Source organism: Dyadobacter sp. CY347, from assembly GCF_021502655.1.
Lineage (GTDB): Bacteria > Bacteroidota > Bacteroidia > Cytophagales > Spirosomataceae > Dyadobacter.
The window spans coordinates 1-57,671 of record NZ_JAKFFT010000016.1; the positions used below are offsets into that span (position 1 = coordinate 1).

General features: G+C 44.4%; 49 protein-coding genes and 1 rRNA gene (1 of these 50 running past the window's edge). 16 read left to right on the plus strand and 34 right to left on the minus strand.

Going from position 1 to position 57,671, the window contains the following annotated elements; all coding sequences use genetic code 11:
- A 16S ribosomal RNA gene (locus L0659_RS25915) occupies positions 1–114 on the minus strand; the annotation flags it as partial.
- A gap of 256 nt (positions 115–370) precedes the next feature.
- Positions 371–2,002, minus strand: coding sequence for an L-glutamate gamma-semialdehyde dehydrogenase (gene pruA, locus L0659_RS25920; RefSeq protein ID WP_235129525.1), 1,632 nt, complete (start codon positions 2,000–2,002; stop codon positions 371–373).
- Between the two features lie 157 nt (positions 2,003–2,159).
- Here pruA and thrC point away from each other — a divergent pair, with 157 nt between their 5' ends.
- On the plus strand, positions 2,160–3,467 hold the full coding sequence (gene thrC, locus L0659_RS25925) for a threonine synthase (protein WP_235129526.1): 1,308 nt from the start codon (positions 2,160–2,162) through the stop codon (positions 3,465–3,467).
- A gap of 131 nt (positions 3,468–3,598) precedes the next feature.
- Here the strand turns inward: thrC and L0659_RS25930 are convergent, their stop codons facing one another.
- From L0659_RS25930 to L0659_RS26010, 17 genes are all read right to left on the minus strand, one after another.
- Complete coding sequence (locus L0659_RS25930) at positions 3,599–5,407, minus strand: tetratricopeptide repeat protein (RefSeq protein ID WP_235129527.1); 1,809 nt, start codon at positions 5,405–5,407, stop codon at positions 3,599–3,601.
- Between the two features lie 440 nt (positions 5,408–5,847).
- Positions 5,848–7,455: an Ig-like domain-containing domain gene (locus L0659_RS25935; RefSeq protein WP_235129528.1), complete on the minus strand. Its 1,608-nt coding sequence runs from the start codon at positions 7,453–7,455 to the stop codon at positions 5,848–5,850.
- A gap of 78 nt (positions 7,456–7,533) precedes the next feature.
- Positions 7,534–8,439: a class I SAM-dependent methyltransferase gene (locus L0659_RS25940; RefSeq protein ID WP_235129529.1), complete on the minus strand. Its 906-nt coding sequence runs from the start codon at positions 8,437–8,439 to the stop codon at positions 7,534–7,536.
- Positions 8,439–10,301, minus strand: coding sequence for a tRNA uridine-5-carboxymethylaminomethyl(34) synthesis enzyme MnmG (gene mnmG, locus L0659_RS25945; RefSeq protein ID WP_235129530.1), 1,863 nt, complete (start codon positions 10,299–10,301; stop codon positions 8,439–8,441). Before mnmG ends, L0659_RS25940 begins: the two co-directional genes overlap by 1 nt.
- A gap of 54 nt (positions 10,302–10,355) precedes the next feature.
- Positions 10,356–10,769, minus strand: coding sequence for an rRNA maturation RNase YbeY (gene ybeY, locus L0659_RS25950; RefSeq protein WP_235129531.1), 414 nt, complete (start codon positions 10,767–10,769; stop codon positions 10,356–10,358).
- Between the two features lie 137 nt (positions 10,770–10,906).
- Complete coding sequence (locus L0659_RS25955) at positions 10,907–14,227, minus strand: DUF4175 family protein (RefSeq protein ID WP_235129570.1); 3,321 nt, start codon at positions 14,225–14,227, stop codon at positions 10,907–10,909.
- A gap of 185 nt (positions 14,228–14,412) precedes the next feature.
- Complete coding sequence (locus L0659_RS25960; protein ID WP_235129532.1) at positions 14,413–15,117, minus strand: hypothetical protein; 705 nt, start codon at positions 15,115–15,117, stop codon at positions 14,413–14,415.
- 127 nt (positions 15,118–15,244) lie between these two features.
- Complete coding sequence (trpA, locus tag L0659_RS25965; protein WP_235129533.1) at positions 15,245–16,051, minus strand: tryptophan synthase subunit alpha; 807 nt, start codon at positions 16,049–16,051, stop codon at positions 15,245–15,247.
- Positions 16,048–16,407 (minus strand): Dabb family protein, encoded by a 360-nt coding sequence (locus L0659_RS25970; RefSeq protein WP_235129571.1) that lies wholly within the window; start codon positions 16,405–16,407, stop codon positions 16,048–16,050. The genes trpA and L0659_RS25970 overlap by 4 nt, the downstream gene beginning before the upstream one ends.
- A gap of 61 nt (positions 16,408–16,468) precedes the next feature.
- Positions 16,469–16,669 carry a hypothetical protein gene (locus tag L0659_RS25975; protein ID WP_026632703.1) on the minus strand — a complete coding sequence of 67 codons (201 nt, stop codon included), beginning with the start codon at positions 16,667–16,669 and terminating at the stop codon, positions 16,469–16,471.
- A gap of 21 nt (positions 16,670–16,690) precedes the next feature.
- Positions 16,691–17,890 (minus strand): tryptophan synthase subunit beta, encoded by a 1,200-nt coding sequence (trpB, locus tag L0659_RS25980; RefSeq protein WP_235129534.1) that lies wholly within the window; start codon positions 17,888–17,890, stop codon positions 16,691–16,693.
- 5 nt (positions 17,891–17,895) lie between these two features.
- The gene (locus L0659_RS25985; RefSeq protein ID WP_235129535.1) at positions 17,896–18,546 is read right to left on the minus strand and encodes a phosphoribosylanthranilate isomerase; all 651 of its coding nucleotides are present in this window, start codon (positions 18,544–18,546) and stop codon (positions 17,896–17,898) included.
- Positions 18,543–19,361, minus strand: coding sequence for an indole-3-glycerol phosphate synthase TrpC (gene trpC / locus L0659_RS25990; protein WP_235129536.1), 819 nt, complete (start codon positions 19,359–19,361; stop codon positions 18,543–18,545). Before trpC ends, L0659_RS25985 begins: the two co-directional genes overlap by 4 nt.
- A gap of 4 nt (positions 19,362–19,365) precedes the next feature.
- Positions 19,366–20,355: an anthranilate phosphoribosyltransferase gene (trpD, locus tag L0659_RS25995; RefSeq protein WP_235129537.1), complete on the minus strand. Its 990-nt coding sequence runs from the start codon at positions 20,353–20,355 to the stop codon at positions 19,366–19,368.
- Positions 20,356–20,412: 57 nt separating this feature from the next.
- A complete protein-coding gene (locus tag L0659_RS26000) occupies positions 20,413–20,979 on the minus strand; it encodes an aminodeoxychorismate/anthranilate synthase component II (RefSeq protein ID WP_235129538.1) in 567 nt (188 codons plus the stop codon).
- Positions 20,980–21,012: 33 nt separating this feature from the next.
- Positions 21,013–22,428, minus strand: a complete 1,416-nt coding sequence (locus L0659_RS26005; protein WP_235129539.1) for an anthranilate synthase component I family protein — start codon at positions 22,426–22,428, stop codon at positions 21,013–21,015.
- A gap of 270 nt (positions 22,429–22,698) precedes the next feature.
- Positions 22,699–23,232, minus strand: a complete 534-nt coding sequence (locus tag L0659_RS26010) for a CopD family protein (protein WP_235129540.1) — start codon at positions 23,230–23,232, stop codon at positions 22,699–22,701.
- Between the two features lie 255 nt (positions 23,233–23,487).
- Here L0659_RS26010 and msrA point away from each other — a divergent pair, with 255 nt between their 5' ends.
- Together msrA and L0659_RS26020 are read left to right on the plus strand one after the other, a co-directional pair.
- Positions 23,488–24,081, plus strand: a complete 594-nt coding sequence (gene msrA, locus L0659_RS26015) for a peptide-methionine (S)-S-oxide reductase MsrA (RefSeq protein ID WP_235129541.1) — start codon at positions 23,488–23,490, stop codon at positions 24,079–24,081.
- 143 nt (positions 24,082–24,224) lie between these two features.
- Entirely contained in the window at positions 24,225–24,749 is a 525-nt protein-coding gene (locus L0659_RS26020) for a porin family protein (RefSeq protein WP_235129542.1), read from the plus strand.
- A gap of 69 nt (positions 24,750–24,818) precedes the next feature.
- Here L0659_RS26020 and L0659_RS26025 read toward each other — a convergent pair whose 3' ends face one another.
- The 8 genes from L0659_RS26025 to L0659_RS26060 all read right to left on the minus strand — a co-directional run bounded on the left by L0659_RS26025 (position 24,819) and on the right by L0659_RS26060 (position 31,854).
- Entirely contained in the window at positions 24,819–25,598 is a 780-nt protein-coding gene (locus L0659_RS26025; RefSeq protein ID WP_235129543.1) for a hypothetical protein, read from the minus strand.
- A gap of 58 nt (positions 25,599–25,656) precedes the next feature.
- Entirely contained in the window at positions 25,657–26,388 is a 732-nt protein-coding gene (locus L0659_RS26030; RefSeq protein WP_235129544.1) for a hypothetical protein, read from the minus strand.
- 73 nt (positions 26,389–26,461) lie between these two features.
- A complete protein-coding gene (locus L0659_RS26035; RefSeq protein WP_235129545.1) occupies positions 26,462–27,184 on the minus strand; it encodes an RluA family pseudouridine synthase in 723 nt (240 codons plus the stop codon).
- Positions 27,185–27,317: 133 nt separating this feature from the next.
- Positions 27,318–28,028, minus strand: a complete 711-nt coding sequence (locus tag L0659_RS26040) for an ABC transporter ATP-binding protein (RefSeq protein WP_235129546.1) — start codon at positions 28,026–28,028, stop codon at positions 27,318–27,320.
- A gap of 37 nt (positions 28,029–28,065) precedes the next feature.
- Positions 28,066–28,518, minus strand: coding sequence for a hypothetical protein (locus L0659_RS26045; protein WP_235129547.1), 453 nt, complete (start codon positions 28,516–28,518; stop codon positions 28,066–28,068).
- 38 nt (positions 28,519–28,556) lie between these two features.
- Positions 28,557–31,220, minus strand: coding sequence for a hypothetical protein (locus tag L0659_RS26050; RefSeq protein ID WP_235129548.1), 2,664 nt, complete (start codon positions 31,218–31,220; stop codon positions 28,557–28,559).
- 68 nt (positions 31,221–31,288) lie between these two features.
- Positions 31,289–31,621 carry a DUF5615 family PIN-like protein gene (locus tag L0659_RS26055; RefSeq protein ID WP_235129549.1) on the minus strand — a complete coding sequence of 111 codons (333 nt, stop codon included), beginning with the start codon at positions 31,619–31,621 and terminating at the stop codon, positions 31,289–31,291.
- Entirely contained in the window at positions 31,621–31,854 is a 234-nt protein-coding gene (locus L0659_RS26060; protein WP_235129550.1) for a DUF433 domain-containing protein, read from the minus strand. The genes L0659_RS26055 and L0659_RS26060 overlap by 1 nt, the downstream gene beginning before the upstream one ends.
- A 177-nt stretch (positions 31,855–32,031) precedes the next feature.
- Here L0659_RS26060 and atpD point away from each other — a divergent pair, with 177 nt between their 5' ends.
- The 10 genes from atpD to L0659_RS26110 all read left to right on the plus strand — a co-directional run bounded on the left by atpD (position 32,032) and on the right by L0659_RS26110 (position 43,971).
- Entirely contained in the window at positions 32,032–33,546 is a 1,515-nt protein-coding gene (atpD, locus tag L0659_RS26065; protein ID WP_235129551.1) for a F0F1 ATP synthase subunit beta, read from the plus strand.
- A 28-nt stretch (positions 33,547–33,574) separates the two neighbouring features.
- Positions 33,575–33,817, plus strand: a complete 243-nt coding sequence (gene atpC / locus L0659_RS26070) for an ATP synthase F1 subunit epsilon (protein WP_235129552.1) — start codon at positions 33,575–33,577, stop codon at positions 33,815–33,817.
- Between the two features lie 196 nt (positions 33,818–34,013).
- Entirely contained in the window at positions 34,014–35,348 is a 1,335-nt protein-coding gene (locus L0659_RS26075; RefSeq protein ID WP_235129553.1) for an APC family permease, read from the plus strand.
- A 28-nt stretch (positions 35,349–35,376) separates the two neighbouring features.
- Positions 35,377–37,809, plus strand: coding sequence for a TonB-dependent receptor plug domain-containing protein (locus L0659_RS26080; protein ID WP_235129554.1), 2,433 nt, complete (start codon positions 35,377–35,379; stop codon positions 37,807–37,809).
- A gap of 200 nt (positions 37,810–38,009) precedes the next feature.
- Positions 38,010–39,761: a lipopolysaccharide assembly protein LapB gene (locus L0659_RS26085; protein ID WP_235129555.1), complete on the plus strand. Its 1,752-nt coding sequence runs from the start codon at positions 38,010–38,012 to the stop codon at positions 39,759–39,761.
- Complete coding sequence (locus L0659_RS26090) at positions 39,751–40,599, plus strand: DUF4292 domain-containing protein (protein WP_235129556.1); 849 nt, start codon at positions 39,751–39,753, stop codon at positions 40,597–40,599. The genes L0659_RS26085 and L0659_RS26090 overlap by 11 nt, the downstream gene beginning before the upstream one ends.
- 98 nt (positions 40,600–40,697) lie before the next feature.
- The gene (locus L0659_RS26095) at positions 40,698–42,035 is read left to right on the plus strand and encodes a murein hydrolase activator EnvC (protein WP_235129557.1); all 1,338 of its coding nucleotides are present in this window, start codon (positions 40,698–40,700) and stop codon (positions 42,033–42,035) included.
- Positions 42,036–42,081: 46 nt separating this feature from the next.
- A complete protein-coding gene (gene panB / locus L0659_RS26100; RefSeq protein WP_235129558.1) occupies positions 42,082–42,900 on the plus strand; it encodes a 3-methyl-2-oxobutanoate hydroxymethyltransferase in 819 nt (272 codons plus the stop codon).
- Positions 42,901–42,927: 27 nt separating this feature from the next.
- Positions 42,928–43,659, plus strand: a complete 732-nt coding sequence (locus L0659_RS26105; protein WP_235129559.1) for an RluA family pseudouridine synthase — start codon at positions 42,928–42,930, stop codon at positions 43,657–43,659.
- A 9-nt stretch (positions 43,660–43,668) separates the two neighbouring features.
- On the plus strand, positions 43,669–43,971 hold the full coding sequence (locus L0659_RS26110) for a DUF6787 family protein (protein ID WP_235129560.1): 303 nt from the start codon (positions 43,669–43,671) through the stop codon (positions 43,969–43,971).
- On the opposite strand, the gene L0659_RS26115 is transcribed toward L0659_RS26110, so the two are convergent.
- Genes L0659_RS26115 through L0659_RS26125 form a run of 3 tightly spaced genes read right to left on the minus strand, consistent with a single transcriptional unit; the run spans position 43,958 to position 49,663 of the window.
- On the minus strand, positions 43,958–46,276 hold the full coding sequence (locus L0659_RS26115; RefSeq protein ID WP_235129561.1) for a CehA/McbA family metallohydrolase: 2,319 nt from the start codon (positions 46,274–46,276) through the stop codon (positions 43,958–43,960). The genes L0659_RS26110 and L0659_RS26115 overlap by 14 nt on opposite strands.
- Positions 46,277–46,289: 13 nt before the next feature.
- Positions 46,290–47,717: a DUF5723 family protein gene (locus tag L0659_RS26120; protein ID WP_235129562.1), complete on the minus strand. Its 1,428-nt coding sequence runs from the start codon at positions 47,715–47,717 to the stop codon at positions 46,290–46,292.
- Positions 47,714–49,663, minus strand: coding sequence for an ATP-dependent DNA helicase RecQ (locus tag L0659_RS26125; protein ID WP_235129563.1), 1,950 nt, complete (start codon positions 49,661–49,663; stop codon positions 47,714–47,716). The genes L0659_RS26120 and L0659_RS26125 overlap by 4 nt, the downstream gene beginning before the upstream one ends.
- An 86-nt stretch (positions 49,664–49,749) precedes the next feature.
- Here L0659_RS26125 and dacB point away from each other — a divergent pair, with 86 nt between their 5' ends.
- Positions 49,750–51,090 (plus strand): D-alanyl-D-alanine carboxypeptidase/D-alanyl-D-alanine-endopeptidase, encoded by a 1,341-nt coding sequence (gene dacB, locus L0659_RS26130; RefSeq protein ID WP_235129564.1) that lies wholly within the window; start codon positions 49,750–49,752, stop codon positions 51,088–51,090.
- Positions 51,091–51,092: 2 nt separating this feature from the next.
- Here the strand turns inward: dacB and L0659_RS26135 are convergent, their stop codons facing one another.
- Both L0659_RS26135 and L0659_RS26140 read right to left on the minus strand, forming a co-directional pair.
- Positions 51,093–52,793, minus strand: coding sequence for a hypothetical protein (locus tag L0659_RS26135; protein ID WP_235129565.1), 1,701 nt, complete (start codon positions 52,791–52,793; stop codon positions 51,093–51,095).
- A 75-nt stretch (positions 52,794–52,868) separates the two neighbouring features.
- Positions 52,869–53,879, minus strand: coding sequence for a toxin-antitoxin system YwqK family antitoxin (locus L0659_RS26140; RefSeq protein ID WP_235129566.1), 1,011 nt, complete (start codon positions 53,877–53,879; stop codon positions 52,869–52,871).
- 95 nt (positions 53,880–53,974) lie between these two features.
- Between L0659_RS26140 and L0659_RS26145 the strand changes: the two genes are divergently transcribed.
- Together L0659_RS26145 and L0659_RS26150 are read left to right on the plus strand one after the other, a co-directional pair.
- On the plus strand, positions 53,975–54,916 hold the full coding sequence (locus L0659_RS26145) for a GDP-L-fucose synthase (RefSeq protein ID WP_310590720.1): 942 nt from the start codon (positions 53,975–53,977) through the stop codon (positions 54,914–54,916).
- A 185-nt stretch (positions 54,917–55,101) separates the two neighbouring features.
- A complete protein-coding gene (locus tag L0659_RS26150; protein WP_015813234.1) occupies positions 55,102–55,575 on the plus strand; it encodes an Lrp/AsnC family transcriptional regulator in 474 nt (157 codons plus the stop codon).
- A gap of 77 nt (positions 55,576–55,652) precedes the next feature.
- Here L0659_RS26150 and L0659_RS26155 read toward each other — a convergent pair whose 3' ends face one another.
- On the minus strand, positions 55,653–57,149 hold the full coding sequence (locus tag L0659_RS26155; RefSeq protein ID WP_235129567.1) for a DUF4301 family protein: 1,497 nt from the start codon (positions 57,147–57,149) through the stop codon (positions 55,653–55,655).
- Positions 57,150–57,262: 113 nt separating this feature from the next.
- A protein-coding gene (locus L0659_RS26160; protein ID WP_235129568.1) for an ATP-dependent helicase crosses the window boundary here: on the minus strand, positions 57,263–57,671 show its 3' end. 1,856 nt of this gene lie beyond the right edge of the window; the window shows 409 of its 2,265 coding nt (coding positions 1,857–2,265); its start codon lies beyond the right edge, outside the window; the stop codon is at positions 57,263–57,265.

The window sequence follows — 57,671 nt, forward strand, 5'->3', positions numbered from 1 at the left end:
AGGTTGCATACGCGTTACGCACCCGTACGACGGTGACATTGCTGCCCCCTCGCCTTGCATGTATTAAGCCTGCCGCTAGCGTTCATCCTGAGCCAGGATCAAACTCTCCATTGTAAATTTTGTTGTGCTGTATATCCCGAAAGATATCAGCGAATCTTCTTAAACGAGTATTTCTTACTCTCTTGGTTTATCTCATCATGTCAAAGAACAGGGCCAATCGCGCTTTCTTTTTCCTCTTTTCTCTTTCGCCGTTTGCGATTGGGATTGCAAAGGTAGAAAAAGATTTTAGGGTTGCAATATCACGTCAAAAAAAAACTTCAAAAAACGTAAAGTTCTTCAACCCTTTAAACAAATCAACAGTATTGTACAATTACTCACCTCCTAAGAAGGGATATTTGTAATCAAGTGGGGAAACAAGTGTTTCCTTTATTGCCCGAGGTGATACCCAGCGAAGCAAATTCAGAACCGAACCAGCCTTGTCATTTGTCCCGGAAGAACGTGCTCCTCCGAATGGCTGCTGACCGACAACTGCACCCGTCGGTTTATCATTGATATAGAAATTACCTGCTGCATTCACCAAATGCTCAGAAGCATATTGGATAGCATAGCGGTCGGTTGCGAAGATTGCGCCGGTTAATGCATATGGTGATGTGCTGTCGATAATAGGGATGATTTTTTCGAACTCATTTTCGTCATATACATATACTGTAAGGACAGGCCCAAAGATCTCCTCACAAAGCGTCACGTAATCCGTTTTAGAAGCCTTTATAATAGTTGGCTGAATGAAATAACCTTTGCTCTTATCAAAGTCGCCACCAGCAACGATTTCCGTATCATTATCCTCTTTCGCTTTTGATATATACCCGGCAATTTTATCAAATGCCCTTTCATCAATCACTGCATTAACGAAATTGGAAAAGTCCTCTACTCCACCCATTTTGATTTCTTGCAAATCTGCGAGCATTAGTTCTTTTACTTCCTCCCATAAATTTGAAGGAATGTAAGCCCGCGAAGCTGCGGAACATTTTTGTCCCTGATACTCGAATGCCCCTCGAATAAGGCCGGTTGCTAATGCTTTGGGATCGGCAGATTTATGTGCCAGGACAAAGTCTTTTCCACCTGTCTCCCCAACGATTCTTGGAAACGACTTATAACTTGCGATATTTTCACCAATGGTCTTCCATATCGTCTGAAACACTTTAGTGCTTCCTGTGAAGTGAATTCCGGCAAAATCAGGATGTTTGAATATGACATCTCCTGCAATCGGACCATCAGCTAAAACCATATTGATTACACCATCCGGTAAACCTGCTTCTTTGAACACTTTCATGATCACATTAGCGGAATAAACTTGTGTGAAAGCTGGCTTCCAAATCACAACATTACCCATCAATGCGGGTGCTGCTGGCAAGTTTCCAGCGATCGCTGTAAAGTTGAAAGGCGTTATTGCAAACACAAAACCTTCCAAAGGACGGTATTCCATCCGGTTCCAGACACCATCCGACGATATCGGCTGCTGGCTGTAAATGTCCCGCATGAAGTTGACATTAAGTCGCAGGAAATCAATGATTTCACAAGCTGAATCGATTTCTGCCTGATAAGCATTTTTAGATTGTCCCAACATTGTAGCCGCATTAATTTCACCGCGGTAAGGACCGGCAATCAGATCCGCCGCTTTCAAGAAAATAGCTGCGCGTTGCTCCCAATTGAGCACAGCCCAATTCTTTCTTGCTTCAAGGGCCGCATCAACGGCAAGTTTTACATCCTCCGCAGTTCCTTCATGAAAATGACCTAATAAATGCTGGTGATCATGCGGTGGCGATATTGCACGCTTATTTTGAGAATATATTTCCTGGTCGCCTATGTATTGCGGAATCTCAATGGTTTTCGCCCGCGCTTCTTCGAGGGCTTTTTTCAGTAAATCCCTTTCAGGGCTGCCTGGTGCATAATTTTTTACAGGCTCATTCCTCACTGCGGGAACATTAAAAATACCTAGTGACATATTTATAGTTTGTTAATTATTACAGATCAATTTATAAAACACAGCCTCGGCCCGACAAATTCACTGGCCAATTTCAAAGCCACAAAAAATTTGTAGCTCCTTCCTGGCGGCTTTTTACTTAAATTTGAATTCTCAAGTTTGCACAATAGTTACTGAAATGATATTCTATAGTACAAAAACGGCCAGTATAAAGGCCTCGGCAGAAGAAGCTATCTTCAACAGCCTTCCTGCCGATAACGGGCTTTATATGCCGGAATCTATCCCACAGCTTTCGCCTGATTTTATAGCAAATATTGAAAATAAGACTTTCAATGAGATTGCCATTGAGATAACGCATACCCTATTCGGAAGCGAAATTACAAGAAGCGAGATTGAAACCATCATTCAGAAGGCTTATGATTTCGAAGCGCCTGTTCGGCAGATTAATGAAAAGGACTATGTTTTAGAGCTCTTTCACGGCCCGTCTATGGCCTTTAAAGACTTTGGAGCACGGTTTATGGCTGCTATCATGTCCTATTATTTGCTGCGCTCAAAAAAGGAAATCAAAATACTCGTTGCCACATCAGGCGACACGGGCGGAGCGGTTGCACAAGGATTTTATAAAATTCCCGGAATTTCCGTCACCATTCTTTATCCGAGTGGTAAGGTGAGTGACATTCAGGAAAAACAACTTACTACGCTGGGACATAATGTTTCGGCGATTGAAGTCGATGGCACGTTTGACGATTGCCAGAAATTGGTCAAAGAGGCTTTTCTGGATCCGGAGCTGAATGCTAAATTCAACCTTGCTTCTGCTAATTCTATTAATATCGCTCGGCTGATCCCTCAGTCCTTTTATTATTTTTCAGCCTATGCGCAGTTAAAGAAGCTTGGTAAGCCAGTTGTTTTTGCTGTGCCGAGTGGAAATTTTGGAAATTTGAGCGCCGGGCTTCTGGCCTATCGCATGGGGTTGCCGGTGGAACATTTCGTAGCAGCAACAAATTTGAACAATGCTGTTCCCCGATATCTGGAAAGCGGAACATATGAACCGCTGCCTTCTGTGGAAACCATATCCAATGCAATGGACGTTGGTAACCCCAGCAATTTCGTGAGACTGAAAAGATTTTTCGGTGATGACTGGAAATCGGCGACTGAAAAAGTTTCCGGATTTTATTTTGATGATGAGCAGACCAGAAATGCGATGCGCGAAGTTTTTCAAACTTCCGGATATGTAATGTGCCCACACACCGCAGTCGCTTATCAGGGTCTTGAAAAATATCGGGAGCAGAATACTTCCGACTTTACCGGCGTTTTTCTTTCAACTGCTCATCCTGCCAAATTTATCGAGCTTGTTGAAGAAACTTTGGAAAAACCGATCGAAATACCGGAAAGACTCCGTTCCCTGCTTTCCATTGAAAAAGTAGCTACAAAAATGGATGCCTCGTTTTTCGAATTTAAGAAGCTGCTAATGAATACATTAAATTGATTTTATATCAATATTTGTCGCGTGAGATTTGCTTACAGCAATTCAATCGGATCTAAGTGCGCAAATATCGAAACCAAAAGAGGCAGAAATCTTCGCGATTGCTGCCTCTTTCACTTTTTAACCAAAAATTTCTAATTAATGACGTCTCCCCGTAGAAGTCGGAATCGCTTTCTTGACTCGGCGACAAAAATGCTTCCCGGATATTTTTCCATCAGCTCCTGATAAAGCTTCATCGCAAGATCTTTGTCTTTCAACTTTTCCTGGTAAAGTTTTGCGGAGGCAAACAATGCGTCGTCACCATAAATGTCATGACCATATTTCGTCGTCAGCACTTTCAGGTTTTCCATCGCTTGCTGGTTGCTGTCGAGCTTAATGTAAGTCTTAGCGGTTAGCCAAAGAATTTCATCGGCCAGGCTGTGGTTTTGGTATTTTGTATAAAGCTGTTTTAATGTATCAATGGCCTCATACTTTTTGTTTTGGAATAACAACAGCTCCGCGGACGAATATTGTCTCATAGCAGCTTCCGTACTATCGAGTCCCGTGTTATCCATAATAAGCAGCGACAATTCGTTTGCATCATTGGCGATTTCCCGGGAAGTTGCTTTTTTTAAAATATCGAGCACTGCTTTTGCTAATTCAAACTCTCCTTTGAAATAATGCAGCTTGGCATTTCTAAGCTTGGCTTCGTAACCCAGCAAGTCATCCTTCTGCGATTTCTCGACCTGAGAGTACACCAATGTTGCTTCCCAGGGTTCGCCTTGCAAAAGGTAAATATCGCCCAGGTCAAGCTTACATTTGTCCACAAAATTCTTTTCCTGCTTGCCTGCGTCGATTGCCGTATTGAGTATTTCAATTGCCTTTTTAAAATCATCCATATAGAATGCATTCAGGATCGCCATGTTCCTGAGTGCTTCCACGGTCCGCACATTCACACCGAGTTCATCTACCAGTTGCTGATACTGACCCAGGAGTTTTTGCACTTCGCTGCGCTTGATCGGGTAAGTGTTTTTCACTTGTTCCTCACGCGCGAAAATGGCCATTCTCCGTGCAACCGGATAGAGCTGCCCTTTGGGATATTCCTTCACCAAATGATCGAAGATGGTTCCGGCGTTTGTATAGTCCAGGTTTTGAAGCGCGAGCATTCCAAGGTTATAGAGCCGCGAGCCGTTGTGTTTAAATCGCTTGTCAAGGGAGCGCTCCTGTATGAATGCTTTGTAAAAATCCTTTTTCTGGATCTGGTACCAGATCAGTAATTCATTGTAAAAACCTTCGGCTGGGAATTTTTGGATCTTATCGTAAAGCACTTTTTCCAACAATGCCTGTTCTTTTTCGTCCTTCGTGAAGTCTTGCAGCATATTCTGCACAACCTCAATATTCTGATAACGCATGCCGTAAGAGAGCAGCTCATCGATCATTTGTTCAGGCGCATTCAGGTCACGGTAAACGCTTGCAAGTTCCAGCTGAAATATGTCTGTTCGTTTAGCGCTTTCTCTCGCTTCGATCAGGATTTGCTTGGCCCATTCAGGCTTGTTCATGGCACGGAATTCTTCCGCAAGATCGCGTTTAAGCTCAATCCTCGCGCCGGATGCGGCAATGCTCAGCTCTATCTTTTTCGTGGCCTCCTGAGGCTTTCCCTGGCCTTCCAGAAGCACGGCCCAATACAATTGATACCAGCTCGCATTAGGCGCATCGCTTTTGATCTGCTTCTTGAAAAATTGCTCGCCGTCACCCCATCCCTTTGTCTTAATGATGCAGTTTGTGTAATTCTTAAGCGCATTCTTTTCAAATGTTGTTTTCAAAAAGCCGGCATAGTATGTAAGTGCTTTCGGACAATCATTATTCTTAAAATACTCCTCCGCCATTTCCTTTTCCGACTGCCCGACCGCGGCCGCCCCGGAAAGAAGTAATCCCATCAATACCCAACTCGAAACCTTTTTCATAATAGATAAAAAAAAATTTTCCTTTAGTTATTATCACTTACTAGGTCTGTGGATAAGGGGATAATTACTTTATCCACTGTAGATTAACATAGTTATCCACAGATTGTGAATAACTAAAGGTGTTTATCCACTTAAGCGCTCAGATTTATCAACGTTTAACTTGCTGAATTACAAGTTAGGAATTTAAATGTTCACACTCCAGTGTTGGTAACGTAGGGATCTCAGCATTTAATCTTATCCACATTAACTTAAGTGTATCAACGCGGTGTTAACTTCTGTTTGGATTACATTTACCCACAAAGGCATGGCAATCGATTTTTTATCCACAGATATCCACGCTTATCCACACAATTGTTAACATTTTCGGCCCGTTTACCAACAAAATTTACGGGTTATTAACATAGTTATCCACAGTAAGTGTATAAAGAATCGGGAATTTTTTACTTTGGAAGCGTGACATTTACATCATTCAATTCAAAATTGGCCTTCAAAAGGATTTTGTCAGGGAGATAATAGATTGCTTCAGGCTGTTTATCCTTATCGAGCTCTCCGGTGTCCCAGCGCCGGTTCCTATTGGCATCCAGGGTAACACGAATGTAGTATTTGCCCTGCGGGATGTGAATGAATGTATAGGGGGATGTGTATTGCGTTTCTATGAGCTTGTACTGCTCGTCTACAAGTTCAATAATATAGCGCATTGCCGTGTCGGCGTTGGTGATAGCACCTCTGATTTGGCCATAATTTTCTTCGTTCAGAACCGGATGTTTAATAAGCGTTCTCGATAAAGTATCGCCTTCAACGCTCCGTATACTGCCCTTTGGGAAGTCCCACTTGATGGTGTCTTTTGCAAACGATTTTGCATCAATGGTCAGCATTGTATGTGTGGGATCCCAGCGGTATTTGAATGCATTCAGCGGCTCGTGCGTGAGACTATCAGTGATCAGACTGATGTTTTTATCATCTAAAAACTGGATAGGTTTATTGAAATTCAGTGTGTAAACAAATGTATTTGTAAGCGCTTTATTGCCCTCAGGCTTTGTCGTCATATTAAATGGATCGCGCTGCCGCTCCTTCCCGCTTTGCGTTTGAAATGCAATTTTTTGTTCAAAATCGGTAACGGTTCCCAGTGAATCTGTGACTGTAAGTTTTACCAATGTTGAGTCTGGATGTGGCTGCACATTGAAAAACTTCAAAGCAGCACCGTTTTCCAGCATATAAGGCAATGTGTCGTTATTCATAAACTTCACGTCCACTTTTTCTATTGATTTACTAAAAACGACCGCGTAATTGTTCACTCTGGGAATGGTTCGCTGGATTTTGAGCACTGTATTGTCGGACAGGAACATGTCTATGTTGTAGGAAGCGGAATCAGTCCTGGCCGAAACGGGCTTGCTTAAAAAGCCCATGCGCTCATCTTTGGCATTGTAGAGCATGTTGCGGTTTTTATCGTCGATCGCAATCAGTTTGTAATCCCTTGTCTGAATGTTCTCGATAGAAAAAACGCCGCTGCTGTCGGTGCGGGAGAAATAGTAGGGCTTTTGTTTAACGATATTGAGCGTGTCGCTGAGGTTATAGAGCCCGACCAATGCGTCAAAAATCGGCTTGTTTGTTTTGATGTCTTTCAATATTCCGTACACGCGGCCGGAATCGAGTGTGTTACCTGTGCTGAATACAAGTTTTAGATTTTTCGCCGGGTTTTTCTCTGCAAAATCCCTTATCGCGTCCCCGAAATTCAACGTGTAAGTAGTGCTGTCTTTGAATTCGTTTTTAAAACTCAATGAAACAGACATGCCATTTTGCTTGTAGGAATACGGATTATCCGCCTCTGGCGTAATGATCAGCTTCTGGTTAATGTTGTCTACAACCACGTATTCGTCGAAGAATACTTCGATTTTCTTGCCTTTAAAATTTAATGTTTTGTTCAGCGGGTTGCTTTCCACCAGCGTAGGCGGAATAGAATCTTTTTTTCCACCCGTTGGCGAAACCTGCTGGGCACAGCGACCGAAAATTATCAGGCAAATAATAGCAATGGCAATGGTTCTGATCATTGATTTTTAAAGTTAAAAGGCCCGCAATACAGATAACGCGTATTGAGGGCCCATTCAGATTGTTGTCAGAATTTCAGGTTATTTTTTTGAAACAATGTATATGAGGCTCGATGTATTGAGATGGTCTTTGTCCTGTGCTCTTCCTTTCAAATTGGAAAGAAGTCCCGTTTTCACGCTATCGATATAGTTAATGCTTCCTCCGCTATATTTTGTACTAAGCATGCCGACGTAGAACGAATCAAACCACATAGGAAGAATGTTTTTGATCTCCAAATTGTGCTTATGAAGCAGCGTTTTCATCGTTCCCTTGGTGAAGTGATACAAATGCCTGGGGACGTCATAGGCAGCCCAAAACCGGCCGTATTTTACCGCGTCAAATGATTGTGGGTTAGGAACGGCAATCAGAATTTTGCCATTCGGGCTAAGGTGTTTGTAAAGCCATTCAATGGTTTCATTCAGCAAATGCACATGCTCGAGGACATGCCACATGGTAATAATATCAAATGTTTGGTAAGTCAGTTCACCGGCGTTGATTGTTTCATATATATCAGCGCCTGCCCGCTTCTGTGCCAATGTTCTTGCTCCCGGATCCGGTTCCGTTCCGGAGATCCGCCAGCCATCTTTTGCCATCGCTGTGAGAAAAACACCCGTCCCGCAGCCCACATCCAGCATGTTTCCTTTTGATGGATAAAAACTGTCGATCAATTCTACTTTCTGTTTGATCGTCCGATTCCTTACGGCGGTATAGGCTTTCGAAATCAGGTTGGTCTTCTCTTCGTCATGGTGCGAGATGTAGTCTTCCGATTGGTAATAAGCTCCTATTTCAGCTTCCGAAGGACGTGGGTTCGTGAATAGAAAATAGCATGCGTTGCATTGCTGGATCGTAAACTCTTTATGAGAAACCGTATAATCCTCAACATTCAAATAGTTGTTGAAGCTTGATTTCTCGCAAACCGGGCATTTTTGAAGTGTTTCTAATGGCATCAGCGTCCTATGAAAAGCATTAATACAGAAATGTCGGAAGGGCTCACACCACTGATTCGGGAAGCTTGTCCGATGGTTTGCGGACGCGTCCTTTTCAATTTTTCGCGGCCTTCAAATGAAAGCGAGGTAACCACATCATAATTGAAATTCTCAATAATGTTCAGGTTTTCCAGCTTATTCATTTTCTCAACCAGCAGCATTTCTTTTTCAATATAACTGTCGTATTTCAGATTGATCTCGGCCTGATGGATCGAGTCTTTTCCAAATTTTTCGAGCAAGGTCTCCACAACCGGACTCGCTTCGGTAAGCTGATCAATAGAAATTTGTGGCCTTCTCAGAAGTTGAGCGAGTGAGATTTTTTCACGCAATGCAGCCGTACCAATCGTTTCCAATGTCGGGTTAATCTCTTCTGGCGTCAATTTGGTGGCGGAGAATGCAGCGATAATCTCTGCTACTTCGCCTTTTTTTCTATTGACATTATTAAGCCTTTCCTGACTTGCCAGTCCAAGGTTAAAGCCCTTTTCAGTAAGTCGAATGTCCGCGTTATCCTGTCTCAGCAACGTGCGATACTCAGCACGCGATGTAAACATTCTGTATGGTTCCTCTGTGCCTTTATTAATTAAGTCGTCAATCAAAACACCAATGTATGCTTCGGATCTTTTCAAGACGAATGGTTCTAGCTCATGTACATTTTGGTGAGCATTGATGCCCGCCATCAATCCTTGGCAGGCGGCTTCTTCATAGCCCGTCGTGCCGTTAATCTGTCCTGCGAAAAAGAGGTTTTGGATCAAATGGGTTTCCAGCGTTGATTTCAATTGCGTCGGTGGAAAGTAATCGTACTCGATTGCATAACCCGGACGGAACATTTTCGCATTCTCAAATCCCGGGATCTTCCGAAGCGCAGCATATTGTACATCCTCTGGCAAGGAAGTCGAAAAGCCATTTACATAAACCTCCACTGTGTCCCACCCTTCCGGCTCTACGAAAATCTGGTGGCGGTCTTTATCTGCAAACCGATTGATTTTATCTTCAACAGATGGACAGTAACGTGGCCCAATTCCTTTAATCCTGCCTGAAAACATAGGCGATTTTTCAAACCCTGTTCTCAAAATTTCATGAACTTCTGTATTGGTGTAAGTAATCCAGCAGCTGCGTTGCTTCGCAAGAGGCTTCGTATCCGAGTAAGAGAACTTAGATGGATTCTCATCGCCAGGTTGCTCTTCCATTTTGGAATAATCAAGCGAGCGTCCGTCCACGCGTGGAGGGGTTCCGGTTTTCATTCGGCCCGCTTCGAAGCCTAATGTTACGAGTTGCTCAGTGATCCCGGTCGCTGCTTTTTCACCTGTGCGTCCGCCGCCAAAGTTTTTCTCTCCTATATGGATGAGTCCGTTCAGGAACGTGCCGTTTGTAAGCACTACGGATTTGGAATGTATTTCAATGCCAAGGCTAGTTTTCACGCCGCAGGCTTTGCCGTCCTTAATAATAATCGCTTTCGCTGTGTCCTGCCAGAAGTCAACATTCGGATTATTCTCCAAAACATTCCGCCATTCTGTTGCGAACATAGCCCGGTCGCTCTGACATCTCGGGCTCCACATAGCTGGGCCTTTTGACAAATTGAGCATCCGGAATTGGATCATTGTTTTGTCACTAATGATTCCCGACTGTCCGCCAAGCGCGTCGATCTCACGAACGATCTGCCCTTTCGCCACGCCGCCCATTGCAGGGTTGCAAGACATTTGGGCAATCGTATGCATATTCATCGTAATCAGTAGAACGGAAGAGCCCATCGTTGCCGCAGCCGCAGCTGCTTCACAACCCGCATGGCCTGCTCCTACCACGATTACATCATATTCTTGAAACATAATTCATTTACTTATTAAACCACTTTAATTAAAGTGTTCCACGTGGAAATTTAACTAGAACAGCAAAAGATACTGATCCTCTTTGGCTCGCATGGCCGCTTTTAGCTTTTCATCCGTATCGTCATAACCCATTAAATGCAGCAAACCGTGTATCAAAACCCTTCGCATTTCAGTTTCGAAATCAGCCTGAAATGTTGCAGCATTCTCTTTCACCCGATCAACACTGATATAAATATCACCCTCGATTACATTGTCTTCCTCACTATTGTCAAACGTAATAATGTCGGTAAAATAGTCGTGGTCGAGATATTGTTTATTGATTTCAAGGAGATAATCGTCATCACAGAAAATGTAGTTCAAATCTGCAATTTCATAACCCTCTGATATTGAGGTGTTTTTGATCCACTTTTTCGTTTTAACCGGGCGTAATAGGTCGAAATCGACGTTTTCGGTGAAGAAATTAAGCATACTGGGTGATAAAATATTACAAACATACTAAACTATCCCGTTAAGATCAGTTTAGCCGGTGGCTGCGCCTTGAACAACTTGCTTAAAAATTGTTAAAACGCAGTCACCGGAATGTTCACAACAAACTGTCGGGATAATCAGTTCTTAGCCTGATACTTGCGGAAGTAAGTGTCCACTTCCCTTTTGTAGAATGGAGAAAATGTAGGCGGAATGGTCCGCAGCAGTTCGGTCTGCTTCTCTTTGTCACGAATGTATTTCTCGAATGCCGCAGGTGGTTGTCTTGGCAATTGTTTCGCACTTTGGGCTTTGCGCTGCTCGTCCTCATCCTGCTCTTTCATTGCTTTTTCAGATTCCAGCAAGCGCGTTGTAATTTCCTGATTGCGTTTGATAAGTTCGGGCGTAATGCGTTTGTTAACGAGATCAGTTTCCGTCTCATCCATTTTCTCAGCAATTTCCTGCAACTCTTTGCTCATTTGTTTTCCAACCTCCGTGCCCTTCTGCGACTCCATCAGGTCCTGGATCATCTTCCGGATCATCGCTTGTTCAGCAGCCATTCTGGCGAGCTTCTCGGAATTATTTCCTTGTCCCTCCTTGCCTTCGCCGAGCTTCTTCATTTCGCCATTGAGCTTATCCTGCATTTCGCCCATGCCTTTTTGCTCGCCTTTCTGCTTTCCTTTTTTGCCCTTACCACTTCCCGGCATCGCCATGGCCATTTGCTGTTGCATCTGGTTGAAAACGTCACTTAACATTAAAGCCAGGTTATTCATCGAGGTCATAGCAAACTGTTGCTTGGAAGTCGCAAGATTGATCTGGCGATCCTTAATGCTCTTCACGCTTTCGTCCATGTAAGACTTCATATCATTAAGCTCGCGCGTGATGAAGGACTGGATTTGGATCACCCGATTCGCAAGCGCATAAAGGCTGTCTTCCACGATTTTTGCATCATCTTTCAATTTCAATTGCTGCTGACCCAATTTTATAAACCGCGGATCCTGCAAGCTCACACCGCGGAAATCTTTCATCAATGTTTCCTGGTCAAAAGAAAGTGTTATTAAATTTTCCAGAATGTCGCGCAATGCATCCAGGTTTTCCTGCATTTGTTCCATTTCTGCAGCTTCCATCGCTTCCTGCATCGACTCTGACATTTTCTTCATTGACTTAGCTGCCTTTTTCTGCGATTCAGACGCTTTTTGATTCTGCTGCTTGTCAAGTTGCTTCTTCCCTTCTTCCATTTGCTCAGAAGCGTTCTTTTGCTCCTCCTTCTGTGTGTCCAACGGCTGTTCAAGCTCTTCGCTCAATTTCTCAGCCTCTTCCGCGTCTTCCTGCGCTTTTTTGAACTCGTCCTGAATTTTTTCCTGCTCTTTTTTTAGCTCCTCGTTTTTGCCCTTTTTATCGTCCGAATTTTTATTCTTGTCATTTTCCTGGCTTTTATCCGCAAGCTGGTCTTCCTTATCCGCCAGTTCATTCAGTTTTTCAGTCAGATTTTCCATTTTCTGTTCAAGCTGCATTTGCTTGAAAAGCTTCATGGTGCGTTCCAGCTCTTTTTCGAGATTATTTTCCTTGTTTTTTAGCTTTTCCATCATGCTCGACATGCGGTCGCTTTGCTTTTGTTCCAGCAATTTTTTCAATTCCTGGTAAAGCTTTTCCGTGTCCTTATCCATCAGCTCGTTCATGAGCTTTTGAAGCTGGTCCAGCTTGTTTTGTAATTCCGGACTTTGCTGATTGAACTGCTTCGACTTTTCGTTGGCATTCTGGTTCTTTTCCTGCAAAGCCTGCAATTCTTTCATCAATTCCTCACGCTTTTTGAGCACTTCCTCAATCTGCTTTTGCTCCTTGAAATCGAGTTCCTTGTTGCTCTTCAGCTTATTATCCAGATTCGTTAAATCCTTCTGCAAGCTCTGCGCCTTTTTCATAGCAGACTGCATTTGATCTTCCGTCTCTTTCTCAGACTTCTTGATCTCAGCTTCCAACTGATCTTTGGAAGGAACAGTAAACTGAATCGACCGCGATTTGGCGCTTTTTGGGCCGTTCACGCCATCATTATCCCAAACCTGGGCATAATACTCGATCTTATCACCCGGAGCCAGTTTGAGGCTATCTACATACCATTGGAAATAAAAGCTCTGCGTGTTAACCGTTTTGTTAAACGGAACAGGAATTCCTTTTGCTGGGCCAGCTTCTTTCTGATCCGCCCTTTTGACAGAATAGAACATTTTCAGCTGCGAAAAGCCATAATCGTCGCTGATCGAGCCGCCTAAAACCAAATAATTATAAAGTGTCGTATCCTGGAAATTTTCGAGGTTAAGGACTGGGAATTTATCTGGAACAACATTGATGAAATAGCCGATTTTGTCCGAATTCGTTGTCTCATCATTTTGCAGATTAACCTGATATTGCGAGGAGCGTTTCACCGTTTTCCTGATCTCAAAACGGTCTCCTTCCTTGCCTTTCGCACTGTATAATGCTGAATCATCATCAAATTTGATAACGAGTGATTTGGTTGAAGAGGTGTTAAAATTCCACTCCACAGTCGTTCCTTCCGGCACAGAAAGGTTTCCAACATTATTCAAACCTTCCGCAGGCTTGTTCAAATAAGCCGGATAATGCAGGTTTACGTCAAAAGAAAGCAGCGAAGGACGCTCCGCCACATTGATCCTGTATTCTTCGGAAGTAAATCCAGCAGCGTCAAACGAGAATTTAACGTCTCTTTGTAGGTTTTTGAATGTGTAGGAATAAGTCTGGTTACCATCATTGTTTAGCTTAAATCTCGAACCATTCTGGACCAGATAAGCGGCAGTAGGCAGTGCTTCGCCTTTCAATTTCAGTTTTAATACAAAATCCTCATTTCGAAATGCTTTCAATGATTTGTTTTCCAAAACAAATGAAAACGGAGCATAAGTGTAATTTTTTTGAAAGTGAATGATCCTGTCTGAGCTGGACGAGAAAAATGATGGGTTAAAAAGCAAGATCGCCGCAATGGCTGCAAGCGGATAAATGGCGTATTTAATGCGCTTTTTATTTTCATTAAAACGAATGGCGTCGGAAAATTTGACAATGAGCAACTGGCCGGATTTCTGGCGAATGCTGGCTTCAATGAGGTCGGATTGCGTGCCGGTTAAGCCTCTTAATTGCAATGTATTTACGAGCTTATCCCCTATTTCCGGAAAATACTCACCGATCTGTAATGCTGCCTGCTCGTCCGAAATAGGCTTTTTAAGCCCGGAAAGATGGATTATGGGCTGGATTACCCATTGGAAAAATGAAAAAACAAGCACCGCCAAAAATCCAAAGAACAATGTTCCCCGAACCCCAGAGCTGAAACGCCCGAAATATTCGATTGTATTGAAGAAAAGGAAAACGGTCAGCAGCAGTCCGGCAGAGAAAATGATGCCTTTTAGCAGTTGATTTTGATAATATTTTTGACGGTATTCTTGGATGCGGTGCAAAAGGCCTTCCATTGCCGGGGTAAATGCAGCCATATATGAGTGTCGTTATATCTGATGGAATTTTTATAACGTATCTCAGAGGTAAAAATTACGATCCGCCTGGCTACGTATAAAACAAACTAATATAGCGATTTATATGGAACTCCATCGTTTAAAATGGATTTTTCCAGCTCCTGGAATTTTATTATTATGGAGATTTAAAGCGTAAGCAAAACACCTACGGAAGCATAATTAATCCAGTTGAAATTGTAGATTTCGTCCGTATCAGCGCCTCCTTCAACGACTCTGTAACCTGCTTTGATGCCAAATTTGGGATTAACCTGATAAGCCACGCCTGCAAAAATGTCCTCAGCACGACCCTGTTTCGCCGCTAAAGCATCGCCTTCCAAGATCACAGACCAGCGATAAGATGGCTTGTAAGCCGCATAAAAGTTAACCAGCGGAAGAAAGCCAACATTATCGAAATGCGTGTCATTAGACTCGTTTTTGAAGCGCACATCTGCATCCCGAATCTTGGCCGTAAGACCCAAACCCACACGCCAGCGCGCTTTTGCAACAAAATCATAACGATAAGTCAGTCGGTAGGAATTGAATTTGTAAAAAACTTCCAGTGGCTGTCCAGCAGCATAGTTAATGCCGTTGAAATTGACATTTTGATTAAATGCACCGTGATATTTAACAGATAGTGGCGCGAACAATGCGCTGATATTGTGCCGGTTGCCAATCGTGTAAGTGCCCCTGATGCGATAAAAGATCTTTGGATCAATGCTCAGATCATTCGCCAGGTTAACCTGTGAGCCGCCCACATTGGGAATGCGCACTTTGTTATAATTCGTTCCAAACACCACCCCACTTTCCAGATCAAGCCGGAATTGTGCGTAAAGCGGTGATGAACAAAGCATTAAAATGAATAAAATAATTTTTCGAGATCCCATATCCGCACCTATCTAAAAAAACAAACAACCCGATGATGAGTTGTTTGTATAAAAGTGATGCCTGAAGCGAATGGTTACGCTGACTTCGAATGTGTTATGCTTCGATCGTTTCAGGATAGTTTTTTACATTTCTTACAAAAGACTTGATGTCCTGTTCGAGATCATTGCTTTCCTGCAAAACACGGATGAATGCGCTGCCAATAATGGCGCCTGCTGCATAATCCGAAGCTTTTTTGAATGTTGCATGGTCTTTAATTCCAAAACCGATTAGTCGTGGATTACGGAGCTGCATCGCATTTAATCTGTCGAAATAAGCTTCCATATCATCGCTTACGCCGGTGTTAGAACCTGTAACGCTGGCTGAGGAAACGGTGTAAATAAAGCCTTCACTCACTTCGTCGATCTGACGAATGCGTTTTTCGGAAGTTTGAGGCGTTACCAGAAAAATGTTCAGAATGCCGTAAGCATCGAAAATGGCTTTGTATTCATTCAAATACACATCCATAGGCATATCAGGCAGGATAAGCCCGTCAACGCCCACCTCAGCGCATTTTTTACAGAAGTTTTCAATGCCAAATTGCAGAACCGGATTGATATAACCCATCAGCAAAACAGGAACGAAAATGCTTTCACGCATATCCGCCAATTGATCAAAAAGGATCTTGACAGTCATGCCATTTTCCAGCGCTCGGTCATTGCTTTTCTGAATGGTTTCGCCATCGGCAACAGGATCTGAGTAAGGCATTCCAATCTCAACCAGATCGGCGCCGCCGTCCTGCAAAGCCCGTAAAACGCGCGTTGTATCATTCAGCTCCGGGAAGCCTGCTGTGAAATATACATTCAGCAATCCGGGCTCATTGTGGTCTTTTACGCCGCTAAAAAGGGTTGTAATGCGGTTCATTCTTGTGTCCAGTAATCAATTACCAAAACTTTGTCCAAATGCGGTCCAAGGACTTTTCCAAATGCTTTGTGGTCAGGATGCGGTAAATAAACTTCGCGTGCTGCTTCGTTCTCGAATGTTACGAAAAACGCATGTGTGAAGCCTTGCGCCAATCCTTCCGGGCTGTTGTTCGTGCCCCATTCCAGGCTTTTAATCTCCTTAATTTTAGAAGGCAATGCTCTGAATGCATCTTCCACTTCTTTCACTTGTGCCGGCGTTGCCGAATCTTTGAATTTGAATAGAACAACGTGACGGAGCATTTTCTTAGGAGCTGGGTTTTCAGGTGAAGCAGATGCCAAAGCGCCAAAAAGAAGCATTCCGGCCATTAATAGTAACTTGAAGTTCATAATTTGAAAAAGTAAGGTAAAAGGTGAAATACTATGCGGAACAATTCAAACATTCGCCTTCGTCGCTGAATTTAAGCCGGTCGAATTCGCCCAGCTTTTCTTTGAGTTCAAGGATTTCGTCTTCCAGGTCGCATCTTTCAAAAAGCGAAAGTTCTCCGGAGTTTACTTTTCCTTCCAGCTCCTGTATTTTGAGCCGCAGATCAAAAACCTCAGGTAAGGTCAGTGTTGCCATTGTAATGTGGTTATGAGTAAATTAATCGATGTATTTCATGTAAGTAGCCATATCCTTATCGCCGCGGCCAGATAGGTTCAAAATGACCGTCTCGTTTTCCGTAGCGCCTAACTGACCTAAAATGGCCAATGCATGCGAAGATTCCAATGCAGGGATAATGCCTTCAAAACGAGTCAGTTCAAATGCAGCCTGCACAGCTTCTTCATCCGTTGCGGACATAAAAATGCCTCTTCCGCTGTCATACAAATAAGCATGCTGAGGCCCGATTCCAGGATAATCCAGACCAGCTGAAATTGAGAAAGGCTCTACAACCTGTCCGTCCTCAGTTTGCATTAAAATCGTGCGGCTCCCGTGTAAAACGCCTGGTTTTCCCAAAGCCGTTGTTGCAGCAGAATGTCCTGAATCAATTCCTTTTCCGGCAGCTTCCACGGCCACGAGCTTCACATCTTCATCATCCAAAAAGTGATAAAATGCACCCGCCGCATTGCTTCCGCCACCCACGCAAGCCACCACATAGTCAGGCGTTTCCTTGCCAGTTTGCTCTTTTAACTGCCATCTCATTTCCTCTGAAATAATGGATTGAAAACGCGCCACCATATCCGGATAAGGATGCGGTCCCACAACGGAACCAATGATGTAATGCGTGTCTACCGGGTTATTAATCCAATGGCGCATTGCTTCGTTCGTAGCATCTTTCAATGTACGTGAGCCGCAAGTTGCGGGCCTAACTTCCGCACCAAGCATCTTCATACGCGCCACATTAGGCGCCTGACGTTCAATGTCCAGCTCGCCCATGTAAACGATGCATTCAATGTCCATTAATGCGCAAACTGTTGCGGTTGCAACGCCATGCTGACCAGCGCCAGTTTCCGCTACAACGCGTTTTTTGCCCAATCTTTTAGCCATTAGGATCTGCCCAACGGTGTTGTTCACCTTATGAGCTCCTGTGTGGCAAAGATCTTCGCGTTTGAGAAAGATATTGGTTTTATATTTTTCCGAAAGTCGGTTTGCCCGATAAAGCGGCGTGGGACGTCCTACATAATTGCGCAGGAGATCATTGTATTCTTTTTGAAAAGAAGGCTCTGCAATGATGCTGAGATAATTTTCACGCAGTTCTTCCACGTTCGGATACAGCATTTCTGGAATGAATGCGCCTCCAAAATTGCCGTAATAACCGCGGCTGTCAACCTGATATGACTTCTTTTCTAATGTTGCTTCCATAGTTTCTAAGCTTCCGCCTCTTCTTTCTCTTTTACACGAACTAAACTGAACAATTCTTCAAGCTTGGCAATGTCCTTTACACCTGGCTCCGTTTCAAACTGACTATTAACGTCAATTCCGTAGATAGGAAGCGTTTTGGACAATGCAATAATGTCGTCAACATTGTCGACGCTGATGCCTCCGCTCAGGAGAAAAGGCTTTTCATTGTCGTATTTTTTCAAAAGGTTCCAGTCAAACGGCACGCCGTTTCCCCCTGGGTTATCGCCTTTTGTATCAAACAAAAACAAATCACAAAACGACTTATAATTGTTCAGCATTGCAAAGTTGAAAGATGCGTCAATACTGAATGCTTTGATCACATTAACCCCTTTCTGGCGAATGCTGCGACAAATGTCCGGCATTTCGTTTCCGTGGAGCTGAGCATATTGCAAGTCGTATTTTTTAACCATGGCAAGAATATGGCCCGGACTTGCATTCACAAACACGCCGACTTTCTTAATGTTCTTAGGAATGCTTTTTACAAATTCTTCATCCAAATCTTCGCCAACAAAACGGGGTGATTTTTCATAAAAAATAAACCCGATGAAGTTAGGCTGTAAAGCCACAACTTTTTCAATGTTGTCTTGCTGGCGCAGTCCGCAAACTTTTATTTTCATAAAACCAAAGGATTTAAATTGCTTTGTTGAGTTAAGTCAATTTGTAAATCCGCCAGTGCGGTTCCGGGATTTACAGTCTTCATAAATGTTTCACCTATTAAAAACCCTTTATATCCGTAACCATACAACCGGTGAATGGTCTCGGCGTCTTTCAGGCCACTTTCTGATATTTTAACAAAAGAATCGGGAATCTGTTCACTCAGCGCAATCGAAGTTTCAATGGACGTTTCGAAGGTTTTGAGGTTGCGGTTGTTAACCCCCACAATATCAATGTTTTCACCAAGCGTTTCAGCCAGTTCTTCGGCATTATGCACTTCTAACAAAACTTCCAAATCCAGGTCATGCGCCTTTTGGCTTAATGAAACCACTTCGGCCGGGGTAAGGCACGCTGCAATGAGCAAAATCACGTCCGCGCCTATCGCTTTTGCTTCATAAAGCTGATATTCATCAATGATAAAATCTTTGCGCAGCATTGGAATCATTTGGTTCGCTCGGCGGGCACTTAGAAAGTCTTCAAATGATCCGCCGAAGAAATCAATGTCCGTCAAGACAGACAAGGCAACCGCGCCCGCATTTACATAATCAAATGTTACAATTTCCGGAGAAACATTGGCATTAATGATGCCCTTGGAAGGGGATTTCCGCTTGAATTCCGAGATAATCTTTGGAGATGAAGCATTTCTCAATGCCGTCGACAAGGAAACCGTTTTACGCGCAAACAATTCTTCTTTTTCCAGATCAGAAACCGACTTGTTTTGCTTGGCCTCAATGACTTCCTCCCGCTTTCTCGCGACAATTTTATCTAATATGTTCATCTGATTAATCTGCTATCAATTTTTTAAAGCTGGCCAAAGCCTTTTTGCTTTCCAGTGACTCACGCGCTGTTTCCACCGCATCCAAAAGCGATAATGCCGGATTTGCGCAATGCAATGCCAATGCAGCATTCGCCAGCACCGCCTGCTTTTGCGAGAATGTTGCTGTATCGTTCAATACATCCATGAAAATTTTGGCAGATTCTTCGACTGTTTCTCCTCCCGACAGGTCTTGCGCGCGCAAAGTTTGTAACCCTAAATGCGCGGGAGTCAGAACTTGCTCTGTTTGAGCGGTAATGATTTTAAAAGCACCTGTTAATGACACTTCGTCGTAACCGTCTAATGCGTGAAGAACCAGAAATTGCTTGTCAGTCTGTTGGTAAAGATAAGCAAAAAGACGTGCCAATTCAAGACTGAAAACGCCTACAAGCTGTTTTCTGGGCGAAACCGGATTCACCATCGGACCCAGCATATTGAAAAAAGTTTTCACGCCCAGTTCCCGGCGAATCGGCGCTACATTCTTCATCGAAGGATGGAAAAGCGGCGCATGCAGAAAGCATACATTTGCCTCATTGATCTTGCGTTCCAGATAATCTTTCTCATTGGTAAACTTCGCCCCAAGAAATTCCAAAACCGTGGACGAACCGCACATCGAGGAAACGCCATGGTTACCATGCTTGGCCACATGCTGCCCCGCGCCCGCAACCACAAAGCAAGACAATGTTGAAATGTTGAATGTATCCTTTCCGTCGCCTCCAGTTCCGCAAACATCAATGGGATCATAAGCTGAAAGATCAACAGCTAAGCATAGTTCTAACATTGCGTCCCGGAAGCCTTCCAATTCTTCAACCGTTATGCTGCGCATGGCATAAATGGTCAGGAATGACGCGATTTCAGAATTCGAATATTTTCCGGTGCTAATGCCAATCAGGACGTCTTTGGCTAACTCTTTACTTAAAACTTTGTATTCAAAAAGATGGCTAAGAATCTGCTTCATGTTCATGCTAAGCGTAATGAAAGAATGTTTTTACTGTTGAAAAATTGAATTTGTTCTCTAAATTTTCAACCAGTTTTCCAACATTTCTTTCCCATGCTCGGTCAGCACAGATTCCGGGTGAAATTGCAGGCCCTTAACGTCATATTTTTTGTGTGAAAGTCCCATTACACGGCCTTGTTCGTCCAATGCGGTGATCGTCAGGTCATCCGTAAATGTTTCCGGAATGACAGTCCAGGAGTGATAACGGCCGACTTTGATCTCCTTGGGTAATCCTTGGAAAATGCGTTCGGAAGGATCTGTGACAATGGCTGTATCGCTGATCCCGTGAAGCACGTCAGTCATATTTTCAAGCGTAGCACCATAAACCTCTCCTATCCCCTGATGGCCCAGACAAATGCCTAAAATACTTTTGCTTGGGCCATATTCGCGGATCAATTCATGCATGATGCCTGCTTCCGAAGGAATTCCTGGTCCCGGGGAAAGCAGGATTTTATCATATTTCCCAACCTCTTCCAGCGCAATTTTATCATTGCGGACAATGTCCACCTGATCATTCAGCTCGCGGAGAATGTAAACCAGATTGTATGTAAATGAATCGTAATTATCGAGCACTAAGATTTTCATTATTTCCAGTTTTTGCGGGTTGTATCCTACTGTTTAAATTTCTTCTGCAAATTCAATGGCCTTCCGTAAAGCCGCCAGTTTGCTATTTATTTCCTGTAACTCACTTTCCACGTTAGACTTGGCCACAACGCCCATTCCAGCCCTGAAAAACAATGTGTTATTCTTGCTCAGAAACGTCCTGATGGCAATGGCGTGATTGAAATCACCATTGAAATCCATAAAGCCGATCGCGCCGCCATAAATGCTTCGGTTGCTCGTTTCCATCTGATCAATGAGCTTCATCGCATTGTGCTTAGGCGCACCTGAAAGTGTTCCCGCCGGGAAAGTGTCCGCCACCAGTTGTAGTGGATTCACGCCTTCATTCATCTTTCCTACAACTTTGGAAACCAAATGGATTACGTGCGAGTAATACTGGACTTCCTTATAATTCGTCACTTTCACCGCGTCGCAGCTTCTGCTCAAATCATTACGAGCCAAATCAACAAGCATAACGTGCTCCGCAGTTTCCTTGGGATCATTCAACAAAGCCTGCGCCGCCTCCGCGTCTGCCTGGTCATCGCCTGTTCTGCGGAATGTGCCTGCTATGGGGTGAATTTCAGCTTGTCCGTTTTTGATAAAGATCTGTTTCTCAGGCGAAGAGCCGAAGATCTTATAACTGCCGTAATCGAAATAAAATAAATAGGGCGAAGGATTAATGGAACGCAATGCACGGTAAACATTGAACTCGTCACCCTGGAAATGGCGGCTGAACCGGCGCGAAGGAACGATTTGGAACACATCTCCGCGGAGGCAATGATCAATTCCTTTCTGGATCACCGCCCGCATTTCATCGTCTGTGACATTGGACGTTTCGTCAGAAGCAATTTGAAAATCGTATTTAGGGAAATTGCGGTTTTTGATCAAAATCTCAATCTGCTCAATGCCACTCTCCTGCTCCGAATCTCCATATTGATGCTCAAAAATATAAAGCTCATTTTTGAAGTGGTTAATCGCAATCACATATCGGTAAACCTGATAAAAAATCTGATCAATTTCTGTCTCAGGGCTCGCAGGTTGAATGATAATGTCTTCAAAATAACTTACTGCATCGTAAGTCATGTGACCGAAAAGGCCATTGGAGATAAAAGGAAAACCGCTTTTTTCGGATTTGAAACTTTGTGCAAAAGCATATAATGTCTGCACCGCATCTCTTGGGTTTTCCAGGGTCAGATTAAGCTGCTGCCCGTCCGGAAATTGCTGCGTAACCACATTTTGATTCAGTTTGAAAAAAGCAACCGGATCGCAGCAAATGTATGTGAATGAATTCTCATTGCCGTGATAATCAGAGCTTTCCAGCAAAATGGTGTTGACAAAACGGTCTCTTAATTTTAAATAAATAGAAACCGGCGTCAATGTGTCGGCCAATAGTTTTTTATGGCGGGTTGATATCTGAAAAGTAGGATTTGACATTTTTTAAATCTTAAAAATTTATAATAATGGCACAAAAAAACGGCTCGCTGTCAGATGAACAGCGAGCCGTATGTAAAGTATATTTCTAGTTATACCAAAGCAATAGCTACTCGTCCATCTTGTTAAGACGTGCACGCCACCACCAAATAGTATTTACAATTTTCATATCTCAGTTTATTAATGCCTTGCGACATTGTCGGTGACAAATATAAAATAAAATAAATGTGATTTTATTTATTTGAAAAAAAATTATTGCATTGTACCAGCCAGTTACTTCTCCCTGATCCGCTTTACGACCCTGACTGCCGTCATCATTAACACTGCAAAAATAACCAGTCCTAACACGCCCCAAAGCCAATCTACAGTGTTTTTTAAAACGACCAGGAAGACAATGGCGAACAGGAATATCGTAGCAACCTCATTAAAAAGCCTTAATTGAAAAGAAGAAAACCGGAATATTCCGCGGCGCAGTTCCGATAATATCTTGCCCGTGAAAAAATGATAAGCCAGCAACCCGACTACAAACAGGAGTTTTAACTGCATCCAATCCTGATCAAGCCAGGACGGTGTAATGTAGAGCATTATCGAGCCGAAAATAATGGTAAGCCAGCAAGCGGGTGTCATAATCGCGTTCCAGAGCAGCTTTTCCATTTTGGTAAATTGTGTAAAAAGGATCTGGCGCTCAGCCTCGGATTTGTCCTTTGCTTCCGTGTGATACACAAATAGCCGGGGCATGTAAAACAATCCGGCGAACCACGCGACCACTAAAATGATATGGAGTGCCTTAAAATGAAGATAAGTCATGGTGATATGATAATCAGGGCGCGCCTGGCTGGCAGCGTTCAGCCGCCCGGGCAAATTGCCGATCTTTTTGATTTCAAATTTCGTAAATAAAGAGCGAATCCGCCGGATAAACTTTCTTGGAATGCGATTCGTTTACCAAATAGCAATATACAATTCAACAACATGAGGACTACGATCCCAATTTTCACGTTCCTGTTTTTGTGTTGCATGGTGGTGATATCATGCGCGCAGTCAGATAAAAAACAAAAAAAGCAGATGAGTAATGAAGCGTCTTCGGCAGCATTGGACGAAAGTAATGTTGATATGGCCAACACCGAAATCGCTACTTTCGGAACCGGATGTTTTTGGTGTACAGAGGCAGTTTTAGAGTCATTGGACGGTGTTAAGAAAGTTGTTTCCGGCTACGCAGGCGGAAGGATGGCTAACCCGAGTTATGAGGAGGTTTGCACCGGAACAACAGGCCATGCCGAGTGTGTAGAGGTTGTTTATGACCCGAAAGTCATCACCTATGCGCAACTTTTGGAGGCATTTTTCCGCAGTCATGACCCAACATCGCTCAATAAACAAGGAAATGATGTGGGCACGCAGTATCGGTCGGTCATTTTCTATCACAACGAAGATCAGCGGAAGCTGGCAGAACAAGCCAAGGCCGAACTCGACAAATCGGGCGCGTACACAAAGCCGATCGTGACTGAGATTACGAAGGCTCCAAAGTTTTATTTGGCTGAGGATTACCACCAAAACTACTTTGCAAACAACCCTGATCAGGGCTATTGCGCGTTTGTGATCGCACCGAAGCTGGACAAGTTTAAGAAGGTTTTTAAGGAAAAATTGAGGAAAAACATTTAGTAAATAAGGGGTGAAGTTTACGCTTCACCCCCTATGTTTTAGGGAACGCCCCGAATAATAACTACAATGGCACAAGTTTTGAAGCATTGAAATAAAGGCTTTAATTTGTGCCATTATTTTTTAACAATAACTAATCTATTACGATGAAAAAGATTCTATTTTCGTTTTTGCTTGCGGCCGTTTTGGGCGTAACTTCAGAAAAGGCTTTCGCCCAATTTGAAAAAGGAGATAAATTATTGAATGTGGGTATTAACCTTGGCGGAACTTACGGCGGCGGCGGGATCGGTGCTGGTGCTTCCTTCGAAGGCGGTGTACACGACTTTATTAGTGTAGGAGGTCAATTTGACTTTGTTCACTGGGGTTACGGCGGCGGAATTTATGGTTACGGCTGGAACTATAATTTCATTAGCATTGGTGCGAGAGGTTCATACCATTTTGGAAAACACTTTCTAACCATTGATAATCTTGATCTTTATGCAGGTCCTGCATTAGGTTACCGTATTGCTACTTCTTCTTATGACGGCGTAGGTTATGATGCTTACGGAAGCGGTGTTTTCTTCGGAGCATTTGCAGGAGCTCGTTACTATTTCAAACCAACAATGGGTGTTTTTGCAGAAGTTGGTTACAATGCATCTCCTTTGAAAGCTGGGATTACATTTAAGTTCTAATCCAGAATAAAATATATCACAAAGGCTTCGGAATCACTCCGAAGCCTTTTTTTGTATCATTGCATCAAATCAAAATTGCATACGTAATGCTAAATGACCCGATCTGTTTCCAAGATCAAATCCTGGGTTGATGCTAAGCGTAATGGGTTCGTTTCTTCTCGTCAGCTCTCTTCTGACCCTGGTCGCTTTGGAGCCATTTTTCCCTCCTTTTACAAAACCGACTGTGCCGAATGTAACACCGCCGGCAAAGCCGCCAATCATCATCCAGGCGCCTCTCATCGCTCTTTTTTCATCTGCATAGCTTTTGTAATTTCCGTTTGCATCTGTTGCGCTTACCACCATCCCGGTTCCTATCGCTGCTAAAATCACACCTGCCGAAGTTCCTGCAATACCCATGATCATTCCACCTTTCGACTTGGCCTTATAATATTTATATATAGCCCGAAGCCGGTCCGGCGAAGCAGCACGCAATTCTTCTTGAAACCTTGCTTTCGGTGATACTGCTGTGGACGGGGATACCATTGGAGCCGAAGTTTTTGGAGTTGCGGGAGCATAATAGCCGGGCACTTCCAGCACTGCTTCGAAAGTTTCGACCTCGCCATTACCGTAATTAATGGCTGCAATTTCAGTTTTCCTGATTGAAAACAGCGGTCCTTCTGGATCAGTTAATTTCTTGTATTTCACAACATTATCCTCAACTTCCTGGATAAGGACTTCGAGTTTTGTAGCGTCGCGAAGTGTGATAATGTCGGCCTTGCGCTGCGTTTGAGCAGAAGCAAAATGGGCGGCCAATAGTAAAAAGAGAAAGAAGACCGATCTGATCTTCTTTCGAAACATTGTGATTTTCATCGGGAAGGAAGTTATAATACGAAATTTAGTAACCTTTAATGTTACTAAATAAATGGTATTATAACGATATCCTCACGGATAATAGGCCCGACTTACTGAACGGATCAAAATTGGGACGAATTGTTAAGATGCTCAGCGACTGATTTCTGCGTAGCAATTCTGTTTTAACTTTCTCTGCCCTGTTGCGATGGAATTTGTAATTGCGGAAGCCGATGAGTCCTAGCCCCACACCAACAACCGGACCTGCAATCGCCAGAGAATTTCCAATGGTTTTGTTGTCGGGACTGTTTCCTGAACCTGCTATAATAACGCCTGAAACCAGGGAAGCAGCGGCAAACGATGTGAAGACAATAGCGCCGGTTTTTCCGTCCATCGACCTGTCGTGATGATAGCGATATTTGTCCCTAAGCTGATCCGAATTCGCCATGACGACGCTCCTATCAAACTTATTTGTGGGCAAATTAGCCATGTCAGCGTATTGGCCGACACTATCCGGCGGAATGTGGCCTACCAGAACTGAATCTCTGACGTTGATGATCTTACCGGTTTTAAGAATTACCCGCGCAACATTATCGAGGTAAATGTAACTTTTTGCGCTGTCCGCTGTTCCCAGATCCCGGTAATTGATCTTTTCATAGCTCATTTGCGTAATCAGCGCTTGAATCCTCGAACTATCGCGCTTGACGATCACGTCATTTTTTGAACTCTGAGCCCAGGATGCGTTTGAAACAGCGAAACAAAGAACGACGCCAAGGATCAGGCTTGATTTGATAAATGTGTGTAGATGCATGATTATAATGTTAGGTTGAAACGAATCGTAAGCTACATAATCTTTCGAGACAACCCTTAAAAAACCATGCTAACTATACGCCAAATTTATTGAGCTGTTTCACAAGTACCTCAAAATCTTTGGGATACGGCGCTTCCACCCGGATCGGATCTCCATTCATCAATGCAAAAGATAATGCAAAAGCATGAAGTGCAACGCGCTGGATAAGAGGCTGTTCCTCCGTTTCCTTTTTTAAGTTAAATTTTCTTTTCAAGCTTGAAAGGAAAATCGGTTCGCCACCGTATTGCGGATCACATACGATCGGCGCTTTCAGGCATGAAAGGTGAATGCGGATCTGGTGCATGCGGCCGGTAATAGGGATGCATTCTACCAATGTGTATCCGCGGTAGACTTTTAATGTATTAAAAATCGTTTCCGCCACTTTGCCTTCGGCGCGGTCGATCTTGACGGCTGTGCCATTTTTCAAGGGTAAAATGGGCAGGAATACGGAAATGCTGTCCAGGTTGTGAATGCCGTTTGCGACAGCGTGATAACGTTTCGTCACTTCCCGATGCTCAAACTGCATCGCAAGATGCCGGTAAGCGGCTGGGTTTTTGGCAAAAGCGAGTACGCCGGACGTTTCTTTATCGAGCCTGTGCGCCGCCTGTAATTCGGAATTATATTCTTTTGCCAGTCTCAGCACACTTCCTCCCCTATCCGCCGTCCTTTCGTCCAATGTCGCCAGATGCGGCGGCTTATTAACGAGTAAAAAATCCTCGTCTTCAAATAATATCAGGTCCTTAAAATTGATCTTCATAAATCTTCAAATAAAAATAATCCGGAAAAACGACCACGAACGGTAATTCTTCCGGATTGGCTTATGCTTCGTATGAGCGTTTTCTTAAACAAAGGTAATTAATAATGAATTTAATATCAGTCGAAATTCATTTCTAAACCAAAACGCCAACCTTCGTTGGGTTGGGGTTAATGGTGTCGGATTCGACGAGGCCGTCGCGTAGGCGGACGATTCTGTGGGCATAATGTGCGATGTCTTCTTCGTGGGTTACCATGACGATCGTGTTCCCCTTGCTGTATAACTGGTCAAAAAGATCCATGATTTCGTAGGAAGTTTTGGAATCCAGGTTTCCCGTAGGCTCATCGGCAAGCAGGATGCTGGGATCATTAACGAGCGCCCGCGCAATGGCCACACGCTGGCGCTGTCCACCTGAAAGCTCGTTCGGCTTGTGCCCGGCGCGGTTTTCAAGGCCTACGTTTTTAAGTGACAACATTGCTTTTTCTGTCCGATCGGATTTGCTTAATCCTGCATAAATGAGCGGTAGGGCAACATTGTCAAGCGAAGACATTCTTGGTAAAAGATTAAATGTCTGAAATACGAAACCAATTTCCTTATTCCTGATTTCAGCTAATTCACTCTCTGTCATATCACTTACATCCTTATTATTCAGAATGTAACGGCCGGTTGTGGGCGTGTCGAGGCAACCGATAATGTTCATCAAAGTGGATTTCCCGGAACCAGACGGCCCCATAAAAGCCACATACTCGCCTTTATTGACAGAAATGGTAACCGATTTCAAAGCCTGGATAATCTCGCTTCCCATCACATAACGCTTCGAAATTTCAGTGGTTTCTATGATTCTCATGTAATGGCTTGTTCAGAATTGGGATAAATATTTGAATTTATGCGGCGGACATAATGGTGCGCAAATGGCTGCTCACATACAAAGCGGCAAGAATCACTGCCGGGGAAACCGACTCATTATCAAGCGTGCCTTCATCTTTCCAGAAGCTGGTTAATGTAAATTCCGTAGCTTCTTCACCGGTTTTCACAAACCATTTCTTTCTGGTCCAGGACTCATATTTCCATTCATACAGTTCGTCTTCGTAGGTAATTGTGGCGGATCCGTTCCAAATATTGTATTTGATCTCGCCAAGCACCTTTGCGCCGTCTATATCCAGAATTTTGGTGATTGTATTTAAAAGGCCTTCATTTTTGAAGCGGAGCAGGTGACCATTCAGCTCACCATATCCGGTACTTTTCCAAAAATTTGTTTTCAAAATCCCGACGATCAGCTTGCCCCGAAATATCCGGCATTCGGTTCCGCTCAAATTAGATTTCCAGGATAAAGACATGTTGATGAAGTGTAATTAGATTTCTCTAAAATATTAAATCACTGAAATTCCGCCCGTTGTTTTTCGATAAGAGCCCGCATGGGCTGATAGCGAGTCATAAATTGCTGATAATCGGCAGGCAATGCATACTGTCTCACCTTTTCCTCACCCTCATTCCCCTGGCCGATCAAACCCTGTTCCAAACTTAAATACGCATATTGTTCCCAAAGTTGTGGCGCGTATTCATTGTATCGCAATGCGTTCAATACCAACTTGTAGGCTTTGGCTGTTTTTTTTTTCTGTCTGTAATGAATTGAAGCTGCGGAGACGGTCTTTTCATCGAAAGGGTTTTTTCTTACCGCATTGTCAAAGTTCGTGTCCGAAGGCGTTTTTTGCGCGGCTAGCAACAGTGAATCGGTCGCAGACTTTGGCTTGATCCCGGAAAACAATGTTTGTTTTAATTTATCAATCGCTGGGTTTGGCTCTTTTTCCTGCAATTTGTCCAAAAGAATAACCGCTATCGCCTGCTTGTCAGACAATGCATTTGCAACAGCCATTCCAGTAGTTCCCTCCGCTCCTTCAACACCCGAAAGCGCTTCAATGGCCTGATCATAAAGCCCAAGCTGCAAAAGCCAATGTCCTAGTATTTTATGGTACAGATCGCTTTTTTCTCCACCCTCATCCGCCCAACCTGAGAGTGTTTCCAATGCTTTGAGCTTATCGCCACTATAAAATTCAGAATAAAGCGCAGCCAGGCTTAAATCTTGGGAGAGAACTGGATTTTTGGTTGCTAATGCTGGTAAAAGTTTTGCTGGCAGACTGTCATTTTCGGCCTGATTGACACTATAATTTAATAAATATGCAAATGCCGCAGCACTCAACAGCGAATCTTTTGGCACTGCATTCTTGTCAAATGTTTCTTTGGAAAAATTTTGTCTCAGATTCTGCACGGCAAGCCAATTTGCCTGCCAGGACAGATAATCCCGCTTTTCGCTGGCCGATGCGAGCGAGTCAAGCAACCCGGCATCTGTGTTTTTTGCCAAAATAGCGAGTAAATTGGCTGCCGGGATCTCCGCCCGTTTCGTCGCTTCCTCCGCCCTTGCGAGATAATAATAAGCTGAATCCGCTACATTGGTTTTGAAATACAGCATGCCCAGGTTATTCAGCAATTCACCGCTTTTTGGAAATGTCCGGACGCCTTCCTGCAAACTATAAACGGCATCAAAAAACAAATTTTCCTGCACCAGAATGCCGCTCAATCCGGAGTAAGCCTGCGGAGATGGATTTTTAAGCAAAGATTGCCTGAAATAAAAAGCCGCCGCATTCCGATCGCCCTGGCGTAATGCAAGCGAAGCCAATGCATAGTTGGATTTATGGTTTTGAAATTCCTGCTGAACAGCCAGTCTGTAATATTGCTCGGACAGTGAAAACTCCTCCGTATTCGCATGTAAATCGCCCAAACCATTGAAATAACCAGCAATAGCCTGATTGACCGGCAAAAGTCTTTGGATAGAAAAAAGGACAATTAAGATCGTAAAACCAAACAAGCGCGTTTGCGTAAGGCCAAAGCGGAGTGGCTTGTAAAGGACTTTATAAACAGCCAGTTTCTGCTGGAAAAGCGGGTAAAAGTTGATCAGAACATAAAATATAAATAGCACGCTCATCGAAAGCTGGCCTTGCACCACAACATCTTCCAATGTCTCCAAAACCGGATCATTGGCAGTGGCCAACATATAACTCGTGAAGGAAACAGCAATGATAAACATCCCGATATATAGCCAAAAGCCAGCGCTTCGGAACGGAATGATGCCATCCGTAGAATCCGCACGGCGACGAAAACCCCAAATGCCCAGAATGGCGGCTGCCAAAGCGAGAAAAGCAGGGCTTATTAATGTAACATCCCAGTCAATCTGCTTTGTGTTTCTGAGATACAACAAGAGCAACAATAATATATACAAAATACTGATAACAAGGAAATTAACCAATCCGGATTTCCCTTTCGAAACCGATCCGCTGGTGCTGAGCCAGACCAGGGCAGCAATAATTTCTGTTGAGGAAACGATTAGGAAGAGAATCGTAATAAGGAGCCAAAATGGAAATGAGTATGATGCTGCTGTCAACGCAGGAAAAGGTGTTTCGGCAGCAAAAGCAATCAAAACAGCCAGCAGCGCCGTAAGGCCCCCAATTGCAAGAATTCGCTTTGCGATGCCTATATCGGGCCTGAATGCATGGAAATAGTAGGTTGTGCCTGCATACAGGATCACCGTTAGCAGAAAAAGTGCACGGTTAGCATCTCCAAATACACCCAACATTTCTAGCCGCGAAAATGCCAGAAAAACAATTAATGCAATAGTCCCGGCCAGATACCAAAACCGAGACATGGTAGTTAATGCTGCCAGAATGATCGTTAGCCCAATGAGAGATAAGGTCAAAAACACCGTAACCGAAAGGAAATCCGTCTCCATAACCGAAGCCATAAAGCTCTCTGTAACCAAATGTGAAGGCGTTGAAATGCCATATTGCCATTCTCCAAGTCGCAGCAAATCCACCACCGCAGTCGTCTCGGACAACTCGCTGATCACATTCCAACGAATCACATTCCCCAGCGGATCAATGCTTTTCGCAGCAAAGAAAATCAAAGCCAACGCCAAGACCAGAAAAGCCGCAACCGTCATCCTACGCTCCGACGGCGACCAAACCTTCCAGAAAAAAAACTCCTTCATATATTTTATTTAAAGCAATTGGGGAACGTAAGAATACATTGTTTTTCTATACGAGTTTGTGAAAAACATTAGTATCCTGTGATTTCTACCAGATCTGTTTGTTTCAGTAATGCCAGAGCTTGGAGAAGTTTGTCAGATAATATTTCTCTGAGTCTGTCTTTTGAAGTGTTGCCGCAAGTAAGCCAGATGACCCTTGGGGGGCTTCCGTTTCTGTTCAAGAGTGAAACAAAATCATCGTCTTTCGTAATCACGATTGCGTTTCGCGCTCTGGCCAACATGAAAATTTCCTTGTCTTCCGCCCCACATAAGTTTAGGAATTTGGCAGAATAACATTCAATGTCATAGTTAGAGCTAATCCAGGATGCGAGGCTTGGCGGAATATGGGCATCCAGAATGATCATTAAGCAGCTTGCAAAACGGGATGGTTCAATCTAACAGCAGCATAAAGAAGGCAGGCCGTAATATCTTCCGGTTCAAGTTCCGGCAACTCTTCTGTTACAATCTGCTCGGCAGTTAGCCCACTGGCCAGCAACTCAATTACATCAGTAACCCTGATGCGCATGTTGCGAATACACGGTTTGCCGCCACATTGATTTGGATTGAAGGTGATTCTTTCCAGAAGTTGCTTATTCATTTGTAACAGAAATGTTCTATGTCAAATTTAACCGTTTTCGTCAATACTATCAACAAAACAAACCGGCCATCTAAAAAATATCCAATAAATCAATAATTCCGCTCTTGGTACTGACCAAATTATCTCATACTTTTGCGGTCTGAAAAAAACCTCATTGGAGATAATCAAAATTATATAATGGCAAACGCGACAAACATAGGAAAAATTACGCAGGTAATTGGTCCGGTTGTAGACGTATCATTCGAGGACAGCGGTCGTATTCCGTCGATTCTTGATGCGTTAGAAGTCATCAAATCAAACGGTCAGCGAGTAGTTCTTGAGTGTCAACAGCACTTGGGCGAAGACCGTATCCGTACCATCGCGATGGACAGTACCGAAGGGATGCAACGCGGCATGACCGTGACTCCCCTGGGATCTCCTATCAGAATGCCGATCGGTGAAGGCATCAAAGGTCGTTTGTTCAACGTGATCGGTGAAGCGATCGACGGACTTACACCACTTGACAATTCGAATGGTATCTCAATCCACCGTTCAGCTCCTAAGTTTGAAGATCTGGCAACGTCTACGGAGATCCTTTTCACAGGGATTAAAGTAATTGACTTGCTTGCGCCTTATGTAAAAGGAGGTAAAATTGGTCTTTTTGGTGGTGCCGGTGTTGGTAAAACCGTTTTGATCCAGGAATTGATCAACAACATCGCAAAAGCTTACGCGGGTCTTTCCGTATTTGCAGGTGTTGGAGAGCGTACCCGTGAGGGAAATGACTTGATGCGTGAAATGATCGAAGCGGGTATCATTAAATACGGCGACGAATTCAAACACAGCATGGAAGAAGGCGGCTGGGACATTTCAAAAGTGGATTATAACACATTGAAAGACTCACAAGCAACTTTCGTTTTTGGACAAATGAACGAACCTCCTGGGGCACGTGCTCGTGTGGCACTTTCAGGATTGACAATGGCTGAGTATTTCCGTGACGGAGATGGCGAAGGTCAGGGTCGTGACATTCTTTTCTTTATTGACAACATTTTCCGCTTTACACAAGCAGGTTCTGAGGTTTCTGCCCTTTTGGGACGTATGCCTTCTGCGGTAGGTTACCAGCCAACATTGGCAACGGAAATGGGACAGATGCAGGAACGCATTACATCTACGAAACGCGGTTCAATTACATCTGTACAAGCGGTTTACGTGCCTGCGGATGACTTGACTGACCCTGCTCCTGCGACAACATTTGCTCACTTGGACGCAACGACTGTATTAAGCCGTAAAGTTTCTGAAAAAGGAATTTACCCAGCAGTGGATCCACTCGATTCAGCTTCAAGGATTTTGAACGCAGAAACATTAGGTGCAGCCCATTACGATTGCGCACAGCGTGTTAAGAACATTCTTCAGCGTTACAAAGAATTGCAGGATATCATCGCGATCCTTGGTATGGAAGAACTTTCTGACGAAGATAAGCTAGTCGTTTCACGCGCACGTCGTGTTGAGCGTTTCTTGTCTCAGCCGTTCTTTGTTGCAGAGCAGTTTACAGGTTTGAAAGGAACATTGGTTGACATTAATGACACAATCAAAGGTTTCAACCTGATCATGGACGGCGGTTATGACCATCTTCCTGAAATGGCTTTCAACTTGGTTGGAACAATCGAAGATGCGCAGGCAAAAGGAGAAAAAATGCTTGCAGAAGCAACCAGATAAGTTGTAATGCTTCATAAACATTGAATTCATGCATTTAGAAATCATCACCCCAGATAAAAAAGTGTTTGCCGGAGAGGCAAATGCCGTTACATTACCGGGTACTGAAGGACAGTTTCAGGTTTTAAACCGTCACGCACCATTGGTTAGCACGCTGGGCAAAGGTGATGTGGTTGTGGAAGCCGGTGGCGTAAAGCAATCCTACATGATTGACGGCGGCGTTGTAGAAGTGCTTAATAATCAAGTACTGGTACTCGCTGAGGCTGTTTTGTAAGAATATATTTGAAATTCAAAAGCAGATGTTGCGCAAGCGGCATCTGCTTTTTTGTGTTTAAAGCCTATGAAGTTTACATAAATAGCATGTAAATAGTGCAGCCGCAGTATTCTGTACGTTGAGATGATTAACAGTATAGCGAGTTACAAAAAGAAAAAGTTTTCCTATTTTCGAGAAGAACAATTTCTATCCTCCTATGCAGCAGCCGGCAGCCAAAAATGAACTTTTCAAAATCCTTGGCGTCGGCTTTGGCGTTGCGGTCACAGTTGGCGGCACCATCGGAACCGGCATTCTCAGAAAACCAGGCCCCATTGCAGAGCAATTGGGAGATTACTGGCTCATTATGGGCCTGTGGGCAGCGGTGAGTTTATATGCTTTCCTAGGCACATTATGCACGATCGAGCTCGGCACTTCCATGCCGAAAGCCGGCGCCTGGTACATTTATGCACAGCGGGCGTTCGGTAATTATGCGGGATTTGTTGTAGGGATAAACAGCTGGTTAGGAACGTGTTCCGCATTGGGATTCGGCGTTTATACCATGAGCGAATATTTAGCATTGCTCATTCCTGCATTTGTAGGCTATGAACCTTACGTAGCAGCAGGTATGCTGCTGATCCTCACAGGCATACACTGGATCGGGCTCGCACTGGCCAGCAGTTTCCAAAACATTATGAGCGTGCTCAAAGGCCTGGGCTTGTTCATTTTTGTGGCTGTCTGCTTCATTTATGGCGATGAGGTTACCACCGAGCAAGCCCGGTTGACAACAAGTAAAATCGTTGAAACCGGCAGTTGGATCGCGCCCGTAATCTTCTCATTACAAGCGATTTTTTACACATATGACGGCTGGCATACAGCAGCATACTTTTCGGAAGAAGACCGCGATCCTACCAAAAACCTTCCTCGTTCTATGATCGGCGGCGTTTTGCTGATCATTATTATTTATCTGCTTTGTAACCTGGCGATTCTGCACGTTTTACCGATGAATGAATTGTCGCAGTCCAAGCTTGCGGCAGCAGATTCCATCCGGTTGATCTTTGGTGAAGGTTCGGGTAAGATTGTAACCCTGTTTTTGATGATCTCCATTTTGGGGATTGTGAATGCGCAATTGCTGTTTAATCCGCGTGTATTGTATTCCATGAGCCGCGATGGGCTGTTTTTCCGCGGGGGAACTGCGGTTAACAAAGGCGGGACGCCAGCCGTTGCCATGCTCATAACGTCCGCTGTCGCCATCACATTGATCCTCATAGGCAAAGACGCAACCGAGAAGCTTTCCGACATTGCAACATTCTTTTTTGTGCTGGGTTACACCTCAGGATTTGCCTCATTACTCGCATTGCGTAAAAAGGAGCCGGACCTGCCCAGGCCATGGAAAGTGCCCGCCTACCCTATCCTGCCCATTATCATGTTGATTTTATCCCTTGCATTCCTGGTCGGAGCGGTCATTCAGGATTTGGCCAGCACGCAGTACGCATTATTATTTCTTGTTATCAGCTATCCGGTTTACCTGCTGGTCCGCCGCCTGAACCGCTAATTGTAACGCTATTTTAAGTTTGAAAGTTATGTCATGGACGAAGAACACATTAAAAAAATGCCTGATTCCTGCTTTCTTATTGCTCTTAACAGGGTTTCAATGGGTTGACGAAGATTTCACACAGCGGATTGCAGCGAAATTATTGGCTTACAGAACTGTTTTCCCGCAGGAAAAGGCATATCTCCATCTGGACAAACCTTATTACGTAACGGGCGACACGCTATGGTTTAAAAGTTACCTGGTTGAAGGCTCCCTACACCTTGCAGATAGCGCAAGTAACCTCCTATATGTTGATCTGATCGAGCAGCGCACGGGGAAGAATGTGGCGCTGCGGCGGGTGCAGCTTGCAGGTGGGATTGGGAATGGTGAGATCGTCCTTGCCGATTCTATTGGTCCGGGAGGATACACGATCCGTGCTTATACGAATTGGATGCGTAATTTTTCAGAAGATTATTTTTTTCAAAAGGACATATATCTCTTTGATCCTGAAACCGTTTCGGGACCTGCTCCGGCAAGCGGTTTGGATTTGAAGTTTTTCCCCGAAGGTGGCCAGCTGGTTGCAGGAGTCAACACCCGGGTTGGTTTTAAAGCAGTAGGCGGAAATGGTCTGGGCCAGGACGTAAGCGGTTTTATTTTAAATAAAAGCAATGATACAGTCGCATTTTATTCAAGCAGTCATCTGGGAATGGGCCGGTTTCAATTCGACCCTAAGTCGGGAGAAGTTTACAATGCATTTGTGAAAGAAAAAGATGGCCAGGTTTCACGTTTTGAGTTTCCAAAGGTGATGGAAAGCGGCTATACGATGATTGTTGACAATCTCTCTAACCCTCTGAAAATGCGCATCATCGTGTACGGTGTGTTGCCGGGAAAATCGGAATCGCTGATCCACATTGTCGGACATTCGCGAGGCATTGTTGCCTTTATCGCAAAAGGAAAAGTTACGCCTAAGGGCCTGATGGTGAACCTTCCTACGACCGGTCTGCCGGATGGCATCACACATTTGACGCTGTTTGACGAACAAAGTAAGCCGGTAAGCGAAAGGCTTGTTTTCATTAATCACAACAGAAATCTGAAAGTCAATATTTCTCCTGCCAAAACGGCGTATAAGCCGCGCGAAAAGACTGAAATTGAGATTTCGGTCACAGATTCAGCAGGTAAGCCTGTCGAAACGAACCTTTCCGTTGCAGTAACGGATGCCGGGCAGATTTTGCAGCAGCCTTATGACGAAACCATTGCCTCTTACCTCCTGCTCTCATCCGATCTCAAAGGTTTGGTTGAACAACCTTCTTACTATTTTGATCCCAACAAGACGGAAAGAAGGATCCATCTGGATTACCTGATGATGACCCAGGGTTGGAGCCGGTTTTTATGGGAAGATGTTTTAACAGATTCACTTTCCGCACCACAACGTTTTGTTGAACAGGGCATTACACTTGAAGGCGAAGTAAAGCGGAACAACAAAAAGCTGAGCGAGAAAGTAATGTTGTCAATGTATCTGAGTAATGATAGTCTGAACACATTTATGACAGCTGAAACGGATCCAAATGGTCGTTTTGGAGTCTATAACCTTGTTTTTGCAGACTCATTGAAGATCCGTTTACAGGGAATGAACAAGAAGGGAAACGCAAACCTCTCCTTCCGCCTCGACCCGTTTGCTGCGCCTAAGGCAACATTGGTAAAAGTGCCGTTTTATCCCGTCACCGTGGATGCAAAGCAGCTTTTGGAATTCCTCAAAAGAGCTGAGCAAGACCAGGAAATCGCACGAAAAATCAGGGAAAGCCGGGAACGGTTATTGCAAGAAGTGACTATTAAGGGCAAAAAAGAAGTGCCGAGGGATTCCAGAAAAATATATGGCTCCGCAGACGCATCTATTAAAGTGACCAACCAAATGGCATCGGCAGGCAGAAGCATTTTGGATATTCTTGCTGGCCGGGTGGCTGGTGTTCAGGTAGTTGGCACGGGAATAAATGCTTCGGTATACATTCGGGGAAATCGCGGGGAGCCTTTGTTTGTGCTGGATGGGATGCCGGTTGACAAGGATATGATATCAAGCCTGAACACATTTGACGTAGAATCTATCGACGTTTTGAAAGGCCCCGGGGCAGCTATTTTCGGAAGCCGCGGCGGCAATGGTGTGATCTCTATTTTAACAAAAAGAGGCAATGAGAATTACGATTATTCGCAAGACATTGTTCCCGGTGTGCTGGTTTCCAAAATAGCCGGTTTTAATGTTGCAAAGGAATTTTACGCACCAAAATATGAGGTTAACCAGCCGCAAAATACTGCACCGGACTATCGGTCTACCCTATTATGGGCCCCAATGCTGAGGACGAATAAAGATGGAAAAGTAAAATTTGAGTATTTTAATACAGATGCGGTGTCAAATATTGATATCCGTGCGGATGCGTTGAGCTTATCTGGTACACCGGGATCTGGAAAAGCATCTTATTCAGTTGAATAGCAGGCAGTTTGTAAGCTTTACAAAGTTTTGCAAACTTTCCAAATCTGCTGATTTTCAGATAAGATTACATTGTTTTGAACGTTACTAATCTTACTTGGCCCGTCGAGCCGGCAAATCATACAGACAAAAATTGGTAACTTTGATTTTTACGTTTAAATGGCTTGTCACCTCTTCGGATCTGACTTTGTTTAGATAATCATATGAGGACTGCATATATAAAATGGACCCTGCTTATCTGCCTCATTGCGAGTGTGTTTGTTGCACAGGATGCGCAGGCGCAGCGGCGCGGAAAGGCCCGTGAGAAAGAGCCGGAGAAACCAGAAGTTACGAGCGCCCGATTGGAGCAGGAATCTCTTGCTGCGGAAGGAATGAAGTTTATGATGAAGGATGAGCCGGATCGCGCACTTCCCATTTTCCAGAAACTCGTTGAAAGCAGTAAAAATGATCCTGCAAGCCATTATTTGCTGGCTACCGCGCTGGTGAAACAGGAAAAATTTGACGATGCCATTGTTTCTGCCAAAAAGGCCTACGACCTCGATAAAGAGAACACTTATTATTCCCAGCAACTTGCAGAACTTTATGCCAAGCGCCGGAAATATTCGGAAGCGGCGGTGATCTACGAAAAATTACTCGAAAAAAACCCGGGTAACATTCAGTATGGTGTGGAGCTTGCGGCTGTGTATGTCTTTAATGATCAGTTTGATAAGGCCATTGATACTTACAATTTGCTGGAAAAATCGCTGGGAGTAACGGAAGAGATCACCCACCAGAAAGAGCAGCTTTATCTGAGACAAAACAATCTTGAAAAAGCTCTTGGAGAAGCAAAAAAATTGATTGCTGCCGAGCCCGGCGAAGTGAGTTATCTGGTCGAACTGGCCGAAATGCTGATCGCAAACGAGCGGATCGTGGAAGCAGTAGCGCCGCTGGAAGAAGCATTGAAAGTCAATCCTGATGAAGCGCAGGCGCACGTCCTGCTGGCAGATATTTACCGTAGAAATGGCGATGTTCAGAAATGCAATGAAGAGCTAAAACTCGTTTTTGCCAATCCCAATCTCGATGCAGACCCGAAAATCCGGGTTTTAACGGGTTATCTGACAATGCTTAAAACAGACGCCGAAATCGGCGAAGCCATTACATTGGCCAAACAACTTTCGGAAACACATCCCAATGAATCACGCACCAATGTAATTTATGCAGATCTGCTGATGCGCCAGAATAAAAAGGCAGAAGCACGCGATCTGTATGCCAAAGCCGCCCGCATCGATGGCTCCGTGTTCCAGGTTTGGGGAGCGATTTTACAGCTGGATGGGGATCTGAATCAAGTAGATAGCATGCTGGTGCACTCGGAAAAAGCACTTGAATTATTCCCAAATCAGGGTATTTTTTGGTATTCGAATGGCACAGCGCAACTGGCAAAGAAAAATTTCAAAGAAGCACTTTCGGCATTTGAAGAGAGTCTGAAACTGATCGGCGATAAACCCGAAATGATCCCGGTTATCCATGCCCAAATGGGTGATGCTTACAATGGCCTGGGTGAACATGAGAAGTCAGATGCAGCTTACGAGCTCTCATTAAAAGACAATCCTAACAATGACTATGTTTTAAATAATTACAGCTATTATTTATCGCTGCGTCGTGAAAAGCTCGATCTGGCATTGAAAATGTCGGAAAAGCTGGTGCAGGAGCATAAGAATAATGCAACTTACCTGGATACGCACGCCTGGGTGCTGTATGTCCGCAAGGATTATAAAAAAGCAAAGGAGTTTCTGGAACGGGCGATGGTTGACACAAGTGGCGTGAGTGGCACGATTGTTGAGCATTATGGAGACGTACTTTTCAAGCTTGGCGAGCGCGACAATGCTGTTGCGCAATGGAAAAAAGCCAAAAGCATGGGAGAGACGACCGAACTTCTTGACAAAAAAATAGCAACAGGTGCATTACATGATCAATAAAATTACGGTTTGGGCAATGGCAGTCAGTATCATTTGTCTGTCTGCATGCCATAAACAGCGTCTCTCTAAGAATAATAAGCCTGTACCAACTGATTCCCTGGTTATTTCGGCTCCTGATTTAGTGGATTCATTAGCAGTAGCGACAGACTCTTCGTCCGCAAACCAGCCTGGCTCCGTTAAAGTCAATTCCGTTTCATTTGATTATTTGGTTGCGAAATCAAAAGTTGATTTCAAGAGCAAAACATCTGATTTTAATAATACCAACATTAACATCCGGATGAAGAAAGACAGCATTATCTGGCTTTCTGTGACAGGTGTAGGGTTTGAAGTGGCGCGCGGACTGATTACCCGCGATTCCATCATTTTTATGGACAAAATTCATAAGGATTACTTCGTCTTCAATTACGAGCAGCTTAGTAAGCAGTATAATTTTGACCTCAATTTCGCGCTCTTGCAGTCTGTGATCATTGGTAACCTACCCTTTCCCGAGCAACCGGACGCGCGTTTTGTAAAGGAAAATGAATTTTATGTGCTTAAACAGATCGTCCAACGGCTGGAAGTGGATAATTACATTGGTGAAAGCAATCTGAAACTTTCGCGCTTGAAAGCAACGGAAGTGCCCACGCAAAATACATTTACGCTCGACTATTCAGAGTTTAAAGAAGTAAAAAGCTTCCTATTCCCTTTCACAAGCCACATTGACCTGAATGTAAAGTCACAAAAAGACCAGCAAGTCCGTCAGACCACCATGCACATTAAGCATAGTAAGGTGGATCTGGTCAGTGAAAATCCAGGATTTCCTTTTAGCGTGCCGGCGTCTTATAAGCGAAAAAGGTAAAAATCAGCAGGTCATGCGGCGATAATAGGGTCAAAAACCCCAAGTCTGCTTAACTTTGCCTGCCTTTTCCAGGAGTTTTGGCCGCAAGAATTAACTGTATGCCCTTTCAAAAATTGTATTTTCGTCGTTTACTATTACTGCTAACGTTCATCTTTTGTGCGTCCATAGGTGCCTACGCGCAGAAAACGCGCGAACAGCTCGAACGTGAGAAGAGCGAAAACCAGAGCAAGATCAGAGAAATCCAGGGCATTTTGCGCCAGACATCTTCTCAGAAGAATGTCAATCTCGGTCAGTTGAAAGCGCTTAACCAGCAAATTAATACTTACAAAAAGCAGATAGACCTGCTATCGGATGATCTTGACCTGCTAAATAAAGAATTAGGGGTGCTGGAGAAAAAGCGGCAGGCTTTGGACAGCAGCCTGGCCAAATTGAAGACCGAATATGGTCATATGATCTACGAGGCTTCAAAACGGAATGTGTATTTCAATCAATTGGTTTTTCTGTTTTCCTCGGGCACATTCAACCAGTTTGTGCTTCGCTACAAGTATCTGAAACAATATACCGAAGCGAGGCAAGGCCAGGTGAAGGAAATGGAGGTTTTGCAAGGTAAGCTCATGGATGAGCGCCGACGCATTACAGCCAAACAAAATCAGCAGAAGACGGTTTTGGATACACGGGTAACCGAAAATACCAAGCTGGAAGGCCTGAAAACAAAACAAAACGAAGTAATCCAGGAGCTTTCTCAAAAAGAAGTAGAATTAAGGAAGCAAATAGCTGAAAATAAGCGCGCTACGGATCTTTTGGAAGCCAATATCCGCCGGATTGCAGAACGTGAACGACGTGAGCGTATCGAGCGCGAGCGCCGTGAACGGGAAGAAAGAGAAGCAAGAAGGAAGGCCGAGCGGGAAAGATTGGCACGTGAAAATGCTGAAAGAGAGAAGAAAGGCGAAGCGGCTGTTGAAGCAAAACCCGAAGAAGAAGCACCAATCACTTCCGGCGGGATGAGCGAGGAAGAAACAACACTGGCGTCATCATTCACGGCGTCACAAAACAGGTTGCCCTGGCCGGTGAAAGGGTTTGTTTCGGGTCACTTTGGCCAGCGTCCGCATGCTGTTTTGAAGGGTGTAATGGTTGATAATCTGGGTGTTGACATTCAGACAACCGCGGGTGAGCCGGTTCGGTCGGTTTACGACGGCGTGGTGCTGGATGTAACGGAAATGCCTGGAATGGGCAATGTGGTGGCCATTCAGCATGGTAACTATATGACCATTTATGCAAAAATGAACGGCGTTACGGTGCGGGCCGGACAAAAAGTGAAAGCCCGTGAAAACATCGGCCGCGTAGCCACCGATAGCGATGGCACATCCGAATTGCAATTCCAGATCTGGAAAAATACTTCGCGTCTCAATCCTGAAAACTGGCTGATCCACAGATAAGCCAGGAGTTTCGGAATTTATTATTTATTCATTTTGATCCCAGATTATGTCAATCCATACTCCTGATATAAAGCGCGTTACCACCCACATCATTCAGGAAATGAAAGCCCGTGGGGAAAAAATATCCTGTCTTACCGCTTACGATTTTTCCATGGCCGGCATTGTAGATGCAGCTGGCGTAGAGCTGATATTGGTAGGCGATTCGGCCTCCAACGTGATGGCTGGCCATGAAACAACATTACCGATCACGATTGATCAGATGATCTATCACGCCACATCGGTGGTAAGGGCAGTAAAACGGGCATTGGTTGTGGTAGATTTGCCATTCGGATCTTACCAGGGTAACTCCCGTGAGGCATTGAACTCGGCAATCCGCATTATGAAGGAGTCGGGTGCACATGCGGTGAAGTTGGAGGGAGGATTGGAAATTAAAGATTCGATCACGCGCATATTAAGCGCAGGTGTACCTGTAATGGGGCATTTGGGGCTTACTCCGCAGTCTATTTATAAGTTTGGCACTTACACCGTGCGGGCCAAGCAGGAGGCCGAAGCGCAGAAGTTAATTGAGGATGCCAAAATGTTGGAAGATGTCGGTTGTTTTTCAGTTGTGTTGGAAAAAATCCCTTCTTCATTAACAAAACAAGTTTCAGAGACTGTTACCATTCCAACAATCGGGATCGGAGCAGGGCCGCATGCAGACGGGCAGATTTTGGTTTTGCATGATCTGTTAGGGATTAATAAAGCCTTTAAACCCAGATTTTTACGTCGCTATGCAGATCTGAATGGCGTCATGACGGATGCAATATCAAATTATATAAAAGATGTAAAAGGTAAGTCATTCCCAAATCATCAGGAATCATACTAACCTTTTTAAAAGTAAAGAACTAATTATATGGCAAAACGACCATTTCAGATCATATACGAAGACAATCACCTGATTATCGTCAACAAAGAACCGGGCATTCTGGTGCAGGGAGACGTGACTCGGGACAAATGTCTGCTCGATATGGTGAAAGAATATATCAAAGAAGAATATCAAAAGCCCGGGGCGGTGTTTTTAGGCACAGTTCACAGGCTGGACCGTCCGGTTAGCGGACTCGTTGTATTCGCCAAAACTTCGAAAGCTTTGGAGCGAATGAATGAAATCTTCCGCAAGCGCGATGTTCAGAAAACTTATTGGGCAGTTGTAAAAAACCGTCCGGCAGAGAAAAAAGGGAAGTTGATACATTATCTTTCCAAAGACGAGTCGCGCAATGTAACAACGGCTTATGACTACGAAAAACCGGGAACGCAGCGCGCAGAGCTGTCTTACCGCTGGTTGGGAGAGGTCAATAAATTTCATTTGCTGGAAGTGACGCCGGTTACCGGCAGGCCGCACCAGATCCGCGTACAGCTGGCATCCATGAACTGCCCGATCCGTGGCGATGTGAAATATGGTTACCCGGTTGGCAATAAGGATAACAACATTAACCTGCATGCCCGCAGGCTTTATTTCGAACATCCTGTAAAAAAGGAGCCGATCATTTGCAAAGCAGGCGTCCCTAATGATCCGTTTTGGGAAGAGTTCCTGACATTGGACGATGAGGAGATCAAGCCGGAGCATCTGGATTTCCTTTATGAATAAAATCGGCCGATGATCGAAAAACTGAAAGCGCGTTGGAATGTTAAAAACGGTTGGGATGTGTTAGTCATTCTGATCGTTTTCGCATGTACGGGCTTTTCGGTTTTGTATGTAAAGCGTGGACTGTTCTATTTAATTGGCCTCACGGAAGATTCACCGGCGTGGCTTCGCTGGGCGATTAATATCATCATTATTCTGCCATTATATCAAGCCATTTTGCTCGCTTGGGGCTGGATCTGGGGGAAATTTAATTTCTTTTGGGAGTTTGAAAAACGAATGTTCAGCCGGATCGGGGCAATGTTTAAAAGGAAATGATCGCCTGATATTTCTTCCTGGCTGCATCATAAGCCGCTTCTGCCGCCTTTTTTTCATCTGCACGAATGTTCGGCTCCTTCATTTTCCAGCATTGGTTCAATGTCGCCAGGCACCATTCCGCACTTTTTTTCTCAATAACCGGCTTGTTATCGACTTTTATGAAAACCGGATTGGAATGTGAACTGGGAAAAACACGTATAGCCGCCCAGCCGGATTTCGCAGGCTTATAAGAGAATTTTACATTGTTTACAGCACCATCCGCATTGATTTCCGTCGTGTCAACAGCCTCTCCATTAACAACCAGTTCAACCCGGACTTTCCTGGATTTTTCGATCCGGGCCCGTTCAATATCCCAATAAGGCATTAGAATAATGGACGTCTTTGCAATTGTTTCCCCCGCAGCATCCTGTTTTTCAGGAAGATAAGCCGCAACATTGGCTGTGATGCTGATCGTTTCATTACTCTTGATAGCAACTTCACTGTCACCCACGCCGGACTCTTTTCCATTGACCGAAAAGTCCATAATGTGCGATTTTCCATCAGAAACGTAACTTCTACCAGATTTGATTGCCGCCACATAATTGTCATAGTTGTAAGGTCCAACAGGTTTGAAATAACTCCTTGCCTGACCCACACGCGCATCCGTAATGCATGGAAAGTCGGTTTCGCCACTTAGCCGGGGCCTGAAACCGCAGTTTAATGTGTGGTAATACATGTTCAATTCCCAGGTTGCCGGCGTGTCACCCGCGCTGAAAAAATCCACCAGATCGTTGGTAACCGTGACAATGTACTCGTTAGCACCGATGCCATCCATTTTTGGAACAACGTAGTTCGGCAGCTTATCGGTTGGCTCCAAAGGCTGCAAACCCCAGCCTGAATGCGCATAACCCACAACGCCGCCCTGTGATTTAGCCCAGGAAAGCACGGGCGCAGTCCAGCTGGGCCATTGTTCGATGAGCGTGGTGCCAGGGTAATCATCTTCCTTAATGCGCAGCAGGACAATGTGCCCCGAATGTGATGAAGGAAAACCGGAAACCTCTACATCATTGCGCATAATGTTCTTTTGGTCCGAAAGAGGATGATCTTTTCCTGTAAAAAATGTCTTTTGATGATACCAGCTTGGGCCCCAGGCCAGGTTCGCAGCCATATTGAGGTCTTCGCCCAATGCCTGCCGCCACATATCTTTCGGGTCGACGCCTTCGGTTGGACTCTCATAATGACTGCAACCGGCTGCGTGAATGTGATGATCCGCGCTGTGCCAGCCGAGCTTAGTCATTTGTATCCAGCGTTTTAGCTCAAAAGAAACGGTTATGGAATCCTTATTTCCAGGGACAATAATGTCTTTTGTTTGCTTGATGTATTCCGGCCCTCGTGTGTAAGTCACCTGATATTTGCCGGCAGGCAGCATCACGTGCTCGCCGTCAGCGCGGTAAATCTGGGGCTGAAAGAAAAAATCAGGGTAAGTGTCAAATGCGGCAACGCGGCGGGCAGGAAGCGGGTAGATGCCCGAAAATTTTCCTGATGCGTACGCCTGTCCGTCCGTAATGAGGAAAGATGCCATAACCGGTTTCCCATCCACATCTTTTACATTAAACTTCACTTTTACAGCAGGCTTAGCATTGAAAAGAATGTGCGTCGAATTTCGAAAACCAAGATCCTGAGATCCCTGGCCAACATTGTAAGCTACTTCAATGTCGCGCTGGCCTGCGTCCTTGGAATAAATCTGCACGATGGCGTATTCCAGCTTCAAACCCGTCAGATTTTCCTGCAAAGGCGGTTTGGTATACATTTGAATGTCGGCAAAGCGGTTGGCAACTTGTCCGGCCGTCAGTTCATCCTCTTTCTTAACTTTTGGCTCAAATGAAGGAGAATGATAGGGTTTCTCAGCATTTGGGCTTTCGGCCAATAACTTGGCAGTAATGCCGGCATCATTTTTTATTTTGACCAAAAAACTCGTCCAGCCACCTTGGATCAATGTTGCTTTTGCAGCGCCTCTCAGCACTTTTACACGCCCTTCGGGATTGATATCGACTATGTTAAGGCAATAAGGATCGAAGATTTTCTGAATTGCGGCAACTGTCTCTTGGTTCAGCGGCTTGTCGCGCAATGCACTCAGTTTGCTGGCATCACCTGGCGCCAATGCGTTTCCTGAGAATGTGAGCGCTTCCTGCAACCGAAGGGCCTGTGCCAGCAAAGGCTGAGGCTCTACATCTGTTATTTGCGGATGCGCTGTATGGTCGTGATGCTGTGCCAGCAGCACAATCGGGAAGAAAAGCTGGATGAGGAATAGCGCGGATGTTTTCATATATCATGAAAGATCATTCCGCGTCTTTTTTCCTGTTCAATTTCCAGGCAGTAAAACCTAAATAAACCATGCTGCCCCTCGCCCCGCCTTTTTTCAGCAGACCATTCACATTACTGAACCCTAAGAAAACCGGCCCGAAGTGCCCGACAGCGCCAATGGATGGCCTATTGTTTCCCTTAATAAATGAAATCGGGAAGGAAAAATCGGAATCTTCGTCCTCAAATCTGGGTGTGATTGTAAATGCTTCGAGCTGGTAAGTGTCCAGATATTCGCCGCTTCTGCGTTTGTAGGGTTTTGTTTTAGATAAATTCAGGAAAAAACCTTTTACCAATTGAATATCTGCTTCTAAATGAAGGGCTTGTGGAAGCTGTATTGTTTTCTGGAATGTTGTGTCGCGCTCAGACGGGAACAGCGTCATGAAACCTTCCGGTCCTTTGTCACTTACGTTCTCCAATTCTTTTTGGCCCACAACAGCTTGTGCTTCACGTCCCGAACTCACTTTGCTGCGATTTGTTTTGTAACGGATAGAACCCACATCTGTCAATGATCCCGAAAGCCGCACCAGATATTCCGGGCTTTCGTCGAAAACCTCTTTTGATTTACCCCAATAAGCGCCGAGCTCGTAAGAAAAACCCAGATCATAACCCCAGCCAGAGCCATATTGATCCGAATTAAAGAGGTTGGAAATGCGCATTTTCTTATTTGGGTTGCTATATCCGCTTTCGAAAGCGAAGTTTTGGATAGCCAGTTCGCTCGTGTCATCCACACCAGACAGCGGGCGAATGCTGTAACGATCGGCAGAACCATTCAAATAGCCAATCCTGGCACCAAAAACGCGCTTTCCGGTAATGCCGAGGCGTAATTTGTGCGCGTCAAAATCGAGTAACTGCACCCCATAGGAGACACTTACATCCGAAAAGCTTTGCTGTACCAGATTAAAATCGCCCCACGGCTGGTCGGTTGGTGGCGTGCTGCCGGTGTCTAGTCTGTGAAAATATAATGTCTGGATCGGGTCGGGGAGGTTATTGCCTTGCACAAATCCTCTCGTCCTGAATTGCAATGCGAGTCCCTGATATTTACCAAGGGCGATCATTGCGGAAGGCCAGCGAATTTCACTGACTGTATAAACCGGGTCGTCGTTTAGCAGAGATCCTGTTGTCCGGGAGCGGCCGTAGAGTTCTTTGGTTGAATGCGGGATCAGCAGCGGATACAAAAGGGAATTTTCCCCTACGAAATTAAAATATCGGTAATTAATGCTCCCGCCCAATGTTCCAATGTTGATCTGCCACTTGTGTTTGGGCCCTCCGAGGACTGAGGGGTTGCGCGTGGCCCTGTACAAGCCTCCATAGTTGCTTAATTCCAGGCCCGGAATCTGCTGAGCGTAAACCGCTTGTGATAAAATGCAAAGGAATAGTGCGAAGGTAAGGACTGTTTTTTTCAATGTTGAGTTTTGTTAGTCAAGGATAATTTTCCCGTATGGTCATACCGGATCGTTTCCTCTTTGATCAATTGTTGTAATGTTAGTAAAAATTCCTTTTCGGGAATGTTCTCAAATGCTTTGCCGAGCTCATTCGGCGTTACCGGGCCATTTTGCTCTAAAAAAGAGGCCAGCACGGTTTCAAGTTCGGGATTTTGAACCAGCTCATTTTTCTTGTTTTGAATGCAAATGTCACAAACTCCACATGCTTCTGCATCAAATTCATTGAAATATTCCAATAAAAGCAAAGTCCGGCAGATGCGGGTGTGGGATGCATAATGTGCCACAGCGCGCGCCTTTTTAATGTCGCGGTCTTTTTTCTTATCTATTTCAAAAACATTAAGCGGTAATAATGCTGCATCATATCGCGGCGTCAGGAATGTGAGCTGCGGTTTGCTTTTTCTGGGTTCATAGTCAATGATTTCGCGCTCGTGCATGAATTTGAGCTTCTTCACAACCTCATTTTCCGGCGCAAAATAGACCTGGCTCAGTTCATTTTCCGAGATCCGCACATATTCCGTAAACAATTCCCCGCCATACATCCTCAGAATTACCTTGATAAACGAATCCATTTCCTGGTAACGTATCTGAAAATCGTATAATTGCCGGTTATCGACCAGAAAATGGATTTTTGAAGCATCATTAAAACTCTCGCTCAGTTGCAGAAAACCTTCTTCTTCAAGTAGTTTCAGCGCATAATGCGTCTCATTTACGGCGAGACCGAAAATTCCGGTAAACTCCTGAATATCAAAATCAAAACTTGCAAATTCGCCTCCGCCCACAGCCAGTTTGTAATAATTGGCAACAGCCTGGTAAACCCTTTTCAGAACTTCTATCGGCGGATATTTTCGCTCTACACTTTCAGAAAGCTCTTCTAAATCAATTTTGGTAAACAGCGCCACGGCATAAGCCTTTTGCTCGTCCCGGCCGGCCCGGCCAGCTTCCTGGTAATAAGCTTCAAGGTTATCCGGAAGATCAAAATGGACCACCGCGCGCACATCCGGCTTGTCAATCCCCATCCCGAATGCATTGGTAGCAACCACAACCCTGACCTGATTTTTAATCCAAGCCGTCTGGCGGTCGCTGCGCTCACGGAAGGGTAGGCCAGCGTGATAATTTTGTGCGCTAATGCCTTGTCTGTTAAGCCAATCGGCCAGTTCCTTCGTGCGCTTGCGCGTCCGTACATATACGATCGCAGTTCCTGAGACATTCTTCAGAATTTGCAGCAGTTTGCGCTCTTTATTTTCCTCAGAAAAAGCGGAATAGGAAAGGTTTGCGCGTGCAAAGGATTGTTTGAAAACACGCGCATTGCGCATTTCGAGTTTTTCAAGAATGTCAGCCCTTACTTCTTCGGTCGCAGTTGCAGTGAGCGCCATTACAGGAACATCCCGACGTTTTCCGGCGGGCGATGGAACTCCGGCGATTATTTTCCGGAAATCCGAAATCAAAAGATATGCCGGCCTGAAATCATAGCCCCAGGCAGAAATGCAATGCGCCTCATCAATGGCAAGCAGACAAACATTCATTTGCTTCACCCGGGCAACCATAATGTCGGTCCGTAACCTTTCGGGAGAGACGTACAAAAATTTTGTGTGACCGTGTATGCAATTGTCGAGCGTTATATCGATCTCATTTTTGCTCATGCCGGAATGTATCGCCGCCGCCGAAACGGACCGGCGTTTAAGCTGCTCCACCTGATCTTTCATCAATGCAATGAGCGGTGTTACCACAATGCAAACGCCCTCCATAGCAAGCACAGGAACCTGAAAACACACAGACTTGCCACCGCCTGTCGGGAGCAGGACGAGCGTATCGATGCCATTAAGGACTGTTTTGATCGCATCCTCCTGAAAAGGGCGGAAAGTGTCGTAACCCCAATATTGCTTCAGGATAGCATGAAGATCAGTCATCAGAGTTAAATTCTAGTGCGCAGCAAATGAAATGCAAAGTAATGGTAAAATGTTACCTTTGCCAATGTAATTCTTAATGATACTCCATGCGCACGCTTATCTTCTTTGTTAGTGTTTTAATGCTTTCAGGTTGCTCGGTATCCCATTATTTAAAACGAGAATTAAAGAATTCTACAGTCCTTAGTCAGCAGCATACGGGCGTTTCGATTCAGAAGCTGGGGGAGAAAAAAGAGCTGGCGGCTTATCAAAGCAACAAATATTACAACCCCGCATCCAACACCAAATTATTCACTTACTACGCAGGATTATGTGCCCTTGGCGATTCAATTCCTGGCCTCGAATATCTGGAATGGGGTGAATTGCTCATCATCCGCGGCACTGGTGACCCCTCACTTTTGCATCCGGATTTGCCCAAAAGCAAGGTTTTTGAATTTCTGAAAAACAGAAAAGAACCGATCTTTTTCACACCTTATAATTTCGAAAACAAACGCTTTGGCACGGGTTGGGCGTGGAGCGATTATAATGATTATTATCAAGCGGAAATTTCTCCTTTGCCGGTTTACGGTAACATTGCCCGTTTTTCTGCAAATACACTAACCGGCAATGCTGCTAAGGAGGTAGAATCTGACGAGTTAACTCCCGGAACTCAGGCAAAGGCTGTTAAAAGGTTTCAGGTTTCTCCCGCATTCTGGGACAAAGCCACTGTTTTCGATACAACGGTTTCGGGCATTGAGCGGGACGAAATGCAGAATCTGTTCCGTCATTCACAATTAGGTGTGCCGCAAGGGCTTATCCAGGACGTTCCCGTGCGGATGTCGGATGCCGTTACGGTGCAATTGCTGAGCGATACATTGAAAAAGGAGATCAAACTAATCAACATTCCGCTGGAAATCGAGCTGCAAAAGGTGAACAGCATTCCGTCTGATTCGCTTTATAAAAGAATGATGCAGGTGAGCGATAACATGCTGGCGGAACAACTCATGCTGCTCTACGCGTCGGCAAATGGTCTGCCATTGAATACAGAAAAGGCCATAGCACACGCTATTGAGCACCATATGGGCGATATGCCGGATAAGCTGGTTTGGAAGGATGGCTCAGGATTAAGCCGATATAATCTTTTTACACCGAGAACAATCTCAGCATTGCTTCAAAAAATCCATCAGAAAGTGCCGCAGGAAAAGTTGTTTAAGATTTTGCCAGCCGGCGGCAAATCCGGCACGTTAAGCAACCAGTTCAAAGGCGAGAAGCCATTTGTATTTGCCAAAACAGGCAGTTTTAGTAACAATTACAACATTAGTGGTTATCTGATCACCAGGAAGGGGAAAACGCTGGTTTTTAGTTTTATGAACAACAATTTCACCCGTCCCGGCAGTGAAATCAGAAAAGAAGTGGAACGTATCCTGAACGGATTGCACGACAAATTTTGAAGTTAATCAACCTCGGTCCAGGTCTTTCCGGTGCAGTAAATCTTATTTTGCCCGTTTTTCCGGATTAACAGGAAGATAGAATAATTCCCGGGCTCAATGGTAGCCAGGTGAAAAGTGGCGAAAGCTCCCTTATTAAAATACATTCCCCGGCGAATGGTCGTTTTCAGGGGCACCGCGGATTGATTGGGCGGTGCTGTATAAACGTGGTCTTTTGATTTTAAAATCACATAAGCGCCATCTGAATAATCTTTCACCGGTTTGAAAAAATCCTGTTCAAAATTAATGGCCAGATAATCTCCCGACCTTGCGATCAGATCAGGGCTATATATGCTGTCGCAAGCGATATTATTCAACTCCGCTCTTGGGTTCCAGCCTTCGGCCAGTGGGTCCGCGGAGTTGTAATAAGCCCTGATTTTCTCAAAATGTTTTTGGTCCATAGAAAACATGCGGATACCCAGCCAATCCGCATTATAGCGTGCATTAAATTCCTGGGTAACGGCGGAACGGCGGTAATTTACGGCTTCTGCAAAGTTGCCGTGCAGTATCACCAAATTCAAAACAATGGCCGACACCAGCAAAACAGGAGATAAACGCAGCCTCGCGTGATGACTTCTCAGGCTCAGAAACGCAAAATACAATGCAATGCAGCACATGGTAGAATACATCCGGTAACGTCCTTTGAACATGCCCGCAAAGGTATCGGTAGGAATGCGTTTATAGGTTAGCGCAAGCGTGGTAATGCCAATGAAAATAAGGATAGCAAGCGCAAATATGGCTGTCCGGTTGGTGTATTTTGATCTTAACCAGGCAGCATTCCAAAGGGGCAAAATCTGTTTTTGGTATAAAAATATGAATGCGATCACCAACAGCATTCCGAACGCGGAGGCAATGTACATTGCCGATAATGGAATGCTATAAGCGCTTAATGTGGCAATGGAGCCAATAAAACCGAATAATCCGAAAAAGCCTTCCTTAACTTGCTGCGGATTGGAAAAGCTGAGATTTTGGGTGATGGGTGTGAAGTCGAGGAAGTAAATGAGCGCGATTAATGCAGTGAAAAGCACGGTGGTGAAAAACTGGTTCCGGCGGCCGGTAATCAGGAACATCAGCGCGATAACCGGAAAAACCATTAAGCCATTTCCATAGGTAAATGTGGCCGCCGTAGCGAAAATCAAGCTGATAAAAACCTGCTTGGGATGATAGGCAGCAAAGTAAAGCGCAGATAACACAAACAATATCACCCCGAAATTACAAAGCGAGCTAACTCCCCAAAAGATGTTTTCGTAAGACTGAATGTTAAACCAAAGCCACATGACCGGCACAAAATACCAGATTGAAATGTGCAGCTTTTGAAATGCTTTGTAAAAAATAAATGCGCACAATCCCCAGCAAATGTTGGCCACGATCATTAACCAGACGAGGTTAACGCGGCCAAAAAGATCATAGAAAAGAAGGATGACCGAACGGGAAAAAACTAGGCGGTGCTCGGGAAATAATGTGGTCAGCAATTGCCAGCGTTCGGGCCAGGTTGCCTTTTCAAACTCAGGAATAATGCCGAAAACAAGAATGTCGTCGAAGGCTACGTAATTGACATTCAGTGCAATAGATTTAAAAACCCAGATATAAATGATAATGGGAGCAATACACAACAAAAATGCCAGCCAGATCTTATTCCGGACAAAGCCTAGGAGAGTCAAAAACATATTTCAATTCATTCGTGCCGGGAATCCAGCACGCTAATTAAGCAGGTGAATGAGGATTTTCCACCATCCGGGACTTTAATTTTCCGTTTCCTCTTCTGTTGAGGCACGTGGATCCTTGGTGTAATCGTAAAGCAGTTTGCCCTTTTCATCCCATTCCCGGAGCACAAATGGCTCAAATTCTTCATCCCAGCCCGACTTCGGATATTGGATCTCCTTCTTGCGCTGACGTTTGAATTGATAATATTCAACCCAGCGACCGATCTTGGCACCGCCATCGTACTTGCCGCTCACTGCCAACTGGCCTTCTTTATAAAATTGCAGATATTCACCCTCAACCTGCCCGAACATCACTGGCAACACCTCTTTGACCTGGCTGTGCGCTGAGTCATAATAAGTAATGCGTGATTCCGCAGGGAAGCCTTGCTCCCAAACCGACTTGTCGATCAGATTGAACTTCGTATCGTATTTCACCCAGCGGCCATCCTTTACGCCCATGTAGTAAAAACCTTCCTCTATCAGATTTTCTCCGCTGTATTTCTTGTAAGAGCCGTGAAGCGGCAATGCTTGTTCCTTGTCCTTGATGAGGGCGGAGCTCAATTTTTTGCCTTTTTTGTCGTACCAGCGCGTGTTGGCCCCAAGGACATATTGGTTCAAGGGTTTGTATTCTTTCAAAACATGAAAATATTCAACCGTTGCGCGGTCGCCACTTCCGTATTTTACAGACATGCTTTGCATAGGTATGCCTTCATATTGCACCTTTGCAAGCTTGGCTTTCTCTTTTTTGCTCTTGCGATCCTTCTTCTGGCTTTTATACTCTTTAACCTTCAAACCAAGGTCCGGAATAGTCTCGCCAAATAATGTTGTCAGGCTCGTAGGCTTTCCATTGGTACCAGGGACCGATGTGCCCATAACAGGGTCCAGGCCTGAAACAAAGGATTTAAGTCCTTTGGAACGGTTAACCGTATCTTTTTTGACAGTTTCTTTCGGCAGCCAGGCAGGTGTCTCTGTGCTCTGTTCCGATTGCCCCGATGCCGTTTCTGCCATTATAAGAGCGAAAAGGCACCATAAAAGAATGATTCTTTGCATGTGTATTGAATTTTTCTTCAGAGCAAGATTGTTACTTTTGTAACGAATTGATTATTTCTATATTGATTATCAACGCACAAATTTAAAAAAACGCAGTGGAAAAAAGTGCTAAAATTTATATTGCCGGACATCGCGGGATGGTAGGCTCTGCCATTCATCGGAAATTGGTTAAGGAAGGGTTCGATAATTTCCTGCTCAAAACCTCTTCTGAGCTCGATCTGCGTGATCAGAGTGCGGTCAGAAACTTTTTTGAAACCGAACGTCCTGAGTATGTTTTTCTGGCGGCGGCGAAAGTGGGCGGCATTATGGCCAACAACATTTACAGGGCCGAATTTTTGCATGATAATTTATTAATCCAAAATAATGTCATAGACAGCGCATACCGGACGAATGCCAAAAAACTGATGTTTCTGGGATCAAGCTGCATTTATCCGAAACTGGCGCCGCAGCCGCTTCATGAAGATTCGCTGTTAACCGGGCTTTTGGAACCTACCAACGAACCTTATGCCATTGCCAAAATTGCCGGAATCAAAATGTGTGAAGCCTATCGCGCACAATATGGGTGCAATTTCATCTCCGTAATGCCTACGAATCTTTACGGCCCGAATGATAATTACGATCTGAACAACTCCCACGTGCTGCCGGCCATGATCCGCAAATTTCACGAGGCGAAGGAAGAGAACAAGCCGTTTGTGGAGCTTTGGGGCACGGGATCGCCGTTGAGGGAGTTTTTGCATGCTGATGACCTTGCAGATGCGTGTTATTTCTTAATGCAAAACTATGACGAACCTGGTTTCCTGAATGTCGGAGTAGGCGTAGATGTGTCCATTAAGGCACTCGCCGAAATGATCCAGCGTGTAACCGGTTATACGGGAGAAATTCATTGGAATACCGATAAGCCCGACGGCACGCCACGTAAATTAATGGATGTGAGCAAACTGCACGCGCTTGGCTGGAAACACCGCGTCGAATTGGAGGATGGAATAGCGGTTACTTACCAGGATTTTCTCCAAAAAATCGAAACTTACGCAGTGTAAACGAATTGAATACTAGAAGTTACAATTGGTAAAAGCCTAATATTTCAAAACTAAATTCTGTTTTCGCCTACGATAATTCTATTTTTTGACAAATTTTCAGTATATAATTGTAAGATTCTTCGGGAAACTAATTAGTTTTGCAGCGTCCTAAAAAAGGCGCAATATAAAACCTTAGTCATAGAGAAATGTCGGCCATTATTAAGTTAGACCAGATAGACCGTAAAGTACTGGAGATCTTACAAACGAACGCAAAAATAACCAACGCACAACTGTCCAAAGAAATAGGCTTATCGCCTGCACCCACTTTGGAGCGTGTCAAAAAATTAGAGCAATCAGGAATTATCAAAAGCTATCATGCGCAATTGGAGCCGGAAAAAGTAGGCTTGGGCGTAAGCACATTTGTACAAATTTCCCTGGTTGGGCACAGAAAAGCAGTCACAGAGTCTTTTGTTGAAAAGATACACGCGATTCCAGAAGTGATTGAATGTCATCACATTACCGGAACAGGAGATTTTCTTCTTCGTGTGATTTCAAAAGACATCAGCACATATCAGAAATTGATGCTTGAAAAAATAAATGAAATTGAAGAAGTAGCCAGCACACAGACAATGGTGATTCTTTCAACATTTAAAGAAAGCAAAGTATTGCCGATCCCTTGATGGGTTTTACTAAGCCATCAAATAAAAAACGCCAGACTTCAAAATCTGGCGTTTTTTATTTGGTATATAAATGACTTTTATTGGTGTTGCTCGCGCAGCAGATCATTCACCGTTTTTACCGGATTGAATGTGATCAGGGGTACTTCTACAAACAATGTGTTCCAATCGGCCATTGCGCCGTTCCATAATCCAGGCAATTCCTGCGCTTTCAGCTCCTTACCGTCTTTCGATTTTCCGGTAATGAAGCCCGTTAATGGATCACGGAATTTTTTCAGATCGTACAATTCGCCTTTGCTATTTTTCACAGCGCATACCAGATCCACAGGATTAAAGTGTGTTGAGTTCTTGAAAATGCTGTTTTGAGACTCGTCATCCACATCCACCTGCGCCGATTCTACAATTTGCAATGATGACGAACCATCTGCATTCTCAGCCCAAAACGGCCCGCCGCCCGGTTCTCCCTGGTTTTTAACCATTCCGCAAGCACGCAAAGGCCGGTCCAGCTTTTTCTGAAAATAAATGGCTTTCTGATCATCCGACCAGGAATCAAGGTCAGCAGGAGGCACCACACAAAGTTCTGTCTTGAAAAAAGCGTCCAATTCGCTTAGCAATGCCGGATTCGCCTGATTTTTCAGTTTTTCAAGATAGGCGAAAATGCGTTTTTGGTAACTTAATACAATTCCAGCCAATGCTTTCTTATATGTAATGGTGTCCTGCTTAATGCGGTCAGGAACAACATTGTCAATGTTTTTGATAAAGATAATGTCCGCATCCAACTGTCCTAAGTTATCCAGCAATGCGCCGTGACCTGCCGGGCGGAACAATAAGCTGTCGTCTTTTTCACGGAAGGGCGTGTTGTCGAGGTTAACGGCAATGGTATCCGTTGAGCTTTTTTGTTCCGAAAACGAAACAATGTAGCGCACGCCAAATTCGCTTTGGTAAGTCGGCAGCACTTCTACAACCAGTTTTTCAAACTTATCGCGGTGCTCGGGCGAAACCGTGAAATGGATCTGGACATTGCTTCCTGCATTGGCATATTTTGCGCCTTCTACCAAATGTTCCTCTAATGGCGTTCTCGAACGTTCTGCGTAATTGTGAAATTTGAGCAAGCCTTTTGGCAATTCTCCGTAGCCTAATCCTTTGTTAGTCAGGAAATAGGAAGCAATGGTTTTTTCATCCGCTGTTTCGATGTTGTTGCCATCCGCAGCCAGGGACGTTTTCAAATCCTCATAGAATGCGAAGTCTTTTAATTTGGTAAAAAACTCTTCAACAGATTTGTCCTTTTTATCATCCTGCAAAAATCCAAAAAGGGATTTGAACATTCTTGTCGCTGCGCCGGAAGCAGGGACAAACTTCAAGAGTGCAATTTCTCCGTCCGAAGCACTTTTATCAAATTCACTGATTACTGTCGCAATTTGGTCGTCGGTCAGGCGGATAATGCCGTCGCCAACGGTGGCAGCCTTTGAAAGTTGGAGGAAGGGGAATCCGTTTACAAAATAATTGACTTGTTCTTCTACTGTGGCAATATCGCTTCCGCGTTCTTGTATTTGTATAATGTCTTTTTCAATAAACATATTCATGTTGTTTAATGGTGAAGTTTTAGGGTAATTTTTAGTTTTTAGAAGTGTAGTGAGGGAGATAAAACATTAAAGCTGCCGACAAACGTACTATAATCATGCTAAGCGATTTATTTCAAAATCCGGAGCTTTGCGAAGCTTAGCAGTAAAGTTTTCTCTCCGACAAGATTAAAATTAACGGTTGCCTTGCGGTCTGTGCCATTCACGTCCATCCTCGTTACTTCTCCGAAACCAAACTTCAAATGTTCCACTTTGTCTCCTTCTTTGAGGTCAAATGTGTCGGTGGGTACAAAATCTTCGGACGGCGTATGCGAAACTGTCGTGCTGGATGGGGTCGGAGCGGGTTTTCTTTGGGTTAAATTTCGGGCAAAGGACGTTACAGGACTCACGCTATCCCGCGTAGGCGCTCCGTGAAGCATGTTGGAAACATTCAGGAAATGCGGATCAACTTCGAGCAGGAAACGGCTCGGCTCGCACATTTTCAATCGTCCCCATTGATAACGGCTTTCTGCGTAGGAG

What these genes read in the sequence shown, in the direction of transcription:
- pruA (WP_235129525.1), bottom strand. Translation starts at nt 2,002, where the DNA reads ATGTCACTAGGTATTTTTAATGTTCCCGCAGTGAGGAATGAGCCTGTA.
- thrC (WP_235129526.1), top strand. Translation starts at nt 2,160, where the DNA reads ATGATATTCTATAGTACAAAAACGGCCAGTATAAAGGCCTCGGCAGAA.
- L0659_RS25930 (WP_235129527.1), bottom strand. Translation starts at nt 5,407, where the DNA reads ATGAAAAAGGTTTCGAGTTGGGTATTGATGGGATTACTTCTTTCCGGG.
- L0659_RS25935 (WP_235129528.1), bottom strand. Translation starts at nt 7,455, where the DNA reads ATGATCAGAACCATTGCCATTGCTATTATTTGCCTGATAATTTTCGGT.
- L0659_RS25940 (WP_235129529.1), bottom strand. Translation starts at nt 8,439, where the DNA reads ATGCCATTAGAAACACTTCAAAAATGCCCGGTTTGCGAGAAATCAAGC.
- mnmG (WP_235129530.1), bottom strand. Translation starts at nt 10,301, where the DNA reads ATGTTTCAAGAATATGATGTAATCGTGGTAGGAGCAGGCCATGCGGGT.
- ybeY (WP_235129531.1), bottom strand. Translation starts at nt 10,769, where the DNA reads ATGCTTAATTTCTTCACCGAAAACGTCGATTTCGACCTATTACGCCCG.
- L0659_RS25955 (WP_235129570.1), bottom strand. Translation starts at nt 14,227, where the DNA reads ATGGAAGGCCTTTTGCACCGCATCCAAGAATACCGTCAAAAATATTAT.
- L0659_RS25960 (WP_235129532.1), bottom strand. Translation starts at nt 15,117, where the DNA reads ATGCTTTGTTCATCACCGCTTTACGCACAATTCCGGCTTGATCTGGAA.
- trpA (WP_235129533.1), bottom strand. Translation starts at nt 16,051, where the DNA reads ATGAACCGCATTACAACCCTTTTTAGCGGCGTAAAAGACCACAATGAG.
- L0659_RS25970 (WP_235129571.1), bottom strand. Translation starts at nt 16,407, where the DNA reads ATGCTTCTTTTTGGCGCTTTGGCATCTGCTTCACCTGAAAACCCAGCT.
- L0659_RS25975 (WP_026632703.1), bottom strand. Translation starts at nt 16,669, where the DNA reads ATGGCAACACTGACCTTACCTGAGGTTTTTGATCTGCGGCTCAAAATA.
- trpB (WP_235129534.1), bottom strand. Translation starts at nt 17,890, where the DNA reads ATGGAAGCAACATTAGAAAAGAAGTCATATCAGGTTGACAGCCGCGGT.
- L0659_RS25985 (WP_235129535.1), bottom strand. Translation starts at nt 18,546, where the DNA reads ATGAAAATAAAAGTTTGCGGACTGCGCCAGCAAGACAACATTGAAAAA.
- trpC (WP_235129536.1), bottom strand. Translation starts at nt 19,361, where the DNA reads ATGAACATATTAGATAAAATTGTCGCGAGAAAGCGGGAGGAAGTCATT.
- trpD (WP_235129537.1), bottom strand. Translation starts at nt 20,355, where the DNA reads ATGAAGCAGATTCTTAGCCATCTTTTTGAATACAAAGTTTTAAGTAAA.
- L0659_RS26000 (WP_235129538.1), bottom strand. Translation starts at nt 20,979, where the DNA reads ATGAAAATCTTAGTGCTCGATAATTACGATTCATTTACATACAATCTG.
- L0659_RS26005 (WP_235129539.1), bottom strand. Translation starts at nt 22,428, where the DNA reads ATGTCAAATCCTACTTTTCAGATATCAACCCGCCATAAAAAACTATTG.
- L0659_RS26010 (WP_235129540.1), bottom strand. Translation starts at nt 23,232, where the DNA reads ATGACTTATCTTCATTTTAAGGCACTCCATATCATTTTAGTGGTCGCG.
- msrA (WP_235129541.1), top strand. Translation starts at nt 23,488, where the DNA reads ATGAGTAATGAAGCGTCTTCGGCAGCATTGGACGAAAGTAATGTTGAT.
- L0659_RS26020 (WP_235129542.1), top strand. Translation starts at nt 24,225, where the DNA reads ATGAAAAAGATTCTATTTTCGTTTTTGCTTGCGGCCGTTTTGGGCGTA.
- L0659_RS26025 (WP_235129543.1), bottom strand. Translation starts at nt 25,598, where the DNA reads ATGAAAATCACAATGTTTCGAAAGAAGATCAGATCGGTCTTCTTTCTC.
- L0659_RS26030 (WP_235129544.1), bottom strand. Translation starts at nt 26,388, where the DNA reads ATGCATCTACACACATTTATCAAATCAAGCCTGATCCTTGGCGTCGTT.
- L0659_RS26035 (WP_235129545.1), bottom strand. Translation starts at nt 27,184, where the DNA reads ATGAAGATCAATTTTAAGGACCTGATATTATTTGAAGACGAGGATTTT.
- L0659_RS26040 (WP_235129546.1), bottom strand. Translation starts at nt 28,028, where the DNA reads ATGAGAATCATAGAAACCACTGAAATTTCGAAGCGTTATGTGATGGGA.
- L0659_RS26045 (WP_235129547.1), bottom strand. Translation starts at nt 28,518, where the DNA reads ATGTCTTTATCCTGGAAATCTAATTTGAGCGGAACCGAATGCCGGATA.
- L0659_RS26050 (WP_235129548.1), bottom strand. Translation starts at nt 31,220, where the DNA reads ATGAAGGAGTTTTTTTTCTGGAAGGTTTGGTCGCCGTCGGAGCGTAGG.
- L0659_RS26055 (WP_235129549.1), bottom strand. Translation starts at nt 31,621, where the DNA reads ATGATCATTCTGGATGCCCATATTCCGCCAAGCCTCGCATCCTGGATT.
- L0659_RS26060 (WP_235129550.1), bottom strand. Translation starts at nt 31,854, where the DNA reads ATGAATAAGCAACTTCTGGAAAGAATCACCTTCAATCCAAATCAATGT.
- atpD (WP_235129551.1), top strand. Translation starts at nt 32,032, where the DNA reads ATGGCAAACGCGACAAACATAGGAAAAATTACGCAGGTAATTGGTCCG.
- atpC (WP_235129552.1), top strand. Translation starts at nt 33,575, where the DNA reads ATGCATTTAGAAATCATCACCCCAGATAAAAAAGTGTTTGCCGGAGAG.
- L0659_RS26075 (WP_235129553.1), top strand. Translation starts at nt 34,014, where the DNA reads ATGCAGCAGCCGGCAGCCAAAAATGAACTTTTCAAAATCCTTGGCGTC.
- L0659_RS26080 (WP_235129554.1), top strand. Translation starts at nt 35,377, where the DNA reads ATGTCATGGACGAAGAACACATTAAAAAAATGCCTGATTCCTGCTTTC.
- L0659_RS26085 (WP_235129555.1), top strand. Translation starts at nt 38,010, where the DNA reads ATGAGGACTGCATATATAAAATGGACCCTGCTTATCTGCCTCATTGCG.
- L0659_RS26090 (WP_235129556.1), top strand. Translation starts at nt 39,751, where the DNA reads ATGATCAATAAAATTACGGTTTGGGCAATGGCAGTCAGTATCATTTGT.
- L0659_RS26095 (WP_235129557.1), top strand. Translation starts at nt 40,698, where the DNA reads ATGCCCTTTCAAAAATTGTATTTTCGTCGTTTACTATTACTGCTAACG.
- panB (WP_235129558.1), top strand. Translation starts at nt 42,082, where the DNA reads ATGTCAATCCATACTCCTGATATAAAGCGCGTTACCACCCACATCATT.
- L0659_RS26105 (WP_235129559.1), top strand. Translation starts at nt 42,928, where the DNA reads ATGGCAAAACGACCATTTCAGATCATATACGAAGACAATCACCTGATT.
- L0659_RS26110 (WP_235129560.1), top strand. Translation starts at nt 43,669, where the DNA reads ATGATCGAAAAACTGAAAGCGCGTTGGAATGTTAAAAACGGTTGGGAT.
- L0659_RS26115 (WP_235129561.1), bottom strand. Translation starts at nt 46,276, where the DNA reads ATGAAAACATCCGCGCTATTCCTCATCCAGCTTTTCTTCCCGATTGTG.
- L0659_RS26125 (WP_235129563.1), bottom strand. Translation starts at nt 49,663, where the DNA reads ATGACTGATCTTCATGCTATCCTGAAGCAATATTGGGGTTACGACACT.
- dacB (WP_235129564.1), top strand. Translation starts at nt 49,750, where the DNA reads ATGCGCACGCTTATCTTCTTTGTTAGTGTTTTAATGCTTTCAGGTTGC.
- L0659_RS26135 (WP_235129565.1), bottom strand. Translation starts at nt 52,793, where the DNA reads ATGTTTTTGACTCTCCTAGGCTTTGTCCGGAATAAGATCTGGCTGGCA.
- L0659_RS26140 (WP_235129566.1), bottom strand. Translation starts at nt 53,879, where the DNA reads ATGCAAAGAATCATTCTTTTATGGTGCCTTTTCGCTCTTATAATGGCA.
- L0659_RS26150 (WP_015813234.1), top strand. Translation starts at nt 55,102, where the DNA reads ATGTCGGCCATTATTAAGTTAGACCAGATAGACCGTAAAGTACTGGAG.
- L0659_RS26155 (WP_235129567.1), bottom strand. Translation starts at nt 57,149, where the DNA reads ATGTTTATTGAAAAAGACATTATACAAATACAAGAACGCGGAAGCGAT.